This window comes from Methanocorpusculum sp., from assembly GCF_030655665.1.
Classification (GTDB): Archaea; Halobacteriota; Methanomicrobia; order Methanomicrobiales; family Methanocorpusculaceae; genus Methanocorpusculum.
This window is the reverse complement of the sequence record NZ_JAUSPQ010000004.1, coordinates 171,035-226,688: the sequence shown is the minus strand read 5'-3', so window position 1 is coordinate 226,688 and position 55,654 is coordinate 171,035. Positions and strand designations below refer to the sequence as shown.

The following is a 55,654-nucleotide window of genomic DNA, read 5'->3' as shown; positions in this document are numbered from 1 at the left end:
GTTCGGTGATCGTCTCGGAGATCCCTTTGACGGTTTCGGCGATGAGCTGGTCCATGACAGAGAATGCCTGACCAAGCGGAAGGTTTGGAACGAAGTTCTTGAGTCTGTTGTTGTCAAGGACAATAACGGAGTCTGCTGCCTGGCGCATTGCTTCAAGTCCTTCTTCAGCTTTCAGCATTCTCGCCCGCTCAACCTGGAATGGGTAGCTGACCATCGCAATGACGATGGCGCCGTGTTCTTTGGCGATCTGTGCTACGACGGGTGCGGATCCGGTTCCGGTTCCTCCGCCCATGCCTGCGGTGACAAAGACGAGGTCTGCATCTTTCAGGATCTCTTCAAGGGTCGGGCGTGCCATTTCTGCGGCACGGCGTCCTACGTCTGGGAAACCTCCGGCTCCAAGACCGCGGGTCAGGGATTTGCCGATCAGAACACGCTTGTCGGCCTGGATCATATCCAGGTGCTGCTTGTCGGTGTTGATGGCGATGGTTTCCGATCCTGCGACTTTCATGTTGTGAAGTCTGTTGATCGTGTTGTTTCCAGCGCCGCCGCATCCGACGATAACGATTCTTGGTTGTCCGAGCATGTCATCGTCGTCAACGATGGATGTCGTCTGGATTCCTTTTTCGAGCTCTGAGTTCTTCAGTGCCTCATTGATAATACTCTGCATTTTTGTAAACACCCCAATGATTTTACTGTTATAATCGTCCGTCAAATGATGTTACTTGATCGCTGTCACGCAGTATCCTGTCTCCTCTCTGCGAGAGGAATTCCCTGACTGCATATCGTACTGCTTCAGAAACGGTTGGAAACTCGCCGGATTCGACAAGTAATTCTAGTAGTTCGATTTGCTGAGGGGGTAGGCGTATGGTGATACGGTCCATCATAACTCCAATCTGACATTTGTCAGTCAATTGTCTGCCATTTGTCTGACATATGTAAGACACAGGGCTGACGTCCGATCTTGGACAAAATCTAATTGGATGTTTGAATATATAAATATATCTTGTGATATTCATGTATTAACGCAAGATAATTTTCTATCTGTGGTTTATTTATGTCGAAAGAGACCAAGATTATACTACAAAATGCAGAAACATTTTCCTGAGAAAGCAGTCCATGGCGGTAGGATTATCGCTTTAAGGCAAAAATACGGCTCCGATCTTCTTGACGTGAGTGCAAGTATGAATCCGTTTCTGCCCAAAGTTTCCTGCGATTTCAGGGATGTTGATCTCTGCGTGTATCCTGATGATACATATAGTGCTTTAAAGGATAAAATTGGTCGGGTTTTTTCCCGCCGTACCGATGAGATCTGTGTTGGAAACGGATCGGCTGAGCTGATCCGTGTTTATTGCAGCGTTGTTCTCTCAGCGCTCTCTCCCGTCAGGATCGATCCTCCGACGTTTGGAGAGTATGAGCTTTCCGCAAAACTTGCCGGCGCTCATGTCATCTCCGGCAGGGATGCCGATCTCCGGATCATCTGTAACCCGAATAATCCAACAGGAATTCTAACGCCCCGCGAGAAAATGCTCGCTCTTCTGGATGACTGTACAAAAAAGGGATCCCGGCTCTTTGTTGATGAGGCTTTTATGGAACTCGCCGCACGGGATGAGTCAATTTCTGACATACGGTCAGATGATCTCTTTGTGATGCGTTCGATCACCAAATGTTTCTCGGTCCCCGGGATCAGGTTCGGGTTCGGTTTTGGTCCGGCCGATCTGATCGAAAAGATCGAGACGGTACGAACTCCCTGGACGGTGAACGCCTTTGCGGAAGCCTATACAATGCAGGCTCTTGATCACTATGATGAACTTGCTGTTTCTGCAGAAAAAATCTCCGCTGAACGTGAATGGTACTTCGCCCGCCTCACTGAACTTGGTCTGTCTTTTGCCGAAAGTTCGGTGAACTATATATTAGTGCATCTCGGGAGAAATGCATCTGAGTTCACCGGGTCTATGCTGAAACACGGTGTTCTTGTTAGGGACTGCACATCGTTTGGTCTGCCGGAATCGATCCGCATCTCGGTTGAGATCCGGGAGAAGAACCTCCGTGTGGTGGAGGCCCTTTCTGCATGCTTGCGCTGATCCTTGCCGGCGGTGAAGGTTCAAGACTCCGGCTCGGGGAAAAAGCTCTGGTCATGGTCCACGATCGTCCGATGATCTCCTGGGTACTCGATGCCTTCATCGAAGCCGGATGTGAACCGGTCGTTGTGACTTCCTATAAAACGCCCTTCACCCGGAACTGGTGTCGTGCGAACAATGTTGAGTCAATCGACACGCAGGGGACAGGATACGTCGAGGATCTCTGTGAAGCTGTCGAGATCTCCGGCGAAGATGGTCCGCTCTTTACTTCTGCGGCTGATATTCCCTGCCTCACAGCTGACATCATCGGACAGATACTTGATGCGTATCATGCGTCAGGCAAACCTGCCTGTTCAACATGGGTCCCGATCACTCTTTGTGAAAGATACGGCATGCAGCCAAGATACCGTGAGGAGATCAACGGAGTTCCGGCAGCACCGTGTGCAGTAAATATTTTCATGGGAAGTCTTGTTGCCGAAGTGCAGGACGAACTGTGTCTTTTGCTCGATGAGCCGGGTCTTGCGTTCAATATCAATACGCGTGAAGAGTTAGCGGTTTTAGAACGGGAATTTTGTTCCGTTCGACCTTGTTAGCGAACACCTTTTTTTCTACAATACAAAAAAGCCGTAAGTATAAACACTCCGTCCCGCCAATACTATCTACTCAACATGGCAGATGCAGATATTCGAAACGATATATACGTCCTGGCACTGGAAAACGCCGTTAAACATAAGACTGTTCCCCGTGCCGGCGCAATTCTCGGAAGTGTGATGGGTGCCCACCCTGAACTTCGTGCGAAAGCAAAAGAGATCAATGCTCTTATCCCGGAGATCCTCGCCGAGGTCGCCGCTCTTTCAATTGAAGAACGCGAAGAAAAACTGATCTCTCTCAATCCGGGTGCAATAGAAAAGATGCATGAAAAAAAGGAGAGGAGCCATGAACTTCCTGACCTTCCGAACGCTGAATTCGGGGTCGTCATGCGGTTTGCACCCAACCCGTCCGGCCCTCTTCATCTTGGACACGCCCGCGCTTCGGTACTGAACGACTATTACGTGAAAAAATACGGCGGCAAATTCTATTACCGCGTCGAAGATACCGATCCGAAACGTGTCGATCCGTCAGCATATGAAATGGTCCCCGAAGATCTTGCATGGCTCGGGATCGGGATCACCGATGTGATCTATCAGTCGGATCGTTTTGAGATCTACTATGCGTATGCACGCGAACTTCTCCAGCTCGGCGGGGCATATATGTGTACCTGCGATAACAACGAGTTCCGTGAGAAAAAGCTCAAGAAGATCCCCTGTCCCTGCCGTGGCATTCCTGTCGAAGAGAACCTGAAAAGATTCGATGATATGATTGCCGGAAAGTATGTCGAAGGGGAGATCACGCTCCGGGTAAAAACCGATATATCACACCCTGACCCGGCTGTGCGTGATTTTGCCGCGATGCGTGTTCTGACCAGCACGCCCCACCCGAGAAAGCCGGATGTCTATGTTTACCCTCTGATGAACTTCTCGGTGGTGATAGATGACCATCTCCTTGGTATGACGCATGTTATCCGCGGGAAGGATCATATCGCAAACACCCGCCGTCAGGAGTATATCTACAACTACTTCGGCTGGAAGATGCCGTACTTCTATCATTACGGGAGAATGTCCATCGCCGGACTCGAGTTGTCCACCTCAGGTATGCGCAGAGGGATCAACGAAGGTCTCTACACCGGTTGGGATGATATCCATCTCGGAACGCTTCGTGCTCTTGCCCGCCGCGGTATTCAGCCGGAGGCAGTTCGCGCTGCCACGATAGATATCGGCATGGGCGATACGGATATTTCGTTCTCCTGGGAAAATCTGTTTGCTCAGAACAAGGCGGTCATTGATGCCGGGGCGGATCGGTACTTCTTCGTTCCCGAGCCCGTTGAAGTGGAGATCACCGGTGCCCCAAAGACCGAGGCACACGCTCCGGTATATCCAAATCAGCCCGAGCGGGGAGAACGTGTTCTTCCGTTCACGGGCCGTGTTCTTCTGCCGAAGAGTGAGATGGAAAAGGGCGGGATGCTTAGACTCAAGGATCTGTTCAATATCAATATCACTGGTCCAAGTTCGGCTGAGTATGCGGGAGATTCCCTTGCCGATGCACGTTCTCTTAAGGCCGCGATCGTTCAGTGGCTTCCAATCGAAATGGCAGCTTCCTGTTCGCTTCTTATGCCGGAAGGCATCTTTGAAGGGTTCTGTGAGTCGGCTGTTCGTGAATATGCGGGCAGAATCGTTCAGTTTGAGCGGGTCGGCTTCTCAAAGATCGATGCAGTCATAGATGGAAAAGTGATCGCGTACTTCACTCACCGCTGATGTCAGCGTCTGAGGTTGCCGGACTTCTGTCCGCGGAGGAGGTGACCCTTTCCCATGTCCGCCGGGCCGTTCATCATCTCCCAAAGTCGAGTAGGGCCGTTCTTTATGAGGAGACCAATCCTCTCCATCCTTCTGCGGTCGGCGAGTTCTTTGAAGCCCTCTCGTATGAACTTCTTTTGAGCGCATCGGAGAATTCTTCTTCCATCGTGTCGATTGCCGCGAAACTAGCCGATGCGGTCTATATTCCTTACGATAAATATGCTCCGGACGGTTTGTGGTACTCGCGGGACGGCGGCATTCGGTTTAAGATGAAGGGTCGTGTCGTTGCGGAGATGGATCTTCTTATCAGGACACGTGACGGTGTCCGGATTTTCGGCGAGGTGATCACCGGTTCTGCAGGGACCAAAGGGTTTCTGACAGAGATCGCTGCAAAAAAATCACTCTTATCTGAGATCTACGGTGACCCGGTCGAGTTTCTGCTGGTCCTCCCCTATGAACCGCACTCAGGTCTTCGCTGCGTGGGTGAGAATGATGCGTTCGCGGTCATTTCGGGTGGGGACACTCTTTACCGAAACGTACATAGATCAGAAGTTATGGTGCGAAATCTATCACCCGCGAAGAGTACCAAAAGAGTGGACGGCAGGGTCTGGTAAATTTTTGGCGAATTCTAAACTTGACAGTTGGCGTAAATAAAAAAAAATACTGCGTCCCGGAAAATGGTGCTCAAAAGCTTTGAAAACGCACTCGTGAGTCACTTCCTATCTGATTTAGGGGTGCGGGAGGGCGACTCCGGCGCGGAGCCCGACGCGGCGGAATATCCTGTTCTCAAGATTCATATGGGCAGTTAAAGTCACTTGCCTGTCGAGGAATATTCTGTAGCTGTCAAATATTATATAAAAAAGGGGGGTATGTCAGAGTGCATTGACCAGGGATTTTCTGGTGATGAACCCGATGACCTTTTCACCGTCAGCAATAGGAACAGTGCTGATATTTTTTGCGAGCATCATGTCCACTACTTTCGAGACAGGGGTATTTACCTGTGTAGTAATGAGGGGTGTTGACATAATGTCTGCTGCAGTTACGTTTCGGAGTGCATTGTCGAAGTGTTTATCGATTTCGCTTTTCAGTTTTACGAGGACTTTCGCAATATCTGTTTCAGTGACAATACCCACAGACTTGTTTCCATCCATCACAATAAACCGGGTCGCGCCATTGTTTGCCATTCTGCGGTGCAGCTGGACGAGGCGGTCGTCCGGTGTGATTCTTGGGGCGATCTCCGTCATTGTATCAAGCGGCCCTTCGGGGATGATGTGTCTTAACAAGTCGCCTTTGGTGACCTGACCGATGAGCCGGTGTTCGTCATCCCAAACAATGACTATCTTGTATCTTTGGAGAAGCGGGACGAGTAGCTCCGCGTCCTGATCCTGATAAACCGAGGTAAAGTCATCTCTCGTGACGCTTGCAACACGGATCTGGGAAGCTGGAATATTTCCAGTTTTTTTGCTTCCCATTTTTTCTGCGATGGTCCTGCGGGCTGCAGTTCCAACGACCACATGGTCGTTTGTTACAACGATCGGGTCGATACCTTCGTTGAGCATCTTTGAAAGAGCTTCCGGGATCAGTGCAGATTTTGCAATCGAAACGGGTTTAGACATTACGTCTTTTACGGTTAGTTTCTGGTTCATGTTTGCTTCCTCCTCTTTGAAGAGTTTATTCAATCGTGTGGCGGAAAACACTGTTTCTCTTTGCAGTCCAACTCCTGCAAAAGATGTTTTCGGGTTTCCACCAGATGAATCGTCTGCATATTTTTTCAGACGTCATATGGTGAAAAAGTTCAGATCTTTCCTGTAAGAGCTTTTACCAGATCAAATTCGGTCACGATCCCGCTAAGCCGCCCCCCGTCCATTACGGGGAACGCTCCGATCCCACGGGCCAGCATCTCTTTTGCTACCGTGTTGATCGGCATATCGGCTGAGACCGTTCTGATGTCTGATGCCGTCATAATATCCCGAACAGGGAGGCTCAGGACTTCATCAACGGTTCCGTTGTGCATCTCGGAAAAGACTCTGCCTTTTCCAAGATAGCCCATGATATCCGTGGCGGTAATCATTCCAAGCAGGATCCCGTCTTTTACGACAGGCAGCCGGCGATATCCATCATCCACGATCTGTTTTGTTACATGGATGAGCGGCAGATCTGGTGCGACCTTCTTTGGACACGGCGTCATGATCTCATCGACCACCAGTTCTGACTCCTCTCCGGCAAGCATCCGCATCAGATCATACTCGGTGACGATGCCTGCTAAGGTGGTGTCAGCGTTAAGAATTGGGAAACCTCCGTGTCCTGTTTCCAGGAGGATGTTTGCCGCTTCTTTTACGGTCGTTGAAGGCGAGAAGCCGGTCACATTTTCGGTGGCTATCTCCCGCAGGCTTTCATTTAAGGCGGCCAGAAGATTCCCCTTATGTTTGTTTGCAATAAGGTTGTATCTGCTTCCTCCTCCCATCATGTCTATAACATCAGTGATCGTTACAATCCCAATGAGTTTCTTGGTTCCGGGATCCGTGATCGGCAGGCGACGAAAGTTGTGCCGGCTCATCATCTGGATCCCTTCGATGATACTCATAGTTGGGGGGACCGAGATGACATTCAGACTTGCGATATCAAGAACACTGTTCTTTTTTCCTTTGGATTGCTTTGCTGGTGTTGTCATGTTTTTACCAACATCAAAGTGGTATAATGAGTTAATGCTCTGTCATGACTTAATAGGCTTATGATACGAGTATTTTTTTTCGATCGCAGGAAAAATTCGTGAACGGAATGCAGATATTTGTCTATTCCTGATAAATATTTTTCGGAAGTCCTGTTCACAACAAAGATTCCAGATGGTATTCGCAGTTCCCTAGGAGTGGAGTCGGATTAGGCCGTTATGTTGAGTCGATATTTCTCCGGACAATAGCATGAGGTTTATATCTCATTAAGAGAGAATATACTACATAGTCCAATTTAGGTGTTTTAATGGTAGCATTTCCTCGTATCAGAAGCTTTTTCGGAAAGCTGTTTGGCAAAAAACGCTCGCGGGTGGGCATCTATGGTCCGCCGAATGCGGGTAAGACCACACTTGCCAACCGTATTGTCCGCGATGTGACCGGTGAAGCGGTTGGTCCAGTCAGCGAAATTCCTCACGAGACCCGCCGTGCGAGAAGAAAGGAAGGTGTTGAGATCAACTCGGGCAGTAGCAAGTTGTTTATTGATATCGTTGATACTCCCGGTGTCACAACAAAGATCGATTATCACGAGTTCCTCGAATATGGTATGGATCAGGACGAGGCCGTGGCTCGTGCCCGTGAAGCGACAGAAGGTGTTGCAGAAGCAATGCACTGGCTGCGTGAAGATATCGACGGCGTGATCTATGTTCTCGACAGTACCCAGGACCCGTTCATGCATGTTAACATCATGATGGTGGGTATCATCGAATCCCGTAAACTTCCAGTCATTATTGTTGCAAACAAGATCGATCTGCCTGATGCAGCTCCGCAGAGGATCAAGAGTGCGTTCCCCCAGCACCCGGTGATTCAAATCTCCGGTCTTGATGGTAACAACATGGAAGAGCTTTATGCGAAGATCTCCGAGGTTTTCAGGTGAGGTAGATGATTCAGGGAGTTCAGATTGATATGCTGTCTGCCGAGCGTCTTTCCAAGATGACGTCGTATGAAAAGATACGACTGATCCTGGATGATGTTCGTCAGGGCAGTGTTGTTGTTCTTGAGCAGGGTCTTACCCCGGAGGAACAGGGCAAACTTCTCGAGACAACCATGATGGAGATCACCCCGGGTGGATTTACCGGAATCGAGATCGAAACGTATCCATCGATGGGCGGTGACAAAGGATTCTTTACGAAAGTATTCGGCAAGAAGACAAACACCCCGCGTCTGATGGTCATCGGTCCGGTCGATCAGCTCAAAATGCTTTCCCGGGAAAAAGACAGACTTATTGCTTGGGCTTCAGCAGCGCAGTAATCCATGCCGCATAAGTGTACAAAATGTGGACGCGAGTTTCGTGACGGGTCGGTCGAGATCCTTCGCGGATGTCCGAGTTGCGGCGGTAAAAAATTCCTCTACGTAAGTGACCGTGTGAAAAACGCGGATGTTTTAGAGGAGAAGTCTATCGAAACGATCGCTGAGGAAACCAAGCAGGAAGTGCTCGAAGTAAAACACCAGGGTCCGGCTACCCGCCCGACCGATATTTTAGAGCGTGTCGAGAGTGTCAGAATCGTCAGTAAAGGTACCTACGAACTGAATCTCGAACGGCTTGCAGAATCCCAGGATATCATTATAGGGATGGGAGATGACGGCAAATATATGCTGGATCTTCCTTCCATGTCAAAAAGAAAGAGCGATCCAAAAAAGAAATAGGATCATCTGTACTTTTTTTGCAGCATATCGCCAAAACCGTAATCAGGCTAACTGTAATTCCACGTGGGCGTTATAATCCTGGTGATTTTCTGCACGATGATTTTTTCTAGATCTTTGGCTGCTGTGATACTTTTAAATTAAGAGAATCGGTAATTATGCTAATTACAGTAAAAAATCTCAAAAAAACGAAGCGGGCCTAAAGGGATTTGAACCCCTGGCCTACGGATTAAGAGTCCGTCGCTATGCCTGACTAAGCTATAGGCCCCGGTATTTGTGTCGTTTGACCTAACTAAATACGTCATAGGAATATTTATAGATTTTCTTATGGCCGTTTCAAGGCCGTTCAATCTCCATATCCTTAATAAACAACCAATACCAATAAGATACTCATGGTTGAGACTGACGGGACTCAGGCCGTATCCCCGAAAAATAAAAATAAACAAATAAAATATCTCATACTGGGATGCGGGAGCATTGGCTATAATGTACTTGAAGAACTCAGTGAATCGAATGACAACATTCTGATCGTTGATTCTGATGAAAAACGTATTGATGATCTCCGTGATCATCGACATCAGGCAACTGTAGGCGATATCAGTGACCCTCTGATCCTCACAAAACTTCCTGAACCGGAAGTAGTATTTGTTCTGTCATCGGACAAAGACGCAAATCTATCCGCGGTCCAGAATATCAGAAAGGCGTATCCAAATGTCAATGTGATTGCTCGTGCCGTGGATCTTTTTTCCACCGATCAGCTTGCTGATAACGGAGCCGATGTTGTATTATATCCGCAGAAGGTCGTGGCCAAGTCTGCGGTAAACCATATGGCCAATCTCATCGCATCGAGAAATGCCCAGAAACTTTACTCGCTTCTTTCTTCATGGTCAGGTACGCTTGGTATTATCACGCACAAAAACCCTGACCCCGACTCGATTTCCAGTGCAATGGCTTTATCTGTGATCGCTCATGATGCCTCTAAAGGCAAACTTTCAACCCGGATCCTTTACGAAGGAAACATAGGACACCAGGAAAATCGTGCCTTCGTTAATCTCCTTGAGATCAAAATGGAGCATCTCACGAAAGAAATCCTTGCGCAGTGTGATTATCTGGCTCTTGTGGACTGTGTTGCTCCGGGAATGAACAACGATCTGCCGCCAAGCACCAAAATCAACATTATCGTTGATCACCACAGTGCTGAGGGTGTGGTACGGGAGTATAAACCCGAGTTCCTCGAATCCAGACCGGATGCCGGTGCGACCGCCTCCATTCTGACACAGTATCTTCAGGAACTGTATCTTCCGATCGATACAAAGGTCGCGACGGCACTATTCTACGGGATCCGTGCAGATACCCACGAATTCCAGAGAAATATCTCATCTCAGGATCTGTATAATGCAGCCTTCCTTCTTCCGCATGCAGATCGTGCACTCCTTGAGATCATCATGGCCCCGTCCCTATCTCAGGAAACGATCGATGTTTTAGGTAATGCGATCCTGAACCGCGAGGTAAAACAGGGGTATCTCTTTGCAAATGTAGGGTATGTCAGAAACAGGGATGCCATTCCGCAGGCAGCAGATATGCTTCTGACCCTTGAAGGGGTAACGACGTCTATGGTGTACGGCATCACCGATACCCACATCACTCTTTCTGCCAGAAACAAGGATATCCGTCTCCATGTTGGTGACGTGATGAAGGAGGCTTTTGCCAAGATTCCCGGCGCATCTGCCGGCGGTCATGCAACAATGGCGGCTCTTTCCATCCCGCTGAACGCTTTTTCCATGGTCAAAGATAAAGAGGAACTCCTTTCCATGGTCATCGACCCTATTCTCTCCAATTTCATGAAACTCGTTGGTATTTCCGATGGAGAAGGGGATGAAATCTGAAGACTGGGAACCCTATTACGTCCGTATCCTTGCGTATTTCGGATTCTCGCGTGAGGACGATGAGCGTTCGGCCGAGCTTCTTTCGGCGCTTTTACCAAGGAACGATATTGCACTTCTGCGGGATACGATCCGCGGGAAGGACTGTATTGTCTGTGGAAATGCCCCGTCACTCCCGTCTGATATAAAAAATACAGATTTGACCGGGAAAGTCGTGATCGCCGCAGATGCGGCTGCCAGCGTGCTTTTTTCGCGAGGGATCAGACCGGATATCATCTTCTCGGATATGGATGGCATGGATGATGATTTTCTGGATATGAACGACGCGGGGACAATACTTGTTTTACATGCCCACGGTGATAATATCCCGCTGGTTCGCTCCTGGGTGCCGAAGGTCCGCGGTCCTATCGTTGGGACCACGCAGAGCACACCTCTTGCAAATGTCTATAATTTCGGCGGATTTTCCGACGGGGACAGATGCGTATTCGCAGCTCATGAGTTGGGGGCAGGTTCCGTGCAGCTGATCGGATTCGATCTGGACGATAAAAATGTTGATCCTATCAAACACGGGAAATTGATGATCGCCCGCAAACTTCTCAAACTGGCAGGTCATGACGTTTGATGCGGTGATCATAGACGGGTATGTGGATGAGCCCGCATGCCTGGGGGTCCCGCCCTATATTTCTCCCTATATTCGCACGGTGGCTGGTGTCCTGAAAGAACATGGTTACTCTGTCCGGTATGTGACCATCGACGAACTTCGTCGGGATCCGCTCAGTGTTCCAAAACTTCGGGATGCACCAGTTGTCGTGATGATTGCAGGAGTCACGGTTCCGGGGAAGTATCTTTCAGGAACTCCGGCCACGCTCAGTGAACTCCAGCAGATTGGATTCACGCTTCGCGGAAAAACGATTTCCCTTCTGGGAGGTCCGATCGGATTTGGCTACTCACCGCAGGGAGGGGCCCGCGCCGTGAAAGAGGCCGTATCCGGCTGGACTGCGATGCTCACCGGAGAGCCGGCTGCCGCCTTGGATGCATATCTTTCCGGCGGGGAGCCGGATGGTGTGCTGTTCTATCCCGATTACGACAGATGGGCAGTTCTCGGAGCCGATATCATTCTTCAACATCCGTTCTATCCGTATGTTATGTGCGAACTTGAGACGGCGAAGGGATGTTTCCGCTGTATTTCGGGTGGATGCTCTTTCTGCACGGAGCCATTTTACGGGATGCCGAGGATGCGCGGCATTGCGGGGGTCATATCAGAGGTTTCTGCCCTTTCAAAAGCAGGAGCCAGGCATTTCCGGCTGGGTCGTCAGCCTGACCTGCTCGCCTTCGGGACATCCGGCGCTGAGTATCCGAAACCCGAACCCGACAAACTCCGGGCGCTTTTTGCCGGCATCCGCGAAGCATCGCCCGATCTCCAGACCCTGCATATCGATAACGTAAACCCCGGGACGATCGCACGCCATGAAGAAGCCTCCCGCGAGGCACTTCTCGCAATCGTCGAAGGACATACGGAAGGAGATATCGCCGCGTTTGGTGTTGAGTCAGTCGATCCTGTCGTGATCGAAGCAAACAATCTGAAAGGTTCGCCGGAACAGATATATCGGGCGATCGAGATAGTCAATGAAGTCGGCGCCGTTCGGCGAAATGGAATCCCGGAGCTTTTACCTGGTCTGAACTTTATTGGAGGACTTGCCGGAGAAACTGCAGAGACGTTTGCTCTGAACAAAGCCTTTCTGGATAAGATACTCGCCGCCGGTCTCCTTGTACGGAGAGTGAACATCCGTCAGCTTATGCCGTTTGAAGGGACCCGGGCATATGAAAACAACTGTCTTGGAATCCATGATAAATTGTTCCATCAGTTCAAGGATGATGTCAGAAGCACGTTTGATGTCCCTATGCTTGAGAGGGTCTTTCCTGTAGGGACAGTTCTCCGTAATGTTCTTGTCGAAGTCACGGGTCAGGTCTCATTCGGCCGTCAGATGGGGACCTATCCGGTCTTGGTCGGGATACCGATGCAGCTTCCTCTCGGGACTCTTCTGAATACTGCCGTCGTGTCCTACGGTGCAAGAAGTCTGACCGCACTCCCGGTTCCGATACAAATCAACACATTACCGTCATCTGCTCTCAAATGGATCCCCGGGATATCCAAAAAACTAGCACAGAAGGTCGTTGCTGGAATGCCTTACACCGGGATCAGTGATCTTAAAAATGTGGTAACAACCGAAGAGGTCGAACCTCTTCTGCCGCTGATGGAATTTTAAAGTTCTTTTTCCAGAACAAGTCTTGATATATCTGGATAAAAGTACTTGTCCTCTCTTTTTTTGATTTGAAATCCGTTTTTTTCATAGAATGATATCGCAGCAGAATTGGAATCGGCCACCGTCAAATGTACTTTCTTCACTCCGAGTCTTTGCATCTCTGCAAGAAGTGTGGATGCAAGCTGAGTGCCGACCTCTATTCTCTGGCAGTCGCTTTTCACGCCGATCCGAATCAGCTTTCCTGTTTTTGGATCATCAAAATGAATCCCTCCAAGCACGAATCCCACGATCTCATGCGTCTCTGAGTTTTCTGCAATAAAAAACAGACCCGGAAAGAGCTCCTCAATGTGACGAAAGAGTACATGCCCCCCCATTCCCTCGAAGAGGGGTGCATCCAGTTGGCAGAGGGCGGCATAATCTGCTGAAGTATAGTTTCTGACCCGGAAATGTTCCATGATTTTGTAATATTTAGTTTTCAGATGAGTTGAATATATCTCAGCAATACTATCCGGAAATAGGAAATTACTTATGTGTGAACGCAGATATCATTCAATACTATGAAGTGGCAGATATCAGAATTATTCGGGATGAGTGTTTATTCCGATAAGGCAGTATTCCTCGGTAAGGTGGAGGATGTTGTCTTGGATGTTACCAATAAAAAGATCAGCGGTCTCGCTCTTTCAAATGTGAATAAAGATGTTATCGACACGAAGAACTATCAGGGTGTCATCATTCCATACAGAATCGTCAAAGAAGTCGGCGACATCATCATAGTCCGCCACATCCCCGGAGCCTTCAAGGTTGCCGGCGAACCCTTATTCGGGGCATAATATTTCTATTATGAAAGATCGTGAGATTTTTGCCGGTCTTTCCACAACCGTCCCTTTTGTATTGCGGCTTGACGGCCGATCTTTCCATCGTTTTTCCAAAGACCGGTACAAAAAACCCTACGACAAGGTCTTTTCCGATGCTATGGTGAAAACCGCTCTGGCATTGATCACTGAAAGCGGTCTCTCTCCCTCGTTTGCCTATACATTCTCTGATGAGATCAGTCTCTATGTGCCTGCTCCCGTTTTTGACTGTCGGGTGGAGAAACTGGTATCCGTTTCCGCCGCTTTTGCCTCGTCGGCGTTTACCTTGTATGCAGGTGCATCCGAACCTCTGGCATTTGACTCGCGGGTCATTCCGATGGAAGAGGGATTGTTCCCTGGATATCTTTCGTGGCGTCAGGCGGAGGCGTGGAGAAATCATATGAACGGGTATGCCCAGAAGCTCCTTTTGGACGAAGGGGTCTCCCCGACGCATGCGCAGAAACAGCTGGACGGAATGAACGCCGCCGCGCTGCATGAGTTTGCCTTTTCGCGTGGCGTCAACCTCGCTTTTACTCCGGCGTGGGAGAGGCGGGGGATCTGCATCTATCGGGACGTTGTGATGCGTGACGGGTATAATCCAATAAAGGATGAGAAGGTCTCTGTTCAGCGGACCGTGGCGATTGTCGATGAGGATGTGCCGCTCTTTAAAACACCGGAAGGAACGGAATGGGTCCTTTCAAAGATTCGTTGATACGATCCTCTTCTTTTTTTTAAATCTTGCTCTATGTTGAGAGATACGTACAGTAACTGAAAAAAAAAATAAAAAGTAAAAACATAGCGAGGGATGGATTTGAACCATCGATCTACGGGTTATGAGCCCGTCGGGATTTCCTGACTACCCCACCTCGCTCCAAAGAAGCTTCGCACATCATCTTGGTGTGCCTAATAATATAGGCAAGTGGTACTTAAATAGATTTGTAAACGATTTCCCATATGGTGATAAGGATTCATCACCTATCTTTGAATAGAATATGAGATCTGAAAGTGATTTGCCTACCCCGCCGACCGAGGCATTACCCATACTCACGCTCACCGAAGTGAACTTCAACTCTTTTACTATGCAGATTCCTGCTCTTGTAATTGATTTTTTGACTGATTGGTGCGGTTCCTGTCGTTTTTTCGCTCAGATATTTTCTGAAGTTTCTCTTGAGTATCCAGAAGTTCAGTTCTGTACATGCAACACTGAGGAAAATAGTCATATTGCAGCCGAACTTCACATACGCGCCGTTCCAACTCTTATGTTCATCAAAAATGGAACTGTTGTAAAAATACGCACCAGTGCTCTTTCGGAAGAAGAGTTCAGGGAAGATCTCAACGCAGTATTTCGCGCATGAGTGTATTTACTTCGCTTCATCCAACACTGCAGGAACTGCTTCTTACGGGTCTTGGCTGGGATGATCTGCGGCCGGTACAGGTGGAGACGTACCTCTCGGTAAGCAGCGGGGCCGATACGCTGGTCCTTGCTCCTACTGCCGGCGGTAAAACCGAGTCGGCTTTTTTTCCGGTCATCGACGGGATTTTAAAAAATCCTTCGGACCATCTGTCGGTCATCTATATCTCTCCTCTCAAAGCACTCATCAATGATCAGCTGGACAGAATACTGTTCATGTGCGCCCGGACCGGGCTTGGGGCCGCGGTCCAGCATGGAGATATCTCCGCACGTGATCGGTTTGATTTTTCCGGATCCGAGCATGCAGATATCCTTCTGACCACTCCGGAATCACTCGAGGTACTCTTAAGCGATTCACGGACCCGGAATGCATTTGCTGATGTCAGATATATCATTATTGATGAGATCCATGCCTTCATGGAGTCGGACCGCGGGGTCCATCTACGCTGTCTTATGGATCGTTTGGATACGCTTGGAAAAAAACAGATCACCAGGATAGGTCTGTCGGCAACGGTCGGCAATCCTGAGGTCCTGCTTGACTGGTTCTCCGGACCGGACCGGAACAAACATCTCGTCTCCATCCCTTCCCCACCGACAAAAAAACAGTTTACGTTTGTGGTGGAACAGGAGTTTTCAAGACAGGTGCATGAGATCGCAAAATCCGTGTCAGGAAAAAAAGCTCTGGTCTTTACCGACAGCCGGAGTCTTGCCGAGAAACTGGTCATTCCCTTACGCGACGAGCTACCTTCGGTGTTTCTTCATCATTCCTCTGTTTCGCCGGAAGACCGCGAGGCTGCGGAACTTTCATTCGAACTGGATGGCGGGACCTGTGTTATCTGTACGAGCACAATGGAACTCGGTATCGATATCGGAGAGCTCGATCTTGTCGTTCAGTATGGGGCCCCACGATCGGTCTCCTCATTTCTGCAAAGACTGGGACGTACAGGCCGGCGGGGAAAACCTGCAAGAATGACTTTTATCGTCACAAATGCGTGTGACCTTCTGACCGCCGTTTCGGTGATTGAGGCCGCAATGAATCATTCGGTCGAGTCACTGAAGGCCCCTTCATGTCCATATCATGTTCTTATTCAGCAGTTGTTCCTTCTCCTGAAAGGCAGGACAGGAATGAGCCTTGGGAGTATCATCAAGCTGCTTCGCGCCCTGACGCCATTTAAGGAATTGTCCGTCAACCATTTTCCCGCAATTCTGGAGTATCTTGTCGCGGAAAATTATCTGACCTGCTCCGGCGATCTGTACCTTGCCGGAACCAAGGCCGAGATGGAACTAGGGCGATCCAACTGGCTCTCTCTGATCTCTGTTATCCGGGATGCAGGAGGGTTTCTAGCGGTTCTTCCTGATGGGACGGTAATCGGCACCCTCGATCCGCGGTTTGTGGCAGGTGACCCGGGAAAGACGTTCTCGTTCACCGGCAAAACCTGGCGTCTGCTTCACCGAGACGATGCACATAAACGTGTTCTCATCGAACCGGCCTTCGCCAAGGGAGATGTGAAACGTCCGTTCTGGAGCGGCGGGGACGGGGGGAGTTATGCAAGCAGTCTTGTGTGTCAGTCGGTTGCCGCTGTTCTTGAACGCGGGGGATCAGGTATCCCTCTTCCTCCTGAGCAAAAAATGATGGTCGACGATCTGATCAGGATGCTGCCTGATGATTTTTCGCCCGGGACAATCCATCTTCGCACCGAGCCAGAACTGAACGGATATTCGGTCGTTGTATCCACATTTCTCGGGACACGGACAAATCAGGTTCTTGCCCATCTGCTCAAAAACCGGCTTGATGGAAAACATGCCGTTCGTTACACGCAGTTTGCGATCCGGATCTTCGACTGGGAATCACCAAAAGCAGGTGAATATATTTCTGGTATCCTTGAAGAGCTGGGTCATATGTCTGTTATCTCGCTTGCAGAGGAGCTCCCTCGCCTTCCGGAAACTACTTGGAAGTTCGGTGAACTCCTCCCTGAAGATCTTCGATTGGAGATGGCGGCTTACGATTATTATGAGATCCCTGCTTTGCTTACTGCTTTGTCCGGGTTTCAACTTCACGAATAATATATATAATTTTTGTTTATCAATAGCGGGAACATTGTGAATGATATATTATGTTTTCGCTCCTAGTTGGGCGGAATAAATTTGGAAAGATGGAATAAATTGATTATTTTTTATTTATTGGAATAAATAAATCACTGGTTTTTATAATAAATATCTCTCAGGAAGATGAAATATATCAATTTAGATATAATCTAATTACTCACAAATTTGTTTGATAAATGCAAGATATCACTCTAAATACTGTAGATATAACCGGATATTGTCGAGTTTGGACGAGTAATATGAAATATTTGCCGTGATCTCTCTCCTTTTCTCCCATGAGAAATGAGGGTAACAATTTTCTCCTTCTTAATCAGAGAAATCGTCCCTGTACGAGTATTGAGGAGTACAAACTTTATAAATGAAAAACCCTGATACTATGCTTATCATATATGGGGACGGTAAATTGGCAGAAGATGATACTACAAAATCAATTCAGGACCGATTAGTTGCCTGTGGAATGCGGGAATATTCTGCAAAGGTTTATACAACACTATTTTCTATTGGAATCGCAAAAGCAACTGAACTTCATGAATTGACGGGTATTCCCCGGGGGCGTATTTACGAAACTCTTGATGACCTGAGTAAGCAGGGATTCGTCACTGAATTTGGTACAAACCCTGTCTATTACCGTGCTGATGATGCAGAACGAACCTATCTACGGGTATTAAGTCTGGAAATGCAGAGATTAGATAAGCTGCGGGAATGCCTGCTGGACATACAGAATATCCACCGTCCCTATGAAGTCACCGGTATAACAGAATTCCACACGCGAAAGGCAATTTCCACGCAGGTCGATCTGAAACTCAAACGGACAAAATCAGAACTCCTTGTAGTCTGCAACGATAAAGATACACTGCACAAATATGCGGGTATCATTGCCGAAACCGCAAAACGCATTCCTGTTTATCTGGTCGTATTAACCGATGAAATAGCAAAAGTAGCACCGATCAAATGTTATATGACGACTGATACCCTGCAACGAAATCTTATGCAGGTATCATTCTTTACCGGAAAAGAAACCCTCCCGTTTTTGATATATTTCTATTGTGACCGGAGTTCAACACTTGGCATTCTGAGATCAAATAATGAAGAGTTTGCTTTTTCCACCGAGTCTGATGTATATGCGGAATTTGTCGTCAAAAATTTCCTCAAAACGATTAAACCGGTGAAATAACACGAATAACCTGCTCGTATTTCCACTCATGTACGTCGATCCCCATCCATCAGGTATATCTTCTACCAATGATGTTTGGGAAATGGTCGGTATTTACCGAGGGGGGTACGAAACGTTTCTCAATACACATGGTAATATCCCGTGTTCTTTCGACGCGCAGGTTAGAATCAACCAATTTTAGAACAGCCGGATAGTATTTGAATGGAGATTTATTCCGGAGCGTTGTGATTTTCATCAGAACGCTGACCCCTGAGTCAATATCGATCCCGGTGTTCGTGTGAGGTATTCCCGGGAATCTAGATCATGCTTTCGTTCATTGTAGCAGTATTTTCCCATCTTGTCAGGATCCTATATCATTTTCTTCATCAATTAAGAGTAAACATCGATAATCTAATAATATCTTTCCTGAACTAATTTAATGAATCTGCTCCTTGATTTCCGAACAAGGCATTTTGCCGGCTCCATGGATAGCTTTATGGTCCCTTCCTCAAAAAATACAACCGTTGCCGAATGGTCAACGGAGCAATAATCTATGATAACAATTATAGCAAAATGTACCGCAAAAAAAGATGCTGTCGACGATCTCCTGGAATTAGCCTTGGAATTAGTTAAAATCAGCAGAAAAGAAGAAGGGAACGTATCCTATGATTTCTATGGGGACCTAGCTTCTCCCGAGAAGTTCACATTTATCGAATGCTGGAAAGATTCGGCCGCGATCGAAGCTCACAATGCAACTCCGCATTTCAACCATTTTGTCGAAAAAGCCGGTCAGTTATTCGCCGGACCTCTTGACATATCTCTCTTCAGAAAACTTACCTGAACTCTTCTCTCCCCTGATTAATCAAAATCACTTTTTTTTCAATGTGCCTAAATTATACTAATTTCATCTCAAAAGTGATGTTTATCATCGAATTTACTCATTACACATCTTTATTTGATGGAAGAATTATTGTCCGCATTCTTGGTTACAACATTCTTTTATTACGTTACTTCATAAGAGTAATTTGTTGATTGGTATTTTGGTCACATGTGGCATTAGTGATGAAAGGGAATCAATCGACAGAACCATACATATCTTTTGGATGTGACACGTATGAAAAAAACAATAAAAGGATTGGCAATGAAGCGGATCGGAGAGATCGGCTGGATTGAGAAAGAAGCACCAAAGTGCGGACCTCTTGATGCAATCGTCGCACCTCTCGCAGTTGCACCATGCAGCTCAGATGTTCACACCGTCTGGGAAGGAGCGCTCGGAGAACGCCATGACATGATTCTCGGACATGAAGCTGTTGGAGAAGTTGTCGAAGTAGGATCCATGGTTAAAGACTTCAAACCCGGAGACCGTGTAATTGTTCCGGCAATCACTCCTGACTGGCTTTCCATTGAGGCACAGGCCGGCTTTGCCCAGCACTCCGGGGGAATGCTCTCAGGCTGGAAATTTTCCAACTTTAAAGACGGTGTTTTCGGGGAACTTTTCCACGTAAACGAAGCAGATGCAAACCTTGCAATACTGCCCGACTCTATCCCGGTAGCTGAAGCATCAATGATTGCAGACATGGTCCCAACCGGATTCCAGGCTGCAGAACTTGCCGATGTGAAACTTGGTGACACAGTCTGCTGTATTGGTATCGGCCCTGTCGGACTTATGGCAGTAGCCGGTGCAAATCACATGGGGGCATCCCACATCCTTGCGGTAGGCAGCAGAAAAGACTGCGCAAATGCAGCCCGCGGATATGGTGCTACCGACATTATCAACTATAAGAACGGTGATATTGTCGAGCAGGTTCTGGACAAGACCGACGGCAAAGGTGTGGACAAAGTCTGTATCGCCGGCGGAGATGTCAACACCATGCAGGAAGCAATCAAGATGGTCAAACCCGGAGGAATCATCGGGAATGTCAACTACCTCGGTAAAGGCGAGTTCGTAACGATTCCGCGTATCGAGTGGGGCTGCGGTATGAGCAACAAGTTTATTCACTGCGGGTTAATGACCGGAGGCAGACTGCGGATGGAGAAGCTCGCCAGCCTCGTTGAAGTAGGAAAACTTGATCTCTCACCATTACTTACCCACAGATTCAAGGGCTTTGACAAGATTGAACAAGCACTTCTCTTAATGAAAGACAAACCAAGTGACCTTATCAAACCGGTTGTCACCATCAAAGAGTAATACTCATTAAATCAGGAAATGATATCATGAAAGTTGGAATAATCGGTGGAACTGGGAATATCGGCGAAGGTCTCGCACGTCGGATTTGTATCGGTGGAAAATTCGATGTGGCAATCGGATCCCGTGACCCGTCAAAAGCGATCGTTGCTGCAGACGGAGTTACCTGCTGCCTCAATGACCGCTGTTGTACGGGAGGGGTCTGCAACGGTGGAACGAATTCAAGTGTTTGTGATGCTGATATCATCATTCTCTCAGTTCCGTTTGACAAAATCGAATCGACTATTGAATCAATCGGCAAGGACGTATTTGAAAACAAGATCGTTGTTTCACTTATCAACCCGATGCTTCGGTTCCCGAAGGAAAAATACTTCCTGCCTGATCGCCCGGCGGAAGGATCCGCAGCTCTTGCAGTAAAGAAGATGCTGCCCGCATCTGCAAAACTCTGTACAGGGTTCAACAATGTTGCATCTGGAAAGTGGATGGAACTTGATGAGGAACTCGACTACAGTGTTTGTGTATGCGGAGATGACAAGGAAGCAAAGAAGGTCGTTATGGACCTGGTTTCCAGTGTCTCGAAACTCAAGCCGCTTGATGCGGGACCACTGGCAGTTTCGGGGGTAATTGAAAGTATTACGCCGCTTGTAATTACCCTTGCAATGAACAATGGTCTTAAAGATGTAGGGGTCTACTTCAAATAATAACTCAAGACTGATTGTGTCTGTCAAATTTCTCTTAGGTAAACCCTCTCTTTCCTACCAGAAAGAGCTAAAATGAGCGGTTCAAAGTTATCTGCTCATTTTTTTCTTTTATCACAGATAGGTGAAAAAGTAAATTATGACTCCTATATACTCAAGTCCAATGAAAGTTGGGGTTATCGGTTGTGGTAATGTTGGATCTATTTTAGCCGAACGGCAAAAGTCATTCAAAATCGTCGCCGCCTATGATTCTATTCCCGAGCGGGTCGCTGCATTTTCTGAAAAATACGGGGTGAAACCATTTTCCGATATCGACGCATTTTTGCATGAGCAGCTTGATATCGTTGTGGAAGTTGCTTCGATCAATGCCGTAAAAGAACTTGCAGAGAAAGTTTTGCTTGCCGGAAGGGATCTTATCCTTCTAAGCGTTGGCGCTCTTGCAGATGACTTGTTTCGAAAAGAGCTGCTGACTACCGCAAAACAACTTCATCGAAGGATCCATATTCCATCCGGGGCCATTATGGGTCTGGATAATGTCCGTGTCGGAAAAATCTCCCGGGTTGATAAGCTTTTTTTGAAAACGACAAAACCGCCGCGCTCTTTACACTCCGATGAATTAGTCTCCAAGTGTCTTTTCGCCGGAAAAGCCCGTGACTGCATAGCGTTGTATCCGAAAAATACGAATGTTGCCATCTCTCTCTCGCTTGCATGCGGAAGAGAGGCCGATGTCGAACTGTGGGTCGATCCGAAAGCAGAACAGAATATGCATGAGATCTTTTTCGCGGGAGAGTTCGGCGATGCGTATATTCGAATCCAAAACCTTCCGGCTCCGGAAAATCCGGCAACCAGCTATCTGGCAGCGTTGTCAGTATTGAGTCTTCTGGAATCGCTGGACAGTCCTCTGGTAATCGGTGCATGATACGCGGACTTTATGTGGGGAGGTTTCAGCCTTATCATAACGGGCATAAAGCTTTCATTCAAAAAATCGCTGAAGAGGTCGATGAATTGGTCATCGGCATCGGCAGTGCACAATTGAGCCATACCGTTCGCCATCCGTTTACAGCAGGAGAGCGTGTTTTGATGATTGCCCGGGATTTAGTGTGTCTTGAAATCCCTGTGTATATTATCCCGCTTGAAGATGTTAAGCGAAATTCGTTATGGGTTTCTCATGTTGTATCTATGTGCCCTCCATTTAATATGGTATATACCTCAAATCCGTTAATCAGCCAGTTGTTTCAGGAGGCGGGAAGAACAGTTGTCTGCCCGTCCGGGCGTTGCCCTCATAAAGTGTTGTCGAGTGAGAAATGGTGTTCTACGGTGATGACTGGAGATGACTGGACATCGTATGTACCACTTGAGACGGTGAGGGTAATTGAAGAGATTTCAGGGGTTCAGAGGATTCGGTTTATTAATCAGACGGATGAATCGGTTGCATTAGGCAGTTTGCGGCCCCAATCACAACCATATTTTGTTTGATATGATTTTTTTCAGATTTATTCTGTCGGATTTTCTCTCTCAACTTCATACGTCTCTGCAGCAACTCTCTCGTTAGCGATCTTTCTGTAGCATTCATCGATCTCGAAACCGATGAAAGGAACGCCAAGGCGTATCGCCGCGATCGCCGTGTTTCCGATTCCCATGAATGGATCCATCACCAGCCGGCAGTTTCCTAACCCGTGATCTTTAATGCACATCAGAGGAAGCTGGATGGGGAACGTCGCCGGATGCGGTCTGCTTTCCCGGATGGTTTCATACGGAATGAACCAAGTGTTTCCTCTGTCTCTGAGATCCCGTTTATCCCCGCCCCAGCGGTTCACATTACTCTTGTCCTGATAAGGAACACCGTTTGCCAGCCGGTCAATCTGGACAGCTCCTTTTTTCGTGAAGTGATAGATGAACTCATGACAGTCGTTATGGTAGCGTTTACTGTTTATCGGTTTGTAATGTCCGGCAGCTACCCCTTCCTCAGGAAGTGCGATGGATTTTATCCAGTGGATCATGTTCTGGAGAACGAATCCCTGCTCCCGAAACTTCTGTGCCACATCGATCGGGATCCAGGGATCTTTCAGACTCCCGCCCACGTTCAGATAAAAGGAGCCCTGATCAGAAAGAACGCGGTATGACTCTTCTGCGACCGTCTCCATCCACTTCAGATATGCATTGCGCGGGATTGTGTCATCGTAGGTAGTGTAGGCTTTTCCAATGTTGTACGGGGGCGAGGTCACGATAACATCGATCATGCCGTCGGGCAGTTTCCGCATCCCGTCGACACAGTCCAAGTCGTAGATCATGTTGAGTTCAGTCATGTTTCATGATCTTTTCAATAGTGATCTCATATGTAAGCGTCTCCCCTGCGAGAGGATGGTTTGCGTCCACCGTGATCTTCCTCTGCGTTACGCCGACGACTGTAACTTTACACGGCCGATCAAAAACTTCTACAGTAATGATCTCTCCGGGTTTTGGTTCATGTTCGAGCCGGAGTTTTTTTCGATTTATCGGGATGACCAGACGTTTCAGATATTTACCATAGGCTTTTTCCGGAGGAAGGACGACGGTCACCGTTTCCCCTTCGGTTTTACCTAGAAGCGCCTCCTCAAAGGCAGGATTGATCTGTTTATTTCCAATAATGACGGTGACCGGCTCATGTGTATGAGTATTCTCAAATATCTCTCCGTCCGGTCGTTTGCTGATGAAGTGGAGCTGCAGCGTATCCCCGGATTCTACGACAGACATACCTATCTGTATGACTGAAGAAATACTTTAAAGGTTCGCGTTTATGGGTTTGAGCAAAGAATCCCAAAAAATAGGTTAAGCAGCTGAAATGAGGGGGATAACGAGTTTCTTAAACACGCCGTCCCCGCTCTGATGCAGGATCTTAAATTCATAAGTCCCGGGTCTTTCCACTTCAACGGTCCAGATATAGTTCCTCCCGTTCTCATCAACCGTACAGTCATTCTCGACTATATTGATCCCCTCCGAATCAAGGGGTCTCCATGGGAGACTATGTGGACTCGTGATGATGACAGTGAAGCTTGTTTCACTGTTTTTTTGGATCGCGTAAGAGTCCATTTTCACCTCCGAATATCTGGTTTACATCTTTAAATGTAGTATAGTTGAAAATGTGGATTTGCTATATATATTGTTTCTGGTTGATTTTTGGGATTTTATTTTGAAAATCCTGAATTTTGGAACTTTCCAAATCTGGCTGATAGGTTCAGAAAATTATTTCTGATTGTATAAATCTCAAATATAATGAGTCAAAATAGAAAATAAAGGACGCCGAGGGGGAGATTTGAACTCCCGAGGTGTCGCCACCAGTGGCTTTCGAGGCCACCGCCCTTCCGGACTAGACTACCTCGGCAGGCATCTATACGATACGTAATTATATGCGCGTAGTAAGCATACGTTTTCGAATGTAAAAAATATATGGGATTGATGGTCGGCGTTACATCTGGCCGGCGCCTTTGGAGACCATCATGTCATCAACGCGGATGAGAAGCATGGCGGTCTCTGAGGCACTCTGGATTGCCTGACGTTTGACCCTCTTTGGTTCAACAACGCCCTTTTCCTTCATATCGACAACAGCGCCGGTAAAGACATCGAGACCTGCGTACTTCTGACCCATTGCATGGGCCTGACGGAGATCGATGACTTTGTCAACGGTGTCGAATCCGGAGTTTTCGGCAAGGGTCTTTGGGATGATCTCGAATGCTTTTGCATATGCTTCGATTGCGAGCTGGACACGGCCGCCTTCGGTTGATGCATACTCACGGAGTCTGAGGGATAGTTCGGTCTCAACCGATCCGCCGCCGATCGTGTAGGAACCATCTTCGATGACATCCTGGACGACACGGGTCGCATCTTCGATCGCACGCTCGAGTTCATCGACAAGGTGCTGGGAAGATCCGCGGAGAAGAATAGTTACTGCCTTGGGATTTTTGCACTCAGAGAGTTTCGTCATCTCAAGGTCATCAAGCATATCAAGTCTGCCTGCAGTTCCGATTACTTCCGGAGCGAGGTCTTCGGGTTTGTTGATGACCTGGCCGCCGAGTGCCTTTGCTGCGTATTTCAGATCTTTTTCCGGGACGAACTCAAGTGCATAGATGCCGTTTTCGCCAAGGTAATACTGTACCGGGTCGGCGATGCCTTTCTGACAGAGAACGACGTTCACACCGGTTGCGGCGAACTTGTCGGCCATTGCCTTCAGGGTTGCACGTTCTGCTGCGGAGAATGCCGAAAGCTGTTCTGCAGAGGTGATCTTGATTTTGGATTTCGTCTGGGTCTTGGTGATCTCAAGCGGACCTGCAATGAAAGCTGCTTTGACACCTTTGATCTTCTTCGGCATCAGTGAGTCGAGTCTGGTCTTGTCGATCAGAACGCCTTTGATCAGTTCTGCACTCATGCTGTCGCTGCGTTTTGTCTTGACAAGGATGTCGTCTTCATTGACGAGCGTCTTTTTTCCAGTGGTCTCTGCGACTCCGGAAACTGCTTCAACAACGACTTCGCATGCCAGGTCCATCATATTTTCAATGGATTTTCCAGTCATCGCGGTCTTGGCGATCTGTTTCAGCATGTTTTTGTCTTTTGGCGTGACATTGATCGACAGCTTGTCAAGGAGTTCGAGTGCCTTGATCATACCGAGGTTGTATCCCTTTGAGATCACTGACGGGTGGACGCCGGTGTCAATGAGATGTTCGGCCTGTTCCATGAAAGAGCCGACCAGGACCACTGCGGTCGTCGTTCCGTCACCGCATTCATCGTCCTGGGTCTCAGCGACCTCAACGACAAGTTTTGCACCCGGGTGTTCGACCTGGATCTGATGAAGGATCGTTGCTCCGTCGTTCGTGATGACGATGTCGTCACTTCCTTTCGTTACAAGCATCTTATCCATACCGCGGGGACCAAGCGTTGTTCTCACTGCATTGCCGAGGACCTTTGCTGCCATGATATTCGAGCGAAGAGCTTCCTGCCCCGGGACGTGCTCTACGTTATTACGTAAAATCACGATCTGCTGACCTGAGTTGTTTGCCATAATCTTTATTCTCCTGTACTAATGTGTTAAAAAAGTGGATTGGACTTCTATATAAATATGATGTATTGGGTGTTGATTGTTCAGTCGATACGTTTAATTGTAAAGAGCGAGTAGACCGGAACGCCCTCTATTTCTTTGACACCGCGCTTATCAAAGATCACACATATCCCGACAGGGGTGGCTTTGTGGCGACGCAGATAATTTACGATCTCAGTCAGAGTGTTGCCGGTCGTGATACAATCGTCCACGATGATACATCGTTTCTGGGAGACTTTGCTGAAGTTTCCGGAAATGGAACCTATTTTTCCTTCGGGATTGTGTTTTGACGGGTGATAGATGGCAAGATTCAGTCCGTCCTCTGCAGCGATCATTGTTGCAATAGGCACGCCTGATACAGATATTCCGACGACCGTATCGATTCCTTCCTCCTCTTCATTTGCCGCTTCAAAGTGGGCCAGCATCATGGCTGAGATCCCGCCGAGGAGTGTGGTGTTCGAACTGACGTTCGTCCAGTCGATATGTACATCTTTTGGTGCAGCAATGCCGGCTTTCCCCTGCGTCAGAAGCCAGGTGACCGTATCGACCGAAAGGCTGAGTTCATCAGCGATCTGACCCGAGGAGTGCCCTTCGGTATGAAGGTCTTTTGCTTTTGTCATGAGCTCTTCTAAGGAAGACATATGAGAAATAATCGCTTTTCCCGCTATATATGCTTTTGTGAAGAGTCTCTGTTGAAATGCAGGTCCATCCGGCAGAAATTATGGGAAACCTACTAAAACTGAAAAGTCTAACAATTCACCAGATATGTCTGCAAAATATGTGACTGGATCATTTCAGAAGAAAGTCACGCCATATCTCACCACGTTCAACGATGCTGAAAAAAAGCAGTTCTACCTTGATGCAGATGCGGCCGTGCAGGAACTTGTTTCCATGGGGAAGGATCCCAAACAGGTTCTCTGGGTCATGCAAAGTATAGGTCTGTACCTGTATGGAAATTCCGGAAAAAATTTCTATGTCGATTACCAGAAGATCATTCTCTCGGATACCTGTGTGCTCTGGTCGATGCAGCCGCCCGGAGGGGGGTGCGTCCATCTTTTCCAGACGCCAGGGGGTAAACTGCTCATCGATGCTGGATACGGGGTCAACTTTTTCGACTGGCAAAAAATGTTGTCGGCATTTGGTCTCGGCAACTTTTCCGATGTGAAACATGTTTTGTGTACTCATGGGGATGCTGATCATGTGGGAATGACCGGGTTACTACCGGTCCCTCCCTTCGTTCATCCCATCACGAAAGAGCTTCTGGAGAACGGTTCACGCTCCTTTGCCTCCACCAACAATCTCCTGCTTCTGGAACATGTCTATACAACGACGGTCAATACATTTTCCCAGCTGGCGTATCCTACGGAATATCGCCTTAGTAAAACGGAACCATTAGGAATGCGGGGGATCTTCCCAATCATAGATGAAATCAATTTTGCCGGACTCCGGTTTGAGGTCTGGCAGAGTCTCGGCGGTCACCTCGCGGGTCAGCTCTTCTTCTATGAACCTGAAGCTGGTCTGCTTTTTACGAGCGATGCAATTCTTAACTTCGCGACCCTCACCTCGTGGAGACTCACCTATGGTTCGATTCCGGATTATCTCATCACCTCGGTCAATATTAACCGGGAGCTCGGGAGGTATGAGCGGGCCGAACTGATGAAACTTGCCGTTGAATTGGACGCCGAGTTGAGGAAAAAAGGAAAACGTCTCAGATTATGCTGCGGTCATGGGGCCGTATCGGTAATCGACGAGAAGGGGAACCTCAGCATAATCGATCCGGTAGTCCATTATTCCAGAAGAAAATACACCGAGGGACTGCACAATATTGTTGCCAAAATATCCTGGTTCGTCAGGAGACGACTCATCTGATCTATTTATTGGTATTGTGCGGATCGGATCAACGTCTTCCCGTTTTTTCCGTTCCACGTTTGATCGGAGCCGAACCGCAGATCGGGCAGTCGGATTCCCCTTCAGGAATCTCTGCTCCGCATCCGGAACATATCTGTTTCCATACCCGTTTCTTTGCTTTTCTCTGCAGAATATTTTTGCTGAGGATCTTCAGATGCCGACAGACATTCTGTACGGCAAAGTCATCTGAGACGACCGTACCTTCCAGCGTCAGGCCCAAAGCGATGACTGATATGTCCGTGTCGGAAAGAACTCTGGCATCCCCGCTTTTGAGTGCCGCGTTCGTTGCCGCAAACACATCTTCAGCCTCAGGTTCGGTTACGACGAGTCCGTTCTCCGTCATGATCTCGTACCGCATCTTTGATGCGAGATCCTTGAGCTCACCAACCACCTCAGGTGTGGTGAACAGCTCTCCGTCAAGAGTATAATCGCCAAAAAAATAGGATGAATCCAGAATATATTTCATTTACGTACGGCTTCTGCGATGACCCCGGATGCAGTGATTCTGCTTGAGGCACGCTCTATAGTATCTGAGGATGCGATATCGGCAAGGCCGGCCTGCATAAGTTTGATATATCCTCCTGAGGCAAAAACACCGTGAACGCCCGCGGCCCTGACCGAGGCAGCTCCCTGCTCAAGCAGCATCCCGGCCGCTTTTGCCATCGATCCGCCGGTCGCGATGATATCGTCCACGATGATACAGTCTCTGCCTTTCGCCTCAAGATGTTTTGGAGCCATCGTGACTTCTGATCCGGAGAGCCGTGTCTTATCGAGGTGATCACAGTCCCATTTTCCAACCTCTGCCACGCCTTTGGCAAACTCCCATGCACCTTCATCAGGCGACAGGATCAGCGGATTTTCCAGGGCCATCGTGCTGATGTATGCCCCGATCTCCGGTGCGATCGTCAGATTCTTTGCTGGACACCGGAAATGTGCCAGGATCGAGGTGTCATGGATATTGATGGTAAAAATTCTGTCTGCGCCGGTCGAGAGCGCCCGTGCCATTGCCCGTGCCGATATCGGTTCGCCTTCATTGAACTTCTTATCCTGCCGTGCGTATCCCATATATGGCAGAACAAGTGTGGTCTCCTTTCCCTCGCAGGCATCAAGCAGAAGAATGGCCTGCAGAGTAGACTCGGGATCGACCGTACTTGCAATGATTATCATCTGGTCGTCATCATCCATTATGCGTATGGATTGCTCGCCGTCCGGGAATGTAGTGTATTTTACTTCTGATAGATCACAGCCGAGCTTCTGCGCTGTGCGTGCCGCGAGAACCTGGCTTTTTTCGGTATAAACTACTTTCATAATAAGACTCTAACAACTATCTCTTACTGAAACTACTTAAAGCATAATCAAGTACAAATATTAGCATCTTTAATCGAGGTATGGAACACAATATGGAACATGATGATAATCCGGGACAAAGACCTGAAGAAACTGTTATGGGGACAGTTTTGGACGTAAACCCGGCGCAAGTCACGGAAGAAATCCCGGCGCGGGATACTTCGCCTGTGAAGGAGGCGTATGCCTCTGACGAATATGATGCCGAACTTTTCGGAGGAGTTCAGTTTGACACCACGGCGGATCTCGTAATCCCCCCGTCTCTGATTGATCAGGTCATCGGTCAGGAACACGCAGTGGATGTCATCAGAAAAGCCGCCACCCAGCGCAGGCATGTCATGATGATAGGCAGTCCGGGTACCGGCAAGTCCATGCTCGCAAAGGCTATGTCCGAACTCCTTCCCAAAGAGGAGATGCAGGACATCATGACCTACCCGAACCCGGAGGATAACAATAATCCAATCATCCGTGTGGTTCCGGCAGGCAGAGGAAAAGAGATCGTTGCGGCCCACAAAGAAGAGGCACGCAAACGTGCCTCCTCAAAAAATACCATGCTTCTCATCCTTGTCATAGGTATTCTCGGGATCGCTCTTATCTCCGGTCAGCTTCTGATGGGAATCGTCGCTGTGGCATTCATCTTCATGGCATTCCGTTCATTCATGCCAAAAGAAACCGCGATGGTTCCAAAACTCATTGTCTCCAACAAACCCGACTCAACCGCACCGTTCGTGGACGGGACCGGATCCCATGCAGGAGCATTGCTCGGTGACGTTCGTCACGACCCGTTCCAGTCGGGAGGTCTTGAGACCCCGGCACATGATCGTGTCGAGGCCGGAGCGATCCACCGGGCACACAAAGGTGTTTTGTTCATCGATGAAATGAACACCCTTGAACTTTCGTCCCAGCAGAGTCTACTGACTGCCTTACAGGAAGGCGAGTTCCCTATCACCGGTCAGTCCGAGCGTTCGTCCGGCGCAATGGTCCGTACAGAACCGGTACCCTGCAGGTTCCTGATGATCGCTGCAGGAAATCTCGATGCCGTTCAGCACATGCACCCGGCACTCCGGAGTCGTATCAGGGGATACGGATATGAAGTCTACATGAGCGAGACCATGAATGATACACCTGAGAACCGGGCAAAACTTGTCAGGTTCATAGCGCAGGAAGTCAAAAACGACACGAAGATCCCGCATTATGATCCATCGGCTGTCTCTGAGATCCTTCGTGAGGCAAAGCGCCGGTCAGGCAGAAAAGGGCACCTGACGGTGAAGCTGAGAGATCTCGGCGGTCTTGTACGTGTCGCCGGAGATCTCGCCATCCAGGAAGGATCCTCGGTCACCTCGATGAGTCATGTGGTTTCGGCAAAACAGATCGCCCGTTCCGTTGAAGATCAGATCTCCGACGAGTACATCCGCAGGACACGTGATTATGATCTGACGATCGTTTCCGGCAGTCTTGTCGGCAGGGTCAACGGACTTGCCGTTGTCGGTAATGATGCCGGCTCAGTTCTGCCTATCACGGCAGAGGTCACGCCCTCTCAGGGGGCTGGCATGGTGATTGCCACCGGTCTCTTGAAGGAAATCGCTCAGGAGTCCATCAAAAACGTGAGCGCACTGATCAAGAAGTTCTCCGGGACCGACATCCGTAAAGTGGATATCCATGTCCAGTTCATCGGAACGTACAATGGTGTTGAAGGAGATTCGGCGTCCGTTACCGTGGCGACCGCGGTGATCAGTGCTCTCGAGAATATTCCTGTCCGTCAGGATGTGGCGATGACCGGATCACTTTCGGTCCGTGGAGATGTTCTCCCGATCGGCGGCGTCACCTACAAAATCGAGGCTGCCGCAAAGGCCGGGATCCATACGATCATCATCCCGCAGTCGAACCTTGCGGATGTCCTCATTGAGGAACGGTACACCGATATGGTCACCATCATCCCGGTAACCAGGATCGAAGAAGTACTCAGATACGCTCTCGTTCCCGAGGATAAAGTGGCGTTCGAACAGAAACTTCTCCAGATCGGCAAGCATATGGACATCCCGAAGATGCCGATGCCTGTTGAAAAAGTTGATGCGTGAAGTCCTCCCCCCTCTCCTTTTTTTTTGAGTTAGTTTAACCTCTCCGGTTTGAAATAATATATCCCTTTTTCCACAGTGATGGAAATAGAGGAAATACTGACAACTTGGCACTCATCCCGGCCGGATCTCACTCCCTAGGTAATAACCTAAGGTATATCTATCCCCACGTCGTATTTTATTTCATTTACGTGATGCTATGACGAAATATTTGTTTAATGAAGGCATAGTTTGGGAAGACCGCCGGAAGGGGTCGTATCTGCTCCCTTATATCATCATCTTCATCATATTCGCAGTGATCGCGGTGTTGATCTGGATAACTACACCTCTCTTCGCTCTTATTCCCGTGCTGGAAACCGTCTTCCCGCTTTGGCTTGTTTCACCTGAGCTCCTGACAAAGATCCTTGTTTCGGCTGTGGCCGGAGTTATCGCTTTGATCATCCTCATCTCAGGGTTCGTGAAACTCAACCGCCCGCGTTTATATCTGACGCCGCGAAGACTGTGTCTCATGGCGGGAACTGGATCATATAAAGAGGTGCGTTTTGACAAGATCGATGCGATCCTGGTAAAAAAACATACAATCATCATCTCTGCAGGGGGAACCAAAGTGATAAAGTTTGGTCCGATTCTTGATCCGTATGCGACCAGAAATGCTATTGTCGGGCTTATCACGTTTGAAATCAAACCGCCGGAGGACGAGACGATCGTTTTTGATAAGGCAGTCCCCATCCTTAAAGAAGAGGACGATGTCTTTGATGCGGATGTCATAGGATCCTGATCCTTTTCTTTTTTACAAAACTATTCTGCCTGAAATATCAGAAGATATGTTATTCTTCAGGATCAAATAGTACCTCAGACAATCATGGAAAAAATACGATACTTTGACATCCGTTACGTCAGGGGGACGATCACATCCATCCAGACCGAGAACCGGGTAATCGAAAACGCCGGCTCCTCTTTTTACGGAAAAGCTCTCTTCCGGGTATTAGGTGAAAACGGCTGGGGGTACTACTGTGCTTCATCGATCGATATGAACGATAAAAAAATGAAGGATGCCTGCATCCAAAAAGCTGCAGCCTCGGCACGACTTGCCGGTGTCCATGCAGAAATCGCCGATATTCCTTTGGGATCTCCGCGTTCCTGGGTATGTTCGGCAAAAGATCAGGCAGAAACCCCGCTTGAGGAAAAAGCCGCGCAGCTTCTTCTTCTCGAATCGTCCGCAAAAATTCCGGGGATCAGCAGCACCTCAGCACGATATTCTGAGCAGTATCAGGATGTCATCTTCGAAGATTGTAATGGATACTCGGCAACCTCCTCGGTCTGCCGCACGCTCTTTACTATCTCGGCGATAGCAAACCGCGGTGCCGACATGCAGATGAACTATGAGCAGGAGGCGGTAGTCGGCCCCCTCTCATTAAAAGAGTATATTCCATACGGCGAGAAGTGTGCGAAACGCGCAGTTGAACTTCTGGATGCATCCGTCGTCTCCGGCGGACGTATGCCCGCCGTATTGGACCCTGCCATCGGCGGCGTGTTTGCCCACGAAGCGGTAGGTCATGCAAGCGAAGGAGATGCCGTACGAGATGGCGTGTCCGTCCTTGCCGGCAAACTGGGTGAACAGGTGGGCTCCTCTCTCGTCACCATCATAGATGATCCTTCTATGCACGGATATGGATACGAACCCTTCGATGCAGAGGGTGTTTCCACTGGTCCGACTGAGCTGATCAAAAGCGGGATCATGCACAAGTACATGCATTCCCGCGAGACCCTGGCAGCAGTTGGTCTGGAGACTGGAGATGCCGGACATGCCAGAGCCGAACCGGGTATGCAGCCTTTGGTTCGAATGAGTAATACCTACATCAAAGAAGGCGACTCCTCGTATGATGAGATCATCGCCGAATGTAAGAAAGGCGTTCTCCTGATCGGTTCGCGAGGAGGGCAGGTTGATCCTGGCCGCGGAGCCTTCCAGTTCAATGCAAAGTATGGATATCTGATCGAAAATGGAGAAACCACTAAAATGATCCGTGACGTGTCCCTGTCTGGCGATATCCTCTCGGTCCTGCACAACATCGCTCTGTGCGGCAAAGAACGCAAGATGTCCTCAGGTATGTGCGGGAAAGGCCAGTCAGTCCCCGTATCGGACGGAGCTCCCCACGTGTATCTGACCGAGGCGTTGGTCGGAGGTGGCGGAAGTGTCTGAACTCGATATCGACCGGATCCTCTCGTACGGTGAGAAGTTGGCCGACGAGGTTGAGGTATATATGTTGGATTACACCGACATCTCCCTTGAACAGCGGGAGATGGCCATATCATCCGTCTTCGAACATGCGGGCAGTTCCATTTATCTCCGGGTGGTAAAGGATAACCGCATTGGAATATCCGGGACCTCCGATGCCGCAAGGTGGAAGGATTGTGTGGATGTTGCCTTGTCATCAGCCAAACTCTCCGAGCCGGTTCCCGGTTGGGCCGGTTTTCCAGCCAAAGCCGTATTGCCGGAGGGTCAGGATCCATGTGACAAAAACATCACGGTGACTCCGGACCTTGCTGCCAAGTATCTTGACCGGATGAATGCAGGGGCGGCGAAGCATCCCGAAGCGCGCGTGGTGACCGGGGGCGTTTCCCTATCTACCGGTAATGCTGTAATCGCGAACTCAAACGGAGTGTATTATATGCGTGATATGTCCGGCATATCGCTTGGCATGGATGCCATTTGCGACACCTCCACCGGGTATGATTATGATTCGAGCCCCTTCCTGGACCGTATCGATCCGGAGAAGATCGGTGAGGAGACCACTTTCTGGGCGACCGCTTCCAGAAACGGCGTGGATGTTGAGACGAAGAAATATGATGTGGTCTTTTCGGAACATGTGGTGGAATCCCTTATCCTCGATCTGTTTACGGAGGCTGTGAATGGGAAGAACGTTCTTTCCGGAAAATCGGTTTTTGCCGGTAAACTTGGTGAGGAGCTTCTTCATCCGGCGATCTCAATCTCGGATATCCCTATGGACAAACAGGGTTCAGCCTGGAAAAGGTTCGATTCTGAAGGAACGGTGACCTCGGATCTCTCAATCGTTCAAGACGGTGTGCTTTCCGCATTTTTGTATGATGCAAAGATAGCATCCCAGGCAAAGACGACCTCGACGGGACATGCCCACCGGTCAGGCAATGGGGCGACGTATATTCACCCGCACTGTATGCGGATCGCCGCTCCGGTATCTGATGTCATGGATAAACCCTGTCTGTTTGTTCGTGAGGTCATCGGAGCGCATACGGCAAACTCCCTTACCGGCGAGTTTTCTGTGGAGGTGGCCAACGCATTCTTTGCCGAGTCGGGAAAGTTTGTCCACCCGGTGAAGAAGGCAATGATCTCCGGGAATATCTTTGAGATCCTTAGAGGGGGTGTCAGCATCTCGGCAGAAACAAAGACGTTCGAGGGGGCCGTCGTCCCGAAGATGCGTATCGAAAGTATGCAGGTTATCGGCTAGATCTGGGTTAATTATATCCCTATTCGTGTAGATAGTATCAATCACATATATGTCAGACGATCATACCATGGTTCGTGTTCCGACGTACATCCCCTCAGTCGATAAAATTCTTGGCGGTGGCGTTCCAACAGGCTCAACGATAATACTCTTCACGGAGCCAGGCGCAGGAGGACCCGAGTTCCTCTTCACCTCTCTGGTGAATTATTGTCGGGAAATAATGGGTGATTACCAGATAACAAAACACGCCATGCAGCCCGCAGCAATCTATTATATTACTCCAAAGACATCACGCGGACAGTTTGTCGAGATGATGAAGCAGCAGTTCAGTTATCTGAATAGTATCGATTTTGAAGGTGAAATTCTGGATAAACGTGTGTTTCATATGGATATGGGCGACGTCTATTTTGCCAGATCGATCGTTCCTCTCTCCTGGTATTCCCAGAAGACAATCTCCGAGCATCTCAGGAACCTGCCGCCGTATGACGATTACGGGGGTCTCGCATATCTTGCAGGTATGGTGGAGACGGCCCCTGAGAATAGTATGGTGTTTATTGACTCACTCACTCCGTATCTCCCGTACTTCTCTGATTCTGAAAAGTGGCAGAATCTGGTTTTTCTCATATATGGTCTCTCCCGTGCAGCAAAGAAACGAAAAATCACCTTTGTGATATTACTGACCACCGGAATTCTTCCGGAGAACAGGGAAATAGCACTCGGCAATGCATTTGATGCGATCATACGTCTCGCCTGGCAAAAAAGTCAGGAATCCATGTCAAGACAGCGGCAGATGTACATCGAAAAATTTGCCGGTGTACTTCCAATGCTCTCTTCAAGAGATATTGCCACCTATAACGTCTCTATATCACCTGAAACGGGCTTTGAGATCTCGAATCTCAGGAGGGTAGCATAATATGGATCACGATCTGCAATCTAAAAAAATGATTCCGTCAGGTATCCCCGGGCTGGATGAAATGATCGGCGGAGGTTTCATCAAAGGTTCGGTTTTCGTCCTGATCGGTGAGACCGGTACCGGCAGAACGATGTTCTCACTGCAGTATCTTCATCAGGGTCTGCTTGAAGGGGAGAAAGTGATGTACATCAGTTTGTTCAATCCTGTAGAACAGCTGACAGCGAGTTTCCTTTCAATGTACCCCGAAATGACTGACAGGATCAATAAGGACATGTATATTGTACAGCTTCCCCCGGAGATCTTTCTCACATTCTCTTCCCGTCTTGGCAACAATGTGGCGATAATGATTAAGGAGCTTGGGGTGAGCCGTGTTGTCGTGAATCCATTTTCGGTTCTGGAGGAGACACTGGTCACGTCGACAGGATTTAGATCAACCGATCTGAATATGGTGTATTCATCTCTTCGTTCAACCGGCGCGACAACGATATTACATGTAAACTCAGGTCTCGCGAATGTGTTCTCCAGCAAATTCGGTTTTTCCGAGGTATTTGCCGACGGAGTTGCATGTATGTTCCGTGAGTTCCCTGACAACGATCATCTGAGACCATACCGCATGCCGTTTGTTCTTCTGAAATCCCGCGGTCTTATCACAAAGACAGCCAAACTGATCAAATATGATGAATCAGGGTTGTTTACGCTGCATTCGCCGATCAAGTAAAACTCTCTATTTTTTGGCTGTGATCCATCAGAAGTATCTTATTAATAGATTAGATTCAATTTAATATCACATATGTATCAGGAGGGTGGGGTGCCCGGTTCTGCAATAGGGAGCCGTCCGGTTCCAAGAAGGAGAAGGAAGGAAGGTTTTTTTACACCGACGGTGCTGCTTCTCCTGACGGCTGTTCTACTCACCCTGATTGGTGTTTTGCTGATTATGTCCAGCGCTGTCGGATTTTTCTCTGAAGATTACCCGCCGCCCGGTATTATTAATATTACTCCGTCTCCAACGATCGCTGTTGTGATAACCAATAATACGATCCCATGTTCATCAATAGGGAAGATATGTGATGCAGACGATCCGTCAGTATTTTTCCAGCCGATATATACCGACACAGTTCTCGGAAATGCGACATTAATTTACCATAATAACATAACGTATCCCTATTACTCAGTTTACGGGCACACGTCTCTCAAGGCAGTGAATATCTATCCGGTGACGGTATTGGTGATCGATTATCTTGTTCCTAATGTAACGGTCAAAAAAGTTATCGTAGACAAATGGATCATCACGAACGGCGTTCTAACAGATACAACATACAAAACAGTCTATGTCACATATCCTGATCCTGAAGCGAGGTTTGAGATCAAAGTATATGATGAGGCCGGTGTCTTGGTGGCAAATGAGGGATTCGGGGGCCAGTATGATACCGGAATGAAGGATGTGATAACTTTCCTTACGCAGGGAAACTACACGATAGAGATGACGGGTAAACGGATAGAGTTTGAAATTTCTGTCATCGAAAAATAAGGTTTGTTCAGATAATAATCCCGAAGAACGAAAGAATGATCAGCAGGGCCGCTCCGAGAATCCCGCCAACTGCACACACGATTACCTGAGCAATGGAAAGGTCACCGATTGGTGCTAGATTCAGCCAGGAAACTATAAAGAGAATAACCACACCGCAGACTGCGTTGATCAAGAGTTTAAGACCGTTTCTCAGGAAGAAAAACAGTACCGCGCAGATCACGACAGCAATTATGATCATGATGACTGTTGCAAAAATATCCATGTAATTAGATGTACCTGACCAGAATATAAAGGATTGGTCAGTATCCGTGTTTTCCCGCCCGGAAGGTATAATTATCTCATCAGTACAAGTATCATTCAACGTGTATTGAGGTGTCTTATCCTGAAAGCCAACTATCTTTTTCTGATTTTGCTGATGACTGCATCCCTGTGTATCATTCCGGCTGCCGGCGAGGTGTCGCTGGATATCATTCAGCCGTCTGCAGATGAAACTCATTTTGCAGAAATGCGGGATCTGTATGTGTACGGCAGTTTTGCAAACACCGGCGATCCGGTCGATGTCCGCGTGCGGATCTACAATCCGGATGGTGAGATTATACGAACGCTGCAGAGCCAAGTCGATATGAACGGTGAGACGCCGTCATCTTCGGTCGATATGGGATTGGTCCCTGAGAACCTGCAGTGGGGTGATATTTTGGCAGTGGAGGCGATCACTGAACCCTATGGATATGCAAACGGAGGAAATAAAGTCCTCGTAAGTAAAAAGTGGGGTTACTACCTTGCTCTGGTTCAGGGTGGTGTAACCAAGAATAGTTCCGGCATGTACAGTGAAGCTGATGATAACGGGAATCTGATTCCGTACAGCGAAGATTTAACCGCCGGAGTTTACCGGATCGTTGTCGATGTTCTGGATAAAAACGGAAACAATATCCGGTTTATCAACGGGACTGGGGAGCAGGTTGATTCAATTGAACTTCCGATCTCGTTTGGGCTGACCCATGCCTCGCTTGGCATGTTCCGACCGGATCAAAATCGTGAGAATGTCATCAGCTATGCACGGCTGAATGATCTTCGGTCATATATTGACTGGTTCCCAGGATACTTCCAGATCTCAGGCGGCTCTGCCGGTTATCAGATACCCGCCATTTGGCAGCCGAACAATGGTATCGAGGTAGTTAACTCTCTTGAAGGAACGATCCTGGACACGTCGGGATCTGCAGAAAATACTCTTCTGATGTACAATCTCGGAAGTTCAAGTACCACTGTTCAGGTGGAACTCGCCCAGATCCTTCTTGCCGGGTTGGAGGACAGTGACAAAACGACGTACACCTATTATGACACCGGAGAGATCTCCTATGCATGGATCGATGTGGACGATGGAATCTCGAAAACGCTTTGCGGGGTGCTCACCAGATATCCGGATATCTCCGACCCGGATTTCCGTGTGATCTATACACGCGCCGACAGTTCAGAGGATCCGATCTCACCAAACACGGTTTCGCTTCTGCCGAATCTGACGAAATCGGTTGATACCTCGCCGTATGATGTCACCGTGATCCGCGGCGAGTATTTGGCACTGTACGGACTGACCCGGCCTATCACAACGACGTTATCGGATGCGGGGACACCGTACCGGTTTACGGTCGATGACCAGATCCTGAGGTTCACCTATACCTGCGGCGATGCTGAATATACGTTTGAAGGACTTCTGACTCGGGTGTTTGTGAATCCTGATGGTTCACTTTACCCAGCGACCAATACGAACTATGAATTCGGTCACGTGTTCACCGCAGAGGATACGGCAAACATGTCGGTTGGAACATGCACCTATGAAGTGAAAGGGTATGATGCAAACGGCAGGTATGTGGAGAATACGCGTACAAATATCACGATTACGGTTTTGCCTGAGGAAGCAGAGCCTCAGGCATGTATGCTCCCGCTTTCCATTCTTATTGCGGTACTTACCATTGGTTGTTCGGTCATCATCATTCGAAAACTCTAAACCAGAGCAACCCTTTTTTTACTATATGCAGCGTCATGTCTTTCTCACAGGTGATATCCAGGTGGGAAAAAGCACCATCATCCAAAAAGTCATTCATGAACTTGACATCAGTCCCGGCGGCTTTCGGACGAGTTGGGGAGATCCTCTCCCGGATGGAAGTTCGGATCTATTTCTTTTAGGAATGAACGAAGCTCCTTCATCAGACAGGATCGCCGCCCGCCGGTTTGGTTCCGGCCGCGGCATAACCGCGTTCCCGGAGATTTTCGATGCGGTCGGTTCCCGTCTGCTTGCTGAGGCTACGTCCTCTTCTCTAATCATAATGGACGAGCTTGGATTCATTGAGAAGGATGCCGCGGGATTTCAGAATGCTGTCTTGTCCACCCTGAACAAATCCGCCCCGGTCCTTGGTGTCGTCAGAAATATGCAGACACCTTTTCTGGATCAGGTCAGGGCACATCCGAATGTGAATGTCATTATTGTAACGAAGGAGAATCGTGAAGAAATTTTCCAACAGGTCCTTGCAGTATTCAAAAAAAGTTATTCGAGATAGGGTTTTATCTCGGCAAAAATCTCATCGAGCAGGGTCTTTGCCTCTGCCGGGTCCTGTGATTCGGCAAAGACTCTGACTAGGGGTTCTGTTCCGGATGGTCTGATCAAAGCCCATGCTCCTCCGCGTGTTATCCGCATCCCGTCACGGTCATCGATCGGGCAGTCTGCAAAATAGGTTTTCATATGGATGACGATCTCTTTTGCCTGGGCGGTTTTTCGTTTTTCCTGATACATGGTGAATGCAGGAAGTCCTGCGATGAGCTTTGAAAGCGGTTCGGTCTTTCCTGCCACAAATCCGAGCATCGTTGCGGCACTCATCCCTCCGTCTCTGCAGAACTGGTGGTTCGGATAAATTATCCCGCCGTTTCCTTCACCGCCAATGATAATGTTTTCTCCGTTCGCGATGAGTTCACGCATGGTCCGTGCCACGTAGATGCTCCCGACAACCGTGTAGGTGGTCGTGCAGTTATATTTTTTTCCGACTTCTTCTACGATGCCTGATGTACTGACCGGTGTTACGATGATGCCTCCGGTATTTTTCTCACAGAAGTAGGAAGCAAGCAGGGCAAACGTGATGTTTCCGTCCATGAAGGTCCCGTTTTCATCAACGAAGATCGCCCGGTCGGCATCTCCGTCATGAGCCACGCCGAATGCAGCGCCGGTCGCCTGGACCATGGCTGAAAGGTTCGCAAGTCCCTCAGGACTTGGTTCGGGCAGTCTTCCCGGGAAAAGTCCGTTGAACTCTGCATTGATGGTGTGAACATTGCATCCAAGTCTTCGGAGAATATCCGGTGTCGTCGCGGCAGCAGGACCGTTTCCTGGGTCGACTACGACAGTTATCCCTTTCCCGCAGTCTTTTGGGAACTGTGCGACGATTGAATCGATATAGAGTTTACGTGCCTGCGGTTCTTCCGTGCAGTCGCCAACTTTGTCCCATGCCGACACGACCGATTTGTTTTGGATCATTATTTCTTCAAGCTCGATAGTCCGGTCATCGCCCATTTCGGTGCCGTCTGCTTCGATGATCTTTATACCGTTATACTCCGGCGGGTTGTGTGATGCGGTGATCATAACGCCTCCGTCGAGTTTGTGATCAAGAACGAGGTACTGGAGACCGGGTGTTGGGATAATATCGAAGTCGATGACGTCGCACCCGCATGCCATAAGACCGGCACGAACCGCGGCACCCAGCGAGGGCCCGGAGGTCCTGGTGTCGCGGCCGATACCTACCTTTTTGCCTTCGCCGAGCATTGTTCCGAATGCTTCGGCGACGCTGAGAGCGAAAACCGGCGTCATATCGACCCCGGTCACTCCGCGTACACCGTTTGTGCCGAAGTATTTCTTTTCACGTTTTTCGAGTGCCATGATAACTACCGTCTCTGTAAGAGTATGGGTGGTTGATAATAATAAGGGTTGAGAAAAAGAGTTTGCTGATAGGAATACTATTGTTCGTCTTCTTCGTCATCCTCGTCGTCTTCTACTTCTCCCCGCCTGCTGCTTAAGAGCACGTTTGCGGATTCACCGAGTTTTCGCATGATCTCGCTGATCTTATCTTCAATGTCGATCTCATCATCGATCTCAAGAGAGGTCCCTTCGATCTCAAGCAGGAATCTCGCGACTTCGCTTGATTCGAAGAGTATGTCGTCCAGTTCATCCAGCGTGAAAAATCCACACATCGCCCCGTAGAAGAAGGTCGCTCCGGATTTTCTGACCTTTCTCTTGAATGCGTTACGTGCTTGATTTACTGCCTGGGGACTGTACGGCTCCTCCATGAAGGGGCAGAGTTCGGGCAGATGTTCTCCGATGAATGTCATCTCGGCGCCGTAGGGAGTTTTGAAATCTGAACACAGACGGGCGATCGCCCATTCACGGGCGGTTATATAGGTTCGTTTTCTAAGGAAGATGTTGACTTTTCTGTAGGTGGCTCCATCAACTTTTTTGAATTTTTGGTATTTGTTGATCTCTTCACTGCGGTCTTCCTCGGCAAAGCGGTCGTTCCCGACCGAAGGGGTGTCTTCAATGAGATGTTCGTATTCGTCCATTGCTGTAATCAGAATATAGGGGTGTTATGTGTATTTTAGGGTTTGCTGATTCGTAATTACACATCACGTTTTCGTATAGCATCATGCGGTTTATTTCACAACACAAAAAGGTAGATTCGTGTGGATATTTGATGTGCAATGCTGCAGTCTCTACAAAAATTCTGAAAAAAAGGGGGTGTTACTCGCCGTTTGCCAGTGGGAAGTAGCTGCGGTACGCTTTTCTGCGCTCGTCGATGTCGGTATGGATGTAAATTTCCGTTGTCTGGATGGAGTTATGTCCGAGATTTTCCTGAACTACGCGGAGATTGTGCGAACGTTTGTAGAGTTCACTTGCATAACTATGCCTGATTTTATGGGGTGTGATCCCTTTTGGAGCATAGAGGTTGAAGATGTGCTGAACTGTTCTCGGCGAGATGGCGTTCCCGTTTCTTCCTTCGAAGACCGGGCCGCTTTTTTTACCGTTCAAATGTTCGTGGATCTGCGTTAGCGTGTCTGAATCGCAGAACACGATCCGGATCTTCCCGCCTTTTCCTCTGACGCGGATGGTTTCCTCTTCAAAATCTATATGTTCCGCCAAAATGCCGCATATCTCGGAAATACGCATTCCAGTAGCATAAATCGTCCGAATAAGGAGTGCATTCCGGGGGTTTTCAATGGAATTGATGAAATCCATCACCTCATTGTGCTTAAGATATCTGAGTTCCCGATCCTTGATTTTTGGCCGGTCTACTTTGGTCATGGGGTTCGCTTCGGTGATGTCCTGATTGATCAGGTATCGGTAAAAGGAGCTGAGTGCCGAGTCATACTGATGCAGACTTGCCGCGCTCAGCTGCCGTTCATCCCGCAAAATGGTAAAAAAATCTCCGATTTCATACGGGTTCGTGTCGATCTCTGCCCCCATCCCGAATTTTTTCACTTCTTCGCTGGATGTCGGCACGACCCCGTCGGTCTCCTTCAGATAGGTTTCGTATTTTGCAAAAAGTTTCAGGATCCTTCCGTATGCCTCGATCGTATTCGCTGCATAGTTCTTCGTCTGCAGATTGCTGAGGTACCTGGGTATCCAGATGCTGAAAGTTCGTTTTGGGGGTGCCATATCGGGTCTGATTATCTCTTGGTTCTTTGTGATGATAATGATTGCGCATAATATGTATTATGCGCAATAAATTGGTGATTTTTTGATTCAAAAATAAGCTCAAATTGGGTTTTATTTTGAAATCAAACGAATATTGAAGGTTTTTAGATTATTGGGGGGAATTCTGCATAATTCGTGATGTTCGTCAGGGTCATTTTTTCGGGTCAGATCGCTTCAGGGAAATAACGGGCTTTTGAGAGGTTGTGATGCTTTGAATGATGAATCATATTGCCGGAGTCTCAAAATGGCCGTAAAACGAAGATATGGGAGAGCTATTTTTCGCGATCTGGAAAATTATTTGCTTTAAGGTTCTCGGCGGCACTTCTGTTTCCTCTTCCTCTCTGTTCGGTTCGGAAAAAAAAGTTTGGCTATGGGTATTTTTGGTGCTGCTGATAATCTGGTTTCCTTTGTATTCTAACACGCGTGTATTCTTTATGTGGGTCTCTTCCAAGTCTGTTCGTGCCAGGGTGGGGTATGGTTGTATCAATAATTTCTCTTAATCTGCACTGGAAATTGCCTTATTGTGTTGTGTAATAAACCATATAATGCTATATTGCTCTGTGTTTTCAAACAACTCTTATTCAGGCACATCTCGTGCATGAAAACCATTATTATATCTCCCGCATCATCTAACGACGAACATCCATGGCAATCCTGAAAATCAGAGGTGGCGATCTCGATCTCGTCGAGTATGATTTCACCTCCTTTCATCCTGGTGAACATCTTTACACAGATATTCCTGTAGTTAAAGCGCCCGTTCCGCAAAATGGATCATTTACCGTTACCGTACCTGCACGTATCCACCTATCTGTATTGGATATGAATCGTTTCTCTCCGGGGATGCCGGGAGGTGGAGGCCTTGGGTTTGCATTACAGTTATACAGTAGTGCGACCGTGTCCTGTACTCCGGGAAGCACGGTCATCGACTCCCCGCGTATTCTTTTGATTGAACATCTGGTTGCCGCATTCAAAGCGATCACTGGATATTCCGGAGGATTTATCATCCATACACATGATCATGGAAAAGAACACGTTGGTCTCGGGTCCACATGTACAACCGCCTCGGCGGTCGTATCTGCCATGAATGAGGCAGTAGGACGGCCGCTCACAAATGATACCATCCGCAGGTTGATCGGTCACAACTATGTTGAAGAGACCAACGAGCCCGGTGAGATAGCCTTCGGCTTCGAGACCGGTGTCGGTGCAGCGACTTCGATCTACGGCGGCATGAACATTCTCGGCGATCAGCTGACCCATGTATATCAGCACCCGTTCGCCGAAGACAAAAATGTCTTCATCATCACACCCAACATCCATGCCGAAGATGACAACGCCGGTCTCGAAGAGTTCTCCCTTCTCATGAACCGTGCACGGACCCTTGACTATCGTGACCGTGAACTCAAAGCCTACATGATCATGATGGATATGATCCCTGCGATCGAAAAAGGCGATCTTAAAAAGATGGGGGATATCATGTGGGAGATCGAGTTCCGTGGTTCGAAACGTGCAGAGGTCCAGCACCACACATTCATAATATATCAGTACATGAATGCACTCAGGCAGGCGGGTCTTGAGTTCGTCGCGATGAGTTCGGTCGGCCCCTCGATCTGTGTGGTCACCGAAAAAATCGAACAGGACATGAAACCGATCCTGGACGCTATCGGTCTGGAGATATCGGTCACCACGAAAGTCGACAACACCGGGATCCGGATCACCAAAAATTAACTGCCCATCGCTCCTGAAATAATACCGCAGAGAAAAGTATTAACCCTCTTCTCTTCCAAGAATAGAATGTATGAATGTTAAACTTCTTGGAGGAGTGTTCGTTGTCCTTCTGGTCTGTGTGTGTGTCGCGGGTTGTGTCGGAACCCAAACCCCACCAACGGAAACTGCTCCGGATGCCCTCGTAGGTACATGGGTGGGCGTAGAAAGCGGCTTGCTCGTTTCCTACGATCTGACTCTTGTGTGTAACGAAGACGGTACTGCAAAACTTACCGGAAGCTTCAGCGGCGGAGGAATGAGCAAAAATCTGAATGCAAACCTGAAATGGGAGTATGTATCAGGCAATCAGTATGTTGGAAAGAGCGGTGACAATTCACTTGCGATCTATCTGGTCGGAAATGCACTTACCATTACGGTGAACCCGAAGAAGATGGGTATTGCCGACTTTGATATCGATTTTGATGTCAATATGAAACGTTCGACCGGCGCTGTTTCGACTGCTACTGCCACGAAGACGCCAACAGTCGTTCCAACCACCACATCTCCTGATGCGGTCGTAGGAAGCTGGAAAGGTACAGAAGACGGTGTTGTTTCTTATGACCTTACCATGGTCTACAAAGCTGACGGGACCGGTACTATCGCAGGCACATTTAATGTAATGGGACAGGAAAAGTCCTTTACCAAGGATGTTACCTGGGAGTATCTGAACGAAAACAAGTATCAGGCAAAGTACGGATCTGAGATGCTGCCTCTGCAGCTCGTAGGTACGGAGCTTGTTGTAACACTTATCCCATCCAAGCTCGGTGTCGAGGGACTGGATAATCCGCTCTCGATCCCGACGAGCAAAGTATAACCCAATCTTTTTTTTCGCATCAGTTTACTCAAACTATTTTCATCTCTCAGCTAGGCGAGATCATGTTTTACTTCGAGATCGGTGTCGGTGCTACCATCTCGATCTACGGCGGCATGAATATTCCCGGCAATCAGCTGACCCATGTTTACCAGCACCCATTCGTCGAAGATGACAATGCCGGTCTGGAGGTATCTGTCATCACTAAACTCGACAACAACCGGGATCCGTATCACCACAAATTAACTGCCGCATGGTTCCTGAGTAATACCACAGAGAAAAGTTTTAACCCCCTTCTCTTCCAAAAATAGATAATATGAATGGTAAACTTCTTTTTGGGATGCTTATGACTCTCCTTGTCTGCGTGAGTGCTGCAGGTTGTATTGCAGCGACAACTGATACAGCCCCGTATGAATTAGCTGGTACCTGGGTGAGCGTAGATAGCGGTTCGCCTGTTTCCTACGATCTGACTCTTGAGTGTAATGAAGATGGTACTGCAAAACTTACCGGAAGTATCAGCGGCGGTGGAATGAGCAAAAATCTGAATGCAAACCTGAACTGGGAGTATGTATCAGGCAACCAGTATGTTGGAAAGAGCGGTGACAGTTCACTGGCGATCTATCTGACCGGAGATACGCTTACCATTACGATGAACCCGAAGAAGATGGGTATTGCCGACTTTGATATCGATTTTGAGCTCACTATGAATCGTTTAGCTACTTCCCCCGATGCAATTGTCGGACTTTGGAACGGTACGATAGAAGGCACTGTCTCTAATGAGGTTATGATGGAATTCCTGAAAGATGGAACCGGCTCTATTAGTGTGATCTATTATCAGGGAGACATTCCAACGCAAGAAAAAAAGGATATTACTTGGGAGTATATTAAAGCGAACGAGTATCAGGCAAAGTATGGCTCTAGTATCGCACCTCTTGAACTTTATGATGACATGTTGATAATACGTATTGTCCCATCTACATTTATTCCGAGGGCATCGGATAGCCCGATCACGGTCTTAACCAAATCGTTTATCCTCCCCATCCCTTATATCGAATCTCCTGTCTGAAGGAGATATCACCCAAACTTTTTTGGTCTCTGAGCCTGAATAGGAATTAACTATGGGTAAAGTTCTGATACTATTTTTATGTCTTCTCTGTGTTGCCGGCGGTGCAGCGGTAGGGATGAATTATGATCGTATTGCTCCGCATCTGTCTTCATTTCTGCAGGATCTCACGGGATCCGATGATCCCGCTTCCCCCACGCTGACTCAGACCCCTACTATCACCCCAACCCCAACGCAAACCTCTACCCCTACCAAAACTGCGACCCCCACTATCACCCCAACTCAAACCAAAACTCCCACGCCGACCATATCTCCAACTCCTACGAAGACTCCTACCCCCGCCAAAACTCCCACGCTTACGCCGATCCCAACCAAAACTCCGACTCCGACCGTAACTCCCACCCCGTTACCCGAAGGCACGAAAGAGATCGTCGGCACCTGGGTCGGTTCAAAAACCATCAATCTGTTCATTATCAAAGCTTCGGCTGATTTCCGTGTCGTCTTCAATGCCGATCACACGGCCTATGTTACCGGTACGCTGGATGCCCCCGGTTATGATAATGTTCCCTTTGCCAAAACCATAACCTGGTCATACCTTGGAAGCGGCAGGTATCTTGGAACGTACGGTTCCGCATCGATCATCTTTGTCATCAAAGGGGACATCATGACCATGACCGTCAACCCGTATGAACTTGGACTTACCACCAATAAATTCATGGACATGGACATCGATGCCGAGCTCCACAAAGTGTAGTGGATTTTTCCGTGGGTTATTTATTCCGTGCAGTTCAACTATTGAACACTGAAATTCTTGGGCACCATTCATGACACACGAACAAAAAAATATCCTATCTGTAAGGGATATGGGACGTGAAGAAATTGACAAACTCCTCTGTTCCGCTGCCGCATTTGATCGTGGAAACTACACCGGCCACGAACTTGACGGCAAACTTCTTGCCGTTCTCTTTTTCGAACCCAGCACCCGGACCCGCATGTCCTTCTCTTCAGCAATGATGCGTCTTGGGGGCAAGATCCTCAATCTCGGCTCGGTCGAAGCCACCTCCATCACCAAAGGAGAGACCCTTTCAGACACGATCCGCGTCATTTCCGGATACTGCGACGCGATCGTTCTGCGCCACCCGAAAGAGGGTGCCGCCCGTCTTGCAGGCGAGGTCGCGTCAGTCCCCGTTATCAACGGGGGGGATGGAGCAGGTCAGCATCCCTCCCAGACCTTACTCGATCTTTTTACCATCCGCGAATCCATGCCGATCGAAAACATCGACGTCGGACTCCAGGGCGATCTTCGATATGGAAGAACCGTCCATTCTCTTGCGTTTGCCCTCTCCAAATACAATAACATTCGCCTCCATACGATCGCCCCTGACGGACTCAATTTTCCCAAGTTTATCAAAGAAGATCTCCAGGATGTAGGTGTCGAACTGATCGTCCATGATCATATCGAGGATGCTCTTCCTGAACTCGATGTCCTGTATGTGACCCGTCTTCAGCGCGAACGCTTCCCCGACCCGGTCGCTTTTGCAAACTACGCATCCACCTACCGGATCACGCCCGAACTCCTGGAACTTGCCAAACCGAGTATGATCGTTCTCCACCCGCTCCCCCGCGTCGACGAGATCGATCCGGCGGTCGATGACCTCCCCTGTGCCAAATACTTTGAACAGGCGCATAACGGTGTTCCGATAAGAATGGCAATGCTGAACGAGGTGATCAACTGATGGTCCGAACTAGTTCCGACGGGATCGTTATCTCGCCGATCAAAAACGGTACGGTCATCGACCACATCACCCCGGGTGAGGGTCTGACCGTTCTCCGGATCCTTGGGATTCGTGACGGAACGCACGTTACGGTCATCGTCGCATCAAATGTCACGAGTTCACGCGGCGGACGAAAAGACATGGTCAAGATCGAGAATCGTGAAATCCTCAAAGACGAAGTGGATAAAATCGCTCTGGTCGCCCCTGACGCGACCATCAGTATCATCCGGAACTTCAAGGTCTCGGACAAAAAACCCGTCGAAGTCCCGCAAAGGATCGTCGGCGTGATCAAATGCCCGAATCCAAACTGCATCACAAATACAAAAGAGCCTGTCCAGAGTAAATTCGTCGTGCACCCGCGGGGATTCCGCTGTCAGTACTGCGATTCTCTCATCTCCTCTGAGATGGACATCGGCGACTACATCTGAAGATTCTCTTTGTTCCAGAGACGGATCATTTCCTCGATGAGAGGAAGAGAAGCCGTCGTTTTTATCCCGGTATCACAGAAATGGGTCCGGGTCGTGTAGTATCCTGCTTCATTTAAGCTCGCAATCAGTTCTTCCATATTCGGCGGCGAGACTTTCATGTTTCGGGAAACGATGTGGTAATCATAATATGTGCATGTTTCCGGTTCTGCAAGCAGGAACGTCAGCAGTTTTTCCATCTGCCGTTTTGTTCCAAACTGCATATCCGGCAGGACGGTCAGCATCTCGGCAAGGATCTCCTTTTCCTGCAGAGGTCCCATCCACAAGGGGCCGACCGGCACGCTCTCGACGCCGCAGTACGGGCAAACATGCGTTTTTGGGTAGAGAGCGCCTTTTTGTTCGGCACGATAGAGGCACTTTGGGCACTGCATCACAAAACCGATCTGCCCCATAGTTTCATCAGCGGCTGAGACTCTTCCAAGCACTCTGACATGTGAACGGAAGTAGTGGGACTTTGCAAAACTCAGGATCGGCTTCATGCCGCGGTCGTATTTCACAAGTTCCCTGGCCATAGTCCCCATCATCATCCTAAGACCCACTTCTGCGTGATACTCGGTATTTCTCGGCGTCGCAAAATATCTGCGGCACCCTGCCTTGAAATGGGCTCCGCAGAGGGGGGCCGTGTCCGTCGCCGTGACAAAAAGATAATGTTTTGCCGCCCGTGAGGCTGCATCGAGAAAAGGTACCGGGGTGCCGAACGGATCGAGATCGATCGAATCGAATCGTTCTGTGCACATCAGCCGGTTCGCATCATCGCAGGTCACGGTAATACTGCCGCCCAGTTTCTCTGCATTCGCCTTGATTATCCTGACCGCCTGTTCGTCACGGTCATTTATCGTGACCGGGATCCCTGCCTCGTTTGCGATCCTAAGGCCGCGAACGCCCGTTGCCGCCATTGCGTCCAGATAATCGGCCGGCTGAATGATCTTCGTAAGAAGTACCGTCATATCGCGGTTGAACTCCATCTTCGTATTGTAAAAGACCGGGGCCGAGCCGGGAGGAAAATGTGTCGTCTCGTCCTGGACCGGAGCGGTAAATGTCGTACTCCCTTCAGTGATCTCCCTGCATTCCATGATTGACCCCAAAAATGTAAACGGGCATGTAGGGATTCGAACCCTAGATATTCAGCTTAGGAGGCTGACGCCATATCCTGGCTTGGCTACATGCCCTGATTCTCATAATTATTCGGGCTTCACGGGGATATCTTTTTCGAAGCGGCACACCCACACATACTGATACATGAGTCTGGCTGGTTATGGAAAAATCATCCGTCCGATGAACGCGGGCGTCTCGGGAGTCACCGCAGGGATCGCCTACTTTATCGCTGGAGGCACGCAGCCGCTTTTTGCAGTGCTGCTGTTCTTCATCGTTCTCGTGATCTGCGGGGCAGGGAACGTACTCAACGATTACTTCGATCTGGAGATCGACAAAGTGAACAGGCCTGACCGTCCTATCCCGTCAGGGAAAGTTTCTCCGAAGGGAGCCGTCGTCTGGGCAGGGTTCCTTTTTGGTGCAGGGATCCTTGCCGCCTGTTTCACGAACTTCTGGTGTCTCGGAATCGCTCTCGTCAATGTCTTGATCCTGATCATCTATGCGGCAAAGTTCAAGGGCATCCCGCTCTTAGGTAATCTGAGCGTAGCCTATCTTTCAGGGAGCATCTTCCTCTTCGGCGGGTTTCTGGTCGGCCCCGGATCATTTTTGGTCATGCTGCCGCTCTTTGCGATCACGTTCTTTGGGACGCTTGCCCGTGAACTGCTGAAAGATGCCGAGGATATCGAGGGGGACCGGATCGGCGGGGCACGGACCCTTCCGATGCAGATAGGGGTCCGGAGAACCGCAGTCCTCGCCGTAATATTTGTTCTCTGTGCTGTACTCTTCAGCTTTGTTCCGTTCCTCACTTGGGGTGTTGTGTATTTGATCCTGATCGGCGTCGTGGATGTGTTCATCTTTCTCGTGACTGCGAGATCGCTTGGATTTCGAGATCCGCAGGATCTTGCCGCGTCAAACTGCACGACCTTTCTCAAATACGGGATGTTTGCCGCTCTCTTTGTGTTTCTGCTGATGGAAATCCTTTCACTATTACTGTGAAGAGCCTTATAATTCAGAACCTATTAATATCCCTGACGTTGAAGGATTAATAAGCATACTTGGGGTAGCATGAAAGTAATAGTAAAAGATAATCTGCACACGGCAGAGCCTGGATCATATTTCCGCGGCTCAGTCATGATCGATGGCGATTTTCTTGTACCTCCCCGTACATTTTTCTGGCGTGATCTCGTCGTTACCGGGAAACTCTTTTTATGCTCCGAGTCCCACGTCGCCGGCAACGTGACCTGCAATGGTGCGGTGATCTGTCATGACTCGGTCATCGAAGGCGAACTCAATTCAGGTGCGGAGCAGCTTACGGTTTGCGATAATGCAAAAGTCCGGGTGATCCGGTCGGACGGGAATGTTCTGCTTCGTCCGGGCATCGTATCTGCCGAGGTCCGCGGTGTCAATATACTCGTGATGGGTAAGATCCAGTGCGGGAAGCTGATGGGCAAAAACACTCGTGTTGTTACGAACTAACATTCATCTTTTTTTACTTCTACCGTACAAGTATTAGGTATGGCAGATGTTATTTTGATTTCCGGAAGCCCGCGGGCGAAAGGAAACACCGAGCATGCACTGAATGTATGCAAAGATGCGATCGAAAAGAGGGGTCTCTCGGCAAAGATCATCTCTCTTCGCGGGAACCCGATCCAGGGATGTATTGCCTGCGGCGAATGCGGCAAAAACGGAAAATGCTGTCTCAAGGACGGGCTGAATGATATGCTTGATGATATCAAGGCGGCAGACGGTTTTATTATCGGCGCTCCGGTCTATTTCGGAACGGCACGCGGGGACGTGATGAATCTTATCCAGCGTGTTTCGATGGTCGCCCGGGTGAATGGGAACTGGCTTTCAGGGAAAGTCGGCGGTCCGGTTGTCGTTGCACGCCGCGGCGGTCTGACCTCGACCCTGCAGGAGATGCTGATGTCCTTTTTCATCTCAGATATGATCGTCTGCGGTTCTTCCTACTGGAACATCGCGTTTGGTCATGCACCGGGAGATGTCGCAAACGATAAGGAAGGTATGGCCACGCTGGAGAAGTTCGGCGATAATGTTGCGAAGCTGATTCTGCAACTGAGAAAATAATTTTTTTTTTGAATCTGTAGTGTACACAGGTGAAGAACGCATCAGTATTTGACTTGGATTTGTTCATTTTTTGAGCCGTCTTCATTGAGTGAGAACGCCTTTTTTGTACATCCCCAAGGCATTATCGCACCGCGCGGTTGGGGGTTTATATGTTTCAGGTTCCCATATTCTCTTAATTGTTCCTGAATTATATGTTTGATATCAAAAATAAACAAATATCTGATGTGGTAATCATCTCAGATTGGCTACTTTATTTTCATGGGATATTGAATGGAGATTCAAATGGAGAACATGTATAGATGTGTGATAAACTATGGACCATATACAATTATCTCAACATAAATTTCATAAAGGAAAATTTACTGCTCCCTTAAATGAACTTGTAACCGAACTTGGAGACACAAAATCTTGGAGTTATGGCAGATTACCAGAATATTTTTGGATTGCATTGATTCTGCATAAGTATGAACGAAAAGAGGGGTTACAACGTCTTGGAGTAATTGTTAAAAAATTGCACGAAGTTGCTCCTGATCTTAGTCTCCCTCGTCTTTCAGATATTTTTTCATTAAGTAATGAACAACAAATTTTATTTTATCAGGAATTATTGAAGGTGGTTTCTAAGGATACGCTTTCACCACTTACACTAATCTATACATATAGCATTCAACCGATATTTGCGGAGACATTTGTCAATGTAAAAAAATCAATTGAAGATAGGATAGAGATTATTATTTCCATTCTTGAAAAAGCAACTAATCATCAATCGGATTTCTCGACAGATATCAGATTCATTGTTCTCTATTATGTTTATTCCAGTGGTCATCTACATTTTCAAAAGGAACAAAAAAATCTTCTTGATGAATTGAATTCTTATCTAGAATTAGATCATGATGATCCTAAAATGCGGATGATAAGACCATCTATTCGGTCAATGGAATTAATATTCTTAGAAGCAGAATTCGTGGAAATTAATGAGCAAAATATTACATTATTTTGGGAGGCAATTAGTAAAATGACAGAATGTGAATTATACGGGCTATCTTATGAAGATGATATAGAGAACTATAACGTGTATATGGAGCGTTTATATGAAGTATATGGATATTTAACTGATTTATTTGTAAGAGTATCGCCTCTAGATAATAAGATGCTGGTAATACTTGGCATTGCAACGTATTCCTACAAACGATTAAAAGAAATTACTGATTACAAATTACAAAATACAATTGTTGGTCGAAGTTCGGTCAGAGTTCTAATTGAGAATTATATTATGTTAAAATATTTGCTCAATCTGGAAACCACTCACCCTGATGTTTGGAAAGAGTTCCAGGAATATGGAATAGGTCAATATAAATTAATTGTTGCACGGGCAAGATCGTATCCAAATATTCGTCAGGACTCTCATGTTCCTTATAATTATTTGGAGTTATTAATCAACGAATTCAAAATAGAAGAATTTCTTGACATGGACACGACGTATTTTGATAAGATCTCTATTCGACCAAAAGCCATTGAAGTTGATGAAAAAGAGTTATATGATTTATATTATGATTATGACTCAGCATTTGAACATGGTTTGTGGGGGGCAATACGTGAAAGTTCTTTACTAAAATGCAATAATCCAGCTCATAGATATCATTGTGTCCCTGATATAAATGACGAACAAAAATTGAAGAATGTCTTACCGGATTGTGTAATGGTAATGAATAAGACAGTGAAGTTACTGGATGAACTTTATGGAATTCCTGAATCTCTAATCAAGGGGGTTTTGGATTTTGATGAATAAGAATTTACTTCTTGAGAAAATCTGTTCTATTCAAACAGAATATAAAATACTGCTGGAAAAAATTGTAGATATAATATCTGCCGATGATATTTCGAATCCCATCCTAGATGAAATCTCTATTTTCTGGACAACAAATCAGGAAATTGTTGATTTATATTTGCGCAATCTTTCTTCTTCACAAGATGTCTACGCATTTACCGCTGCAACATTTTTAGATTTAGATCTTTTTGAGCACTATCCATTCATGCTTTTAGGTGATGTTCATATCCTCGATGACCAAGTGTCGATTTATGCCAATGTTGTTGCAAATTGTGGTGATCCTGATTTTCTGCATAGAGTGAAGAAGCAAATCATAAATTCTGTTACAAATAACATTCAGATTCTATCAAAATATGGAAATCATATTCTGATATTGCCATTACGTTCTTTGAATAAGGATCACCAAAAATTGATACAAAAAAATTCGACCAATGTATTTTTAGATTTATTCAAGAACAAACCCAAATCCATTCAAGAATATTTTACCACATATGAGACAATTGATGATATTTGCAGTGGTTTACGTAATGAACTTGAAAAGAGTTTGATTCTTTCTGATTCTGATGATCCATCCAAAGCTTTTAGAGAGAGATTAGAGCTTGCATTAAACGATGATTTACTCTCTATCGATGGAATTGGGTTAGATGGATCTAAATTTTTTGCAGCTATATATGGATTTATTTATCAAGCATTGGATGTCATTCTCTCTTGTTCTACCTATAATATTATTCCTTATTTGAGGTATGGTGTAGCTTATCACTATGTGTTATTCTTAAGTCAAAATTTTTCAGAAATAAAAGAAATCATGCAGATAATTTTCAAATGCCGTCTTGCTCGCTCTTTCTATAAACAGTTTGATAATGACCGTATCCAAGATGTAGATTTTGAACAGTTTTGTATGGTTGTGAAAGAAAGTAATTTTTATTCAGATCTTCTGTCTGCATTTCCGGATCAGTCGCTTGAAAAACAATCGGCTAAGGAAGTACATCAAATTGTTAGAGGAAAGTTAGATGAATTTTATTGCGTATTGGATAAACGGTGATCTATATGACATCTGAATCTACTAAACAACTAACATTATTTCAAGATTATCTAGTCGCTCAAAAGTTGAAATACCAATGCAAATTATATCTTAATCTAATTATTATCCTATTATATGTATTTTTGGCATTAGTTTACGATGAAATCATAGTTGTTCCATTTATAGCACCCAAGTCAATTGGGATTATCTGTCTTTTCTGGATATTTATTGCCCTTATCTGTATGTTATTTGTAAAGTTTCTTTATGATCTTAAGCGATCATATTTCTTAACTACCTTATCAAT

The 55,654-nt window shown here is 47.8% G+C and carries 60 protein-coding genes and 4 tRNA genes (2 of these 64 cut by a window edge); 43 read left to right on the top strand and 21 right to left on the bottom strand.

The annotated features are described in order from the left end of the window. Positions 1–667 carry the 5' portion of a cell division protein FtsZ gene (ftsZ, locus tag Q7J08_RS02555; protein ID WP_304910121.1) on the bottom strand. It extends 494 nt beyond the left edge of the window, so only the first 667 of its 1,161 coding nucleotides appear in the window; the start codon lies at positions 665–667; its stop codon lies beyond the left edge, outside the window. A 28-nt stretch (positions 668–695) separates the two neighbouring features. Further along, positions 696–881, bottom strand: a complete 186-nt coding sequence (locus tag Q7J08_RS02550; RefSeq protein ID WP_304910177.1) for a type II toxin-antitoxin system ParD family antitoxin — start codon at positions 879–881, stop codon at positions 696–698. A 204-nt stretch (positions 882–1,085) separates the two neighbouring features. Here Q7J08_RS02550 and Q7J08_RS02545 point away from each other — a divergent pair, with 204 nt between their 5' ends. The 4 genes from Q7J08_RS02545 (at position 1,086) to Q7J08_RS02530 (ending at position 5,082) form a co-directional block, all read left to right on the top strand. Continuing rightward, complete coding sequence (locus Q7J08_RS02545; RefSeq protein ID WP_304910120.1) at positions 1,086–2,081, top strand: histidinol-phosphate transaminase; 996 nt, start codon at positions 1,086–1,088, stop codon at positions 2,079–2,081. Further along, positions 2,069–2,671, top strand: a complete 603-nt coding sequence (locus tag Q7J08_RS02540) for an NTP transferase domain-containing protein (protein WP_304910119.1) — start codon at positions 2,069–2,071, stop codon at positions 2,669–2,671. The genes Q7J08_RS02545 and Q7J08_RS02540 overlap by 13 nt, the downstream gene beginning before the upstream one ends. 75 nt (positions 2,672–2,746) lie before the next feature. Beyond that, on the top strand, positions 2,747–4,429 hold the full coding sequence (locus Q7J08_RS02535) for a glutamate--tRNA ligase (protein WP_304910118.1): 1,683 nt from the start codon (positions 2,747–2,749) through the stop codon (positions 4,427–4,429). Further along, a complete protein-coding gene (locus Q7J08_RS02530) occupies positions 4,429–5,082 on the top strand; it encodes a hypothetical protein (protein ID WP_304910117.1) in 654 nt (217 codons plus the stop codon). Before Q7J08_RS02535 ends, Q7J08_RS02530 begins: the two co-directional genes overlap by 1 nt. Positions 5,083–5,340: 258 nt before the next feature. Here Q7J08_RS02530 and Q7J08_RS02525 read toward each other — a convergent pair whose 3' ends face one another. Together Q7J08_RS02525 and Q7J08_RS02520 are read right to left on the bottom strand one after the other, a co-directional pair. Continuing rightward, entirely contained in the window at positions 5,341–6,114 is a 774-nt protein-coding gene (locus Q7J08_RS02525) for an HPP family protein (RefSeq protein ID WP_304910116.1), read from the bottom strand. A gap of 149 nt (positions 6,115–6,263) precedes the next feature. Beyond that, entirely contained in the window at positions 6,264–7,139 is an 876-nt protein-coding gene (locus Q7J08_RS02520; protein WP_304910115.1) for a CBS domain-containing protein, read from the bottom strand. Positions 7,140–7,444: 305 nt separating this feature from the next. Between Q7J08_RS02520 and Q7J08_RS02515 the strand changes: the two genes are divergently transcribed. From Q7J08_RS02515 to Q7J08_RS02505, 3 genes are read left to right on the top strand one after another with little or no spacing between them, the layout of a single operon-like run. Further along, positions 7,445–8,071 (top strand): Era-like GTP-binding protein, encoded by a 627-nt coding sequence (locus Q7J08_RS02515; RefSeq protein ID WP_304910114.1) that lies wholly within the window; start codon positions 7,445–7,447, stop codon positions 8,069–8,071. 5 nt (positions 8,072–8,076) lie between these two features. Continuing rightward, entirely contained in the window at positions 8,077–8,445 is a 369-nt protein-coding gene (locus tag Q7J08_RS02510) for a DUF2073 domain-containing protein (protein ID WP_304910113.1), read from the top strand. A gap of 3 nt (positions 8,446–8,448) precedes the next feature. Beyond that, positions 8,449–8,841 carry a Zn-ribbon domain-containing protein gene (locus tag Q7J08_RS02505; RefSeq protein ID WP_304910112.1) on the top strand — a complete coding sequence of 131 codons (393 nt, stop codon included), beginning with the start codon at positions 8,449–8,451 and terminating at the stop codon, positions 8,839–8,841. Between the two features lie 191 nt (positions 8,842–9,032). Here the strand turns inward: Q7J08_RS02505 and Q7J08_RS02500 are convergent. Further along, positions 9,033–9,106 (bottom strand) — tRNA-Lys (locus Q7J08_RS02500). Between the two features lie 124 nt (positions 9,107–9,230). On the opposite strand from Q7J08_RS02500, the gene Q7J08_RS02495 reads away from it, so the two are divergent. The 3 genes from Q7J08_RS02495 to Q7J08_RS02485 are packed head-to-tail and all read left to right on the top strand — an operon-like array spanning position 9,231 to position 12,988. Next, positions 9,231–10,724, top strand: coding sequence for a DHH family phosphoesterase (locus Q7J08_RS02495; protein ID WP_304910111.1), 1,494 nt, complete (start codon positions 9,231–9,233; stop codon positions 10,722–10,724). After that, a complete protein-coding gene (locus tag Q7J08_RS02490; RefSeq protein ID WP_304910110.1) occupies positions 10,714–11,343 on the top strand; it encodes a 6-hydroxymethylpterin diphosphokinase MptE-like protein in 630 nt (209 codons plus the stop codon). Before Q7J08_RS02495 ends, Q7J08_RS02490 begins: the two co-directional genes overlap by 11 nt. After that, positions 11,333–12,988, top strand: coding sequence for a radical SAM protein (locus Q7J08_RS02485; RefSeq protein WP_304910109.1), 1,656 nt, complete (start codon positions 11,333–11,335; stop codon positions 12,986–12,988). The genes Q7J08_RS02490 and Q7J08_RS02485 overlap by 11 nt, the downstream gene beginning before the upstream one ends. On the opposite strand, the gene Q7J08_RS02480 is transcribed toward Q7J08_RS02485, so the two are convergent. Beyond that, on the bottom strand, positions 12,985–13,440 hold the full coding sequence (locus Q7J08_RS02480; protein ID WP_304910108.1) for an N-acetyltransferase: 456 nt from the start codon (positions 13,438–13,440) through the stop codon (positions 12,985–12,987). The genes Q7J08_RS02485 and Q7J08_RS02480 overlap by 4 nt on opposite strands. A gap of 102 nt (positions 13,441–13,542) precedes the next feature. Here Q7J08_RS02480 and Q7J08_RS02475 point away from each other — a divergent pair, with 102 nt between their 5' ends. Beyond that, entirely contained in the window at positions 13,543–13,815 is a 273-nt protein-coding gene (locus tag Q7J08_RS02475; protein ID WP_042697121.1) for a PRC-barrel domain-containing protein, read from the top strand. Positions 13,816–13,825: 10 nt separating this feature from the next. Next, the gene (locus tag Q7J08_RS02470) at positions 13,826–14,548 is read left to right on the top strand and encodes a tRNA(His) guanylyltransferase Thg1 family protein (RefSeq protein WP_304910107.1); all 723 of its coding nucleotides are present in this window, start codon (positions 13,826–13,828) and stop codon (positions 14,546–14,548) included. Between the two features lie 84 nt (positions 14,549–14,632). On the opposite strand, the gene Q7J08_RS02465 is transcribed toward Q7J08_RS02470, so the two are convergent. Beyond that, positions 14,633–14,707, bottom strand: a tRNA-Met gene (locus Q7J08_RS02465). Positions 14,708–14,828: 121 nt separating this feature from the next. Between Q7J08_RS02465 and Q7J08_RS02460 the strand changes: the two genes are divergently transcribed. From Q7J08_RS02460 to Q7J08_RS02425, 8 genes are all read left to right on the top strand, one after another. Continuing rightward, the gene (locus Q7J08_RS02460; protein WP_304910106.1) at positions 14,829–15,191 is read left to right on the top strand and encodes a co-chaperone YbbN; all 363 of its coding nucleotides are present in this window, start codon (positions 14,829–14,831) and stop codon (positions 15,189–15,191) included. Next, entirely contained in the window at positions 15,188–17,311 is a 2,124-nt protein-coding gene (locus Q7J08_RS02455) for a DEAD/DEAH box helicase (RefSeq protein ID WP_304910105.1), read from the top strand. Before Q7J08_RS02460 ends, Q7J08_RS02455 begins: the two co-directional genes overlap by 4 nt. A gap of 418 nt (positions 17,312–17,729) precedes the next feature. After that, positions 17,730–18,527 carry a TrmB family transcriptional regulator gene (locus Q7J08_RS02450; RefSeq protein ID WP_304910104.1) on the top strand — a complete coding sequence of 266 codons (798 nt, stop codon included), beginning with the start codon at positions 17,730–17,732 and terminating at the stop codon, positions 18,525–18,527. Between the two features lie 532 nt (positions 18,528–19,059). Then, positions 19,060–19,347 (top strand): putative quinol monooxygenase, encoded by a 288-nt coding sequence (locus Q7J08_RS02445; protein ID WP_304910103.1) that lies wholly within the window; start codon positions 19,060–19,062, stop codon positions 19,345–19,347. A gap of 273 nt (positions 19,348–19,620) precedes the next feature. Beyond that, positions 19,621–20,694, top strand: a complete 1,074-nt coding sequence (locus Q7J08_RS02440; RefSeq protein WP_304910102.1) for an NAD(P)-dependent alcohol dehydrogenase — start codon at positions 19,621–19,623, stop codon at positions 20,692–20,694. A 26-nt stretch (positions 20,695–20,720) separates the two neighbouring features. Further along, positions 20,721–21,392: an NADPH-dependent F420 reductase gene (npdG, locus tag Q7J08_RS02435; RefSeq protein WP_304910101.1), complete on the top strand. Its 672-nt coding sequence runs from the start codon at positions 20,721–20,723 to the stop codon at positions 21,390–21,392. Between the two features lie 160 nt (positions 21,393–21,552). After that, positions 21,553–22,308 carry an aspartate dehydrogenase gene (gene nadX, locus Q7J08_RS02430; protein ID WP_304910100.1) on the top strand — a complete coding sequence of 252 codons (756 nt, stop codon included), beginning with the start codon at positions 21,553–21,555 and terminating at the stop codon, positions 22,306–22,308. Then, positions 22,305–22,865, top strand: a complete 561-nt coding sequence (locus Q7J08_RS02425; RefSeq protein ID WP_304910099.1) for a nicotinamide-nucleotide adenylyltransferase — start codon at positions 22,305–22,307, stop codon at positions 22,863–22,865. The genes nadX and Q7J08_RS02425 overlap by 4 nt, the downstream gene beginning before the upstream one ends. Before the next feature lie 17 nt (positions 22,866–22,882). Here the strand turns inward: Q7J08_RS02425 and Q7J08_RS02420 are convergent, their stop codons facing one another. From Q7J08_RS02420 to Q7J08_RS02395, 6 genes are all read right to left on the bottom strand, one after another. Continuing rightward, positions 22,883–23,695 (bottom strand): site-specific DNA-methyltransferase, encoded by an 813-nt coding sequence (locus tag Q7J08_RS02420; protein WP_304910098.1) that lies wholly within the window; start codon positions 23,693–23,695, stop codon positions 22,883–22,885. After that, positions 23,688–24,122 (bottom strand): peptidylprolyl isomerase, encoded by a 435-nt coding sequence (locus tag Q7J08_RS02415; protein WP_304910097.1) that lies wholly within the window; start codon positions 24,120–24,122, stop codon positions 23,688–23,690. Before Q7J08_RS02415 ends, Q7J08_RS02420 begins: the two co-directional genes overlap by 8 nt. A 75-nt stretch (positions 24,123–24,197) precedes the next feature. Continuing rightward, positions 24,198–24,458 (bottom strand): hypothetical protein, encoded by a 261-nt coding sequence (locus Q7J08_RS02410; protein WP_304910096.1) that lies wholly within the window; start codon positions 24,456–24,458, stop codon positions 24,198–24,200. Positions 24,459–24,666: 208 nt separating this feature from the next. Further along, positions 24,667–24,750: transfer RNA gene (locus Q7J08_RS02405), tRNA-Ser, on the bottom strand. Positions 24,751–24,834: 84 nt separating this feature from the next. Then, positions 24,835–26,421, bottom strand: a complete 1,587-nt coding sequence (thsA, locus tag Q7J08_RS02400; protein ID WP_304910095.1) for a thermosome subunit alpha — start codon at positions 26,419–26,421, stop codon at positions 24,835–24,837. A gap of 80 nt (positions 26,422–26,501) precedes the next feature. After that, positions 26,502–27,098, bottom strand: a complete 597-nt coding sequence (locus Q7J08_RS02395) for an orotate phosphoribosyltransferase-like protein (protein ID WP_304910094.1) — start codon at positions 27,096–27,098, stop codon at positions 26,502–26,504. Positions 27,099–27,222: 124 nt separating this feature from the next. On the opposite strand from Q7J08_RS02395, the gene Q7J08_RS02390 reads away from it, so the two are divergent. Continuing rightward, positions 27,223–28,326 (top strand): MBL fold metallo-hydrolase, encoded by a 1,104-nt coding sequence (locus Q7J08_RS02390; protein ID WP_304910093.1) that lies wholly within the window; start codon positions 27,223–27,225, stop codon positions 28,324–28,326. Positions 28,327–28,354: 28 nt separating this feature from the next. On the opposite strand, the gene Q7J08_RS02385 is transcribed toward Q7J08_RS02390, so the two are convergent. Further along, complete coding sequence (locus Q7J08_RS02385; protein WP_304910092.1) at positions 28,355–28,831, bottom strand: NOB1 family endonuclease; 477 nt, start codon at positions 28,829–28,831, stop codon at positions 28,355–28,357. Then, the gene (locus tag Q7J08_RS02380) at positions 28,828–29,673 is read right to left on the bottom strand and encodes a ribose-phosphate diphosphokinase (RefSeq protein WP_304910091.1); all 846 of its coding nucleotides are present in this window, start codon (positions 29,671–29,673) and stop codon (positions 28,828–28,830) included. The genes Q7J08_RS02385 and Q7J08_RS02380 overlap by 4 nt, the downstream gene beginning before the upstream one ends. Before the next feature lie 92 nt (positions 29,674–29,765). Between Q7J08_RS02380 and lonB the strand changes: the two genes are divergently transcribed. The 7 genes from lonB to Q7J08_RS02345 all read left to right on the top strand — a co-directional run bounded on the left by lonB (position 29,766) and on the right by Q7J08_RS02345 (position 37,707). Further along, positions 29,766–31,787 carry an ATP-dependent protease LonB gene (gene lonB, locus Q7J08_RS02375; protein WP_304910090.1) on the top strand — a complete coding sequence of 674 codons (2,022 nt, stop codon included), beginning with the start codon at positions 29,766–29,768 and terminating at the stop codon, positions 31,785–31,787. 196 nt (positions 31,788–31,983) lie between these two features. Beyond that, complete coding sequence (locus Q7J08_RS02370) at positions 31,984–32,562, top strand: hypothetical protein (protein ID WP_304910089.1); 579 nt, start codon at positions 31,984–31,986, stop codon at positions 32,560–32,562. Between the two features lie 84 nt (positions 32,563–32,646). After that, complete coding sequence (locus Q7J08_RS02365; RefSeq protein WP_304910088.1) at positions 32,647–33,984, top strand: TldD/PmbA family protein; 1,338 nt, start codon at positions 32,647–32,649, stop codon at positions 33,982–33,984. Further along, entirely contained in the window at positions 33,977–35,269 is a 1,293-nt protein-coding gene (locus Q7J08_RS02360; RefSeq protein ID WP_304910087.1) for a TldD/PmbA family protein, read from the top strand. Before Q7J08_RS02365 ends, Q7J08_RS02360 begins: the two co-directional genes overlap by 8 nt. 49 nt (positions 35,270–35,318) lie before the next feature. After that, positions 35,319–36,179 carry a hypothetical protein gene (locus Q7J08_RS02355; protein ID WP_304910086.1) on the top strand — a complete coding sequence of 287 codons (861 nt, stop codon included), beginning with the start codon at positions 35,319–35,321 and terminating at the stop codon, positions 36,177–36,179. Between the two features lies 1 nt (position 36,180). Then, positions 36,181–36,897: a KaiC domain-containing protein gene (locus Q7J08_RS02350; protein WP_304910085.1), complete on the top strand. Its 717-nt coding sequence runs from the start codon at positions 36,181–36,183 to the stop codon at positions 36,895–36,897. A gap of 72 nt (positions 36,898–36,969) precedes the next feature. Then, positions 36,970–37,707 (top strand): hypothetical protein, encoded by a 738-nt coding sequence (locus Q7J08_RS02345; protein ID WP_304910084.1) that lies wholly within the window; start codon positions 36,970–36,972, stop codon positions 37,705–37,707. Between the two features lie 7 nt (positions 37,708–37,714). Here the strand turns inward: Q7J08_RS02345 and Q7J08_RS02340 are convergent, their stop codons facing one another. Beyond that, positions 37,715–37,969 carry a hypothetical protein gene (locus tag Q7J08_RS02340; RefSeq protein WP_304910083.1) on the bottom strand — a complete coding sequence of 85 codons (255 nt, stop codon included), beginning with the start codon at positions 37,967–37,969 and terminating at the stop codon, positions 37,715–37,717. 153 nt (positions 37,970–38,122) lie between these two features. Between Q7J08_RS02340 and Q7J08_RS02335 the strand changes: the two genes are divergently transcribed. Continuing rightward, positions 38,123–39,709, top strand: a complete 1,587-nt coding sequence (locus tag Q7J08_RS02335) for a hypothetical protein (RefSeq protein ID WP_304910082.1) — start codon at positions 38,123–38,125, stop codon at positions 39,707–39,709. A 25-nt stretch (positions 39,710–39,734) separates the two neighbouring features. Next, positions 39,735–40,259, top strand: a complete 525-nt coding sequence (locus Q7J08_RS02330) for a nucleoside-triphosphatase (protein WP_304910081.1) — start codon at positions 39,735–39,737, stop codon at positions 40,257–40,259. Here the strand turns inward: Q7J08_RS02330 and glmM are convergent. The 3 genes from glmM to xerA form a co-directional block, all read right to left on the bottom strand. Beyond that, a complete protein-coding gene (glmM, locus tag Q7J08_RS02325) occupies positions 40,247–41,623 on the bottom strand; it encodes a phosphoglucosamine mutase (RefSeq protein WP_304910080.1) in 1,377 nt (458 codons plus the stop codon). The genes Q7J08_RS02330 and glmM overlap by 13 nt on opposite strands. A 77-nt stretch (positions 41,624–41,700) precedes the next feature. Next, positions 41,701–42,300, bottom strand: a complete 600-nt coding sequence (locus Q7J08_RS02320; RefSeq protein WP_304910079.1) for a DUF5806 family protein — start codon at positions 42,298–42,300, stop codon at positions 41,701–41,703. 178 nt (positions 42,301–42,478) lie between these two features. After that, positions 42,479–43,393: a site-specific tyrosine recombinase/integron integrase gene (gene xerA, locus Q7J08_RS02315; RefSeq protein WP_304910078.1), complete on the bottom strand. Its 915-nt coding sequence runs from the start codon at positions 43,391–43,393 to the stop codon at positions 42,479–42,481. 684 nt (positions 43,394–44,077) lie between these two features. Between xerA and Q7J08_RS02310 the strand changes: the two genes are divergently transcribed. The 7 genes from Q7J08_RS02310 to pyrI all read left to right on the top strand — a co-directional run bounded on the left by Q7J08_RS02310 (position 44,078) and on the right by pyrI (position 49,270). Then, positions 44,078–45,157 (top strand): GHMP kinase, encoded by a 1,080-nt coding sequence (locus Q7J08_RS02310; protein ID WP_304910077.1) that lies wholly within the window; start codon positions 44,078–44,080, stop codon positions 45,155–45,157. Positions 45,158–45,227: 70 nt separating this feature from the next. After that, positions 45,228–46,007, top strand: coding sequence for a hypothetical protein (locus Q7J08_RS02305; RefSeq protein ID WP_304910076.1), 780 nt, complete (start codon positions 45,228–45,230; stop codon positions 46,005–46,007). A 62-nt stretch (positions 46,008–46,069) separates the two neighbouring features. Beyond that, the gene (locus Q7J08_RS02300; RefSeq protein WP_304910075.1) at positions 46,070–46,315 is read left to right on the top strand and encodes a hypothetical protein; all 246 of its coding nucleotides are present in this window, start codon (positions 46,070–46,072) and stop codon (positions 46,313–46,315) included. 5 nt (positions 46,316–46,320) lie between these two features. Then, a complete protein-coding gene (locus Q7J08_RS02295) occupies positions 46,321–47,070 on the top strand; it encodes a hypothetical protein (protein ID WP_304910074.1) in 750 nt (249 codons plus the stop codon). A gap of 52 nt (positions 47,071–47,122) precedes the next feature. Beyond that, positions 47,123–47,821: a hypothetical protein gene (locus Q7J08_RS02290; RefSeq protein WP_304910073.1), complete on the top strand. Its 699-nt coding sequence runs from the start codon at positions 47,123–47,125 to the stop codon at positions 47,819–47,821. A gap of 70 nt (positions 47,822–47,891) precedes the next feature. Continuing rightward, the gene (gene pyrB, locus Q7J08_RS02285) at positions 47,892–48,803 is read left to right on the top strand and encodes an aspartate carbamoyltransferase (protein WP_304910072.1); all 912 of its coding nucleotides are present in this window, start codon (positions 47,892–47,894) and stop codon (positions 48,801–48,803) included. Further along, positions 48,803–49,270 (top strand): aspartate carbamoyltransferase regulatory subunit, encoded by a 468-nt coding sequence (gene pyrI, locus Q7J08_RS02280; RefSeq protein ID WP_304910071.1) that lies wholly within the window; start codon positions 48,803–48,805, stop codon positions 49,268–49,270. Before pyrB ends, pyrI begins: the two co-directional genes overlap by 1 nt. Here the strand turns inward: pyrI and Q7J08_RS02275 are convergent. Further along, complete coding sequence (locus tag Q7J08_RS02275) at positions 49,261–50,400, bottom strand: tRNA (guanine(10)-N(2))-dimethyltransferase (protein ID WP_304910070.1); 1,140 nt, start codon at positions 50,398–50,400, stop codon at positions 49,261–49,263. The genes pyrI and Q7J08_RS02275 overlap by 10 nt on opposite strands. 21 nt (positions 50,401–50,421) lie before the next feature. After that, a tRNA-Arg gene (locus Q7J08_RS02270) sits at positions 50,422–50,496 on the bottom strand. Between the two features lie 70 nt (positions 50,497–50,566). Between Q7J08_RS02270 and Q7J08_RS02265 the strand changes: the two genes are divergently transcribed. From Q7J08_RS02265 to Q7J08_RS02240, 6 genes are all read left to right on the top strand, one after another. Continuing rightward, complete coding sequence (locus tag Q7J08_RS02265) at positions 50,567–51,415, top strand: geranylgeranylglycerol-phosphate geranylgeranyltransferase (protein ID WP_304910069.1); 849 nt, start codon at positions 50,567–50,569, stop codon at positions 51,413–51,415. Between the two features lie 69 nt (positions 51,416–51,484). Beyond that, a complete protein-coding gene (locus Q7J08_RS02260; RefSeq protein ID WP_304910068.1) occupies positions 51,485–51,895 on the top strand; it encodes a polymer-forming cytoskeletal protein in 411 nt (136 codons plus the stop codon). 39 nt (positions 51,896–51,934) lie between these two features. Next, positions 51,935–52,504, top strand: coding sequence for a flavodoxin family protein (locus Q7J08_RS02255; protein WP_304910067.1), 570 nt, complete (start codon positions 51,935–51,937; stop codon positions 52,502–52,504). A gap of 313 nt (positions 52,505–52,817) precedes the next feature. Further along, positions 52,818–54,290 (top strand): DUF5677 domain-containing protein, encoded by a 1,473-nt coding sequence (locus tag Q7J08_RS02250; protein WP_304910066.1) that lies wholly within the window; start codon positions 52,818–52,820, stop codon positions 54,288–54,290. Next, positions 54,283–55,371 carry a hypothetical protein gene (locus tag Q7J08_RS02245; protein ID WP_304910065.1) on the top strand — a complete coding sequence of 363 codons (1,089 nt, stop codon included), beginning with the start codon at positions 54,283–54,285 and terminating at the stop codon, positions 55,369–55,371. The genes Q7J08_RS02250 and Q7J08_RS02245 overlap by 8 nt, the downstream gene beginning before the upstream one ends. 122 nt (positions 55,372–55,493) lie before the next feature. Continuing rightward, on the top strand, positions 55,494–55,654 hold the 5' end (the start) of the coding sequence (locus Q7J08_RS02240; RefSeq protein ID WP_304910064.1) for a hypothetical protein. The gene runs 742 nt beyond the window's last position; 161 of the gene's 903 nt are visible here — the first part of the coding sequence; the start codon lies at positions 55,494–55,496; its stop codon lies off the right edge, out of view.

Bases quoted from the DNA above. Each gene is read 5' to 3' on its own strand.
- Q7J08_RS02390 (WP_304910093.1), top strand. From the start codon at position 27,223: ATGTCTGCAAAATATGTGACTGGATCATTTCAGAAGAAAGTCACGCCA.
- Q7J08_RS02250 (WP_304910066.1), top strand. From the start codon at position 52,818: ATGGACCATATACAATTATCTCAACATAAATTTCATAAAGGAAAATTT.
- Q7J08_RS02475 (WP_042697121.1), top strand. From the start codon at position 13,543: ATGAAGTGGCAGATATCAGAATTATTCGGGATGAGTGTTTATTCCGAT.
- Q7J08_RS02245 (WP_304910065.1), top strand. From the start codon at position 54,283: ATGAATAAGAATTTACTTCTTGAGAAAATCTGTTCTATTCAAACAGAA.
- Q7J08_RS02380 (WP_304910091.1), bottom strand. From the start codon at position 29,673: ATGAAAGTAGTTTATACCGAAAAAAGCCAGGTTCTCGCGGCACGCACA.
- Q7J08_RS02355 (WP_304910086.1), top strand. From the start codon at position 35,319: ATGTCAGACGATCATACCATGGTTCGTGTTCCGACGTACATCCCCTCA.
- Q7J08_RS02485 (WP_304910109.1), top strand. From the start codon at position 11,333: ATGACGTTTGATGCGGTGATCATAGACGGGTATGTGGATGAGCCCGCA.
- Q7J08_RS02300 (WP_304910075.1), top strand. From the start codon at position 46,070: ATGTTTTACTTCGAGATCGGTGTCGGTGCTACCATCTCGATCTACGGC.
- Q7J08_RS02425 (WP_304910099.1), top strand. From the start codon at position 22,305: ATGATACGCGGACTTTATGTGGGGAGGTTTCAGCCTTATCATAACGGG.
- Q7J08_RS02495 (WP_304910111.1), top strand. From the start codon at position 9,231: ATGGTTGAGACTGACGGGACTCAGGCCGTATCCCCGAAAAATAAAAAT.
- thsA (WP_304910095.1), bottom strand. From the start codon at position 26,421: ATGGCAAACAACTCAGGTCAGCAGATCGTGATTTTACGTAATAACGTA.
- Q7J08_RS02470 (WP_304910107.1), top strand. From the start codon at position 13,826: ATGAAAGATCGTGAGATTTTTGCCGGTCTTTCCACAACCGTCCCTTTT.
- Q7J08_RS02540 (WP_304910119.1), top strand. From the start codon at position 2,069: ATGCTTGCGCTGATCCTTGCCGGCGGTGAAGGTTCAAGACTCCGGCTC.
- Q7J08_RS02255 (WP_304910067.1), top strand. From the start codon at position 51,935: ATGGCAGATGTTATTTTGATTTCCGGAAGCCCGCGGGCGAAAGGAAAC.
- Q7J08_RS02545 (WP_304910120.1), top strand. From the start codon at position 1,086: ATGCAGAAACATTTTCCTGAGAAAGCAGTCCATGGCGGTAGGATTATC.
- Q7J08_RS02335 (WP_304910082.1), top strand. From the start codon at position 38,123: ATGACTGCATCCCTGTGTATCATTCCGGCTGCCGGCGAGGTGTCGCTG.
- Q7J08_RS02535 (WP_304910118.1), top strand. From the start codon at position 2,747: ATGGCAGATGCAGATATTCGAAACGATATATACGTCCTGGCACTGGAA.
- Q7J08_RS02410 (WP_304910096.1), bottom strand. From the start codon at position 24,458: ATGGACTCTTACGCGATCCAAAAAAACAGTGAAACAAGCTTCACTGTC.
- Q7J08_RS02295 (WP_304910074.1), top strand. From the start codon at position 46,321: ATGAATGGTAAACTTCTTTTTGGGATGCTTATGACTCTCCTTGTCTGC.
- Q7J08_RS02305 (WP_304910076.1), top strand. From the start codon at position 45,228: ATGAATGTTAAACTTCTTGGAGGAGTGTTCGTTGTCCTTCTGGTCTGT.
- nadX (WP_304910100.1), top strand. From the start codon at position 21,553: ATGAAAGTTGGGGTTATCGGTTGTGGTAATGTTGGATCTATTTTAGCC.
- pyrB (WP_304910072.1), top strand. From the start codon at position 47,892: ATGACACACGAACAAAAAAATATCCTATCTGTAAGGGATATGGGACGT.
- npdG (WP_304910101.1), top strand. From the start codon at position 20,721: ATGAAAGTTGGAATAATCGGTGGAACTGGGAATATCGGCGAAGGTCTC.
- Q7J08_RS02515 (WP_304910114.1), top strand. From the start codon at position 7,445: ATGGTAGCATTTCCTCGTATCAGAAGCTTTTTCGGAAAGCTGTTTGGC.
- Q7J08_RS02420 (WP_304910098.1), bottom strand. From the start codon at position 23,695: ATGACTGAACTCAACATGATCTACGACTTGGACTGTGTCGACGGGATG.
- Q7J08_RS02550 (WP_304910177.1), bottom strand. From the start codon at position 881: ATGGACCGTATCACCATACGCCTACCCCCTCAGCAAATCGAACTACTA.
- Q7J08_RS02455 (WP_304910105.1), top strand. From the start codon at position 15,188: ATGAGTGTATTTACTTCGCTTCATCCAACACTGCAGGAACTGCTTCTT.
- Q7J08_RS02290 (WP_304910073.1), top strand. From the start codon at position 47,123: ATGGGTAAAGTTCTGATACTATTTTTATGTCTTCTCTGTGTTGCCGGC.
- Q7J08_RS02445 (WP_304910103.1), top strand. From the start codon at position 19,060: ATGATAACAATTATAGCAAAATGTACCGCAAAAAAAGATGCTGTCGAC.
- Q7J08_RS02385 (WP_304910092.1), bottom strand. From the start codon at position 28,831: ATGAAATATATTCTGGATTCATCCTATTTTTTTGGCGATTATACTCTT.
- Q7J08_RS02365 (WP_304910088.1), top strand. From the start codon at position 32,647: ATGGAAAAAATACGATACTTTGACATCCGTTACGTCAGGGGGACGATC.
- Q7J08_RS02330 (WP_304910081.1), top strand. From the start codon at position 39,735: ATGCAGCGTCATGTCTTTCTCACAGGTGATATCCAGGTGGGAAAAAGC.
- Q7J08_RS02275 (WP_304910070.1), bottom strand. From the start codon at position 50,400: ATGGAATGCAGGGAGATCACTGAAGGGAGTACGACATTTACCGCTCCG.
- glmM (WP_304910080.1), bottom strand. From the start codon at position 41,623: ATGGCACTCGAAAAACGTGAAAAGAAATACTTCGGCACAAACGGTGTA.
- Q7J08_RS02265 (WP_304910069.1), top strand. From the start codon at position 50,567: ATGAGTCTGGCTGGTTATGGAAAAATCATCCGTCCGATGAACGCGGGC.
- Q7J08_RS02415 (WP_304910097.1), bottom strand. From the start codon at position 24,122: ATGTCTGTCGTAGAATCCGGGGATACGCTGCAGCTCCACTTCATCAGC.
- Q7J08_RS02370 (WP_304910089.1), top strand. From the start codon at position 31,984: ATGACGAAATATTTGTTTAATGAAGGCATAGTTTGGGAAGACCGCCGG.
- Q7J08_RS02450 (WP_304910104.1), top strand. From the start codon at position 17,730: ATGCTTATCATATATGGGGACGGTAAATTGGCAGAAGATGATACTACA.
- Q7J08_RS02350 (WP_304910085.1), top strand. From the start codon at position 36,181: ATGGATCACGATCTGCAATCTAAAAAAATGATTCCGTCAGGTATCCCC.
- Q7J08_RS02505 (WP_304910112.1), top strand. From the start codon at position 8,449: ATGCCGCATAAGTGTACAAAATGTGGACGCGAGTTTCGTGACGGGTCG.
- Q7J08_RS02520 (WP_304910115.1), bottom strand. From the start codon at position 7,139: ATGACAACACCAGCAAAGCAATCCAAAGGAAAAAAGAACAGTGTTCTT.
- Q7J08_RS02320 (WP_304910079.1), bottom strand. From the start codon at position 42,300: ATGGACGAATACGAACATCTCATTGAAGACACCCCTTCGGTCGGGAAC.
- Q7J08_RS02530 (WP_304910117.1), top strand. From the start codon at position 4,429: ATGTCAGCGTCTGAGGTTGCCGGACTTCTGTCCGCGGAGGAGGTGACC.
- Q7J08_RS02525 (WP_304910116.1), bottom strand. From the start codon at position 6,114: ATGAACCAGAAACTAACCGTAAAAGACGTAATGTCTAAACCCGTTTCG.
- Q7J08_RS02510 (WP_304910113.1), top strand. From the start codon at position 8,077: ATGATTCAGGGAGTTCAGATTGATATGCTGTCTGCCGAGCGTCTTTCC.
- Q7J08_RS02260 (WP_304910068.1), top strand. From the start codon at position 51,485: ATGAAAGTAATAGTAAAAGATAATCTGCACACGGCAGAGCCTGGATCA.
- pyrI (WP_304910071.1), top strand. From the start codon at position 48,803: ATGGTCCGAACTAGTTCCGACGGGATCGTTATCTCGCCGATCAAAAAC.
- Q7J08_RS02490 (WP_304910110.1), top strand. From the start codon at position 10,714: ATGAAATCTGAAGACTGGGAACCCTATTACGTCCGTATCCTTGCGTAT.
- Q7J08_RS02395 (WP_304910094.1), bottom strand. From the start codon at position 27,098: ATGTCTTCCTTAGAAGAGCTCATGACAAAAGCAAAAGACCTTCATACC.
- Q7J08_RS02480 (WP_304910108.1), bottom strand. From the start codon at position 13,440: ATGGAACATTTCCGGGTCAGAAACTATACTTCAGCAGATTATGCCGCC.
- lonB (WP_304910090.1), top strand. From the start codon at position 29,766: ATGGAACATGATGATAATCCGGGACAAAGACCTGAAGAAACTGTTATG.
- Q7J08_RS02310 (WP_304910077.1), top strand. From the start codon at position 44,078: ATGGCAATCCTGAAAATCAGAGGTGGCGATCTCGATCTCGTCGAGTAT.
- Q7J08_RS02460 (WP_304910106.1), top strand. From the start codon at position 14,829: ATGAGATCTGAAAGTGATTTGCCTACCCCGCCGACCGAGGCATTACCC.
- Q7J08_RS02345 (WP_304910084.1), top strand. From the start codon at position 36,970: ATGTATCAGGAGGGTGGGGTGCCCGGTTCTGCAATAGGGAGCCGTCCG.
- Q7J08_RS02440 (WP_304910102.1), top strand. From the start codon at position 19,621: ATGAAAAAAACAATAAAAGGATTGGCAATGAAGCGGATCGGAGAGATC.
- Q7J08_RS02340 (WP_304910083.1), bottom strand. From the start codon at position 37,969: ATGGATATTTTTGCAACAGTCATCATGATCATAATTGCTGTCGTGATC.
- xerA (WP_304910078.1), bottom strand. From the start codon at position 43,393: ATGGCACCCCCAAAACGAACTTTCAGCATCTGGATACCCAGGTACCTC.